Origin of the sequence: Thalassotalea marina, assembly GCF_014656435.1 — a bacterium.
Lineage (GTDB): Bacteria > Pseudomonadota > Gammaproteobacteria > Enterobacterales > Alteromonadaceae > Thalassotalea_C > Thalassotalea_C marina.
Genome location: NZ_BNCK01000016.1, coordinates 1 through 41,379 on the forward strand (window position 1 = coordinate 1; position 41,379 = coordinate 41,379).

General features: G+C 37.3%; 52 protein-coding genes. 39 read left to right on the forward strand and 13 right to left on the reverse strand.

Annotation, left to right across the window (positions count from 1 at the left end; genetic code table 11):
- Positions 1 to 334: 334 nt before the first annotated feature.
- The 6 genes from IE199_RS21160 to IE199_RS21185 all read right to left on the reverse strand — a co-directional run bounded on the left by IE199_RS21160 (position 335) and on the right by IE199_RS21185 (position 5,423).
- On the reverse strand, positions 335 to 1,045 hold the full coding sequence (locus tag IE199_RS21160) for a PRTRC system ThiF family protein (RefSeq protein ID WP_189774811.1): 711 nt from the start codon (positions 1,043 to 1,045) through the stop codon (positions 335 to 337).
- A complete protein-coding gene (locus IE199_RS21165; protein WP_189774813.1) occupies positions 1,045 to 1,749 on the reverse strand; it encodes a hypothetical protein in 705 nt (234 codons plus the stop codon). The genes IE199_RS21160 and IE199_RS21165 overlap by 1 nt, the downstream gene beginning before the upstream one ends.
- A gap of 48 nt (positions 1,750 to 1,797) precedes the next feature.
- A complete protein-coding gene (locus tag IE199_RS21170; RefSeq protein WP_189774815.1) occupies positions 1,798 to 3,012 on the reverse strand; it encodes a hypothetical protein in 1,215 nt (404 codons plus the stop codon).
- A 105-nt stretch (positions 3,013 to 3,117) separates the two neighbouring features.
- Entirely contained in the window at positions 3,118 to 3,333 is a 216-nt protein-coding gene (locus IE199_RS21175) for a hypothetical protein (protein ID WP_189774817.1), read from the reverse strand.
- A 9-nt stretch (positions 3,334 to 3,342) separates the two neighbouring features.
- The gene (locus IE199_RS21180) at positions 3,343 to 3,717 is read right to left on the reverse strand and encodes a hypothetical protein (RefSeq protein ID WP_189774819.1); all 375 of its coding nucleotides are present in this window, start codon (positions 3,715 to 3,717) and stop codon (positions 3,343 to 3,345) included.
- A gap of 8 nt (positions 3,718 to 3,725) precedes the next feature.
- Positions 3,726 to 5,423 carry a ParB/RepB/Spo0J family partition protein gene (locus IE199_RS21185; RefSeq protein WP_189774821.1) on the reverse strand — a complete coding sequence of 566 codons (1,698 nt, stop codon included), beginning with the start codon at positions 5,421 to 5,423 and terminating at the stop codon, positions 3,726 to 3,728.
- 1,511 nt (positions 5,424 to 6,934) lie between these two features.
- Here IE199_RS21185 and IE199_RS21190 point away from each other — a divergent pair.
- Both IE199_RS21190 and IE199_RS21195 read left to right on the forward strand, forming a co-directional pair.
- On the forward strand, positions 6,935 to 7,714 hold the full coding sequence (locus IE199_RS21190; RefSeq protein WP_189774823.1) for a hypothetical protein: 780 nt from the start codon (positions 6,935 to 6,937) through the stop codon (positions 7,712 to 7,714).
- A gap of 935 nt (positions 7,715 to 8,649) precedes the next feature.
- On the forward strand, positions 8,650 to 9,672 hold the full coding sequence (locus IE199_RS21195; RefSeq protein ID WP_189774825.1) for a hypothetical protein: 1,023 nt from the start codon (positions 8,650 to 8,652) through the stop codon (positions 9,670 to 9,672).
- A gap of 193 nt (positions 9,673 to 9,865) precedes the next feature.
- Here IE199_RS21195 and IE199_RS21200 read toward each other — a convergent pair whose 3' ends face one another.
- The gene (locus tag IE199_RS21200; protein ID WP_189774827.1) at positions 9,866 to 10,261 is read right to left on the reverse strand and encodes a hypothetical protein; all 396 of its coding nucleotides are present in this window, start codon (positions 10,259 to 10,261) and stop codon (positions 9,866 to 9,868) included.
- A 424-nt stretch (positions 10,262 to 10,685) separates the two neighbouring features.
- On the opposite strand from IE199_RS21200, the gene IE199_RS21205 reads away from it, so the two are divergent.
- The 19 genes from IE199_RS21205 to IE199_RS21295 all read left to right on the forward strand — a co-directional run bounded on the left by IE199_RS21205 (position 10,686) and on the right by IE199_RS21295 (position 18,912).
- Positions 10,686 to 11,108, forward strand: coding sequence for a LexA family protein (locus IE199_RS21205; RefSeq protein ID WP_189774829.1), 423 nt, complete (start codon positions 10,686 to 10,688; stop codon positions 11,106 to 11,108).
- Positions 11,101 to 12,354: a Y-family DNA polymerase gene (locus IE199_RS21210; protein WP_189774905.1), complete on the forward strand. Its 1,254-nt coding sequence runs from the start codon at positions 11,101 to 11,103 to the stop codon at positions 12,352 to 12,354. Before IE199_RS21205 ends, IE199_RS21210 begins: the two co-directional genes overlap by 8 nt.
- A gap of 878 nt (positions 12,355 to 13,232) precedes the next feature.
- Positions 13,233 to 14,009 (forward strand): tyrosine-type recombinase/integrase, encoded by a 777-nt coding sequence (locus tag IE199_RS21215; protein ID WP_189774831.1) that lies wholly within the window; start codon positions 13,233 to 13,235, stop codon positions 14,007 to 14,009.
- Positions 14,010 to 14,055: 46 nt separating this feature from the next.
- Complete coding sequence (locus IE199_RS22020) at positions 14,056 to 14,460, forward strand: hypothetical protein (protein ID WP_229854897.1); 405 nt, start codon at positions 14,056 to 14,058, stop codon at positions 14,458 to 14,460.
- A gap of 16 nt (positions 14,461 to 14,476) precedes the next feature.
- Entirely contained in the window at positions 14,477 to 14,842 is a 366-nt protein-coding gene (locus IE199_RS21225; RefSeq protein WP_189774833.1) for a hypothetical protein, read from the forward strand.
- 27 nt (positions 14,843 to 14,869) lie between these two features.
- A complete protein-coding gene (locus IE199_RS21230) occupies positions 14,870 to 15,097 on the forward strand; it encodes a hypothetical protein (RefSeq protein WP_189774835.1) in 228 nt (75 codons plus the stop codon).
- 34 nt (positions 15,098 to 15,131) lie between these two features.
- On the forward strand, positions 15,132 to 15,332 hold the full coding sequence (locus tag IE199_RS21235; RefSeq protein ID WP_189774837.1) for a hypothetical protein: 201 nt from the start codon (positions 15,132 to 15,134) through the stop codon (positions 15,330 to 15,332).
- A 29-nt stretch (positions 15,333 to 15,361) separates the two neighbouring features.
- A complete protein-coding gene (locus tag IE199_RS21240) occupies positions 15,362 to 15,559 on the forward strand; it encodes a hypothetical protein (protein WP_189774840.1) in 198 nt (65 codons plus the stop codon).
- Positions 15,560 to 15,570: 11 nt separating this feature from the next.
- Positions 15,571 to 15,750, forward strand: a complete 180-nt coding sequence (locus IE199_RS21245) for a hypothetical protein (RefSeq protein WP_189774842.1) — start codon at positions 15,571 to 15,573, stop codon at positions 15,748 to 15,750.
- Between the two features lie 13 nt (positions 15,751 to 15,763).
- Positions 15,764 to 16,213: a hypothetical protein gene (locus IE199_RS21250; RefSeq protein WP_189774844.1), complete on the forward strand. Its 450-nt coding sequence runs from the start codon at positions 15,764 to 15,766 to the stop codon at positions 16,211 to 16,213.
- A 30-nt stretch (positions 16,214 to 16,243) separates the two neighbouring features.
- A complete protein-coding gene (locus tag IE199_RS21255) occupies positions 16,244 to 16,630 on the forward strand; it encodes a hypothetical protein (protein ID WP_189774846.1) in 387 nt (128 codons plus the stop codon).
- A gap of 43 nt (positions 16,631 to 16,673) precedes the next feature.
- The gene (locus tag IE199_RS21260) at positions 16,674 to 16,853 is read left to right on the forward strand and encodes a hypothetical protein (RefSeq protein ID WP_189774848.1); all 180 of its coding nucleotides are present in this window, start codon (positions 16,674 to 16,676) and stop codon (positions 16,851 to 16,853) included.
- Between the two features lie 15 nt (positions 16,854 to 16,868).
- Positions 16,869 to 17,069, forward strand: coding sequence for a hypothetical protein (locus IE199_RS21265; protein WP_189774850.1), 201 nt, complete (start codon positions 16,869 to 16,871; stop codon positions 17,067 to 17,069).
- 20 nt (positions 17,070 to 17,089) lie between these two features.
- Positions 17,090 to 17,254 carry a hypothetical protein gene (locus IE199_RS21270; RefSeq protein WP_189774852.1) on the forward strand — a complete coding sequence of 55 codons (165 nt, stop codon included), beginning with the start codon at positions 17,090 to 17,092 and terminating at the stop codon, positions 17,252 to 17,254.
- A gap of 18 nt (positions 17,255 to 17,272) precedes the next feature.
- Positions 17,273 to 17,455: a hypothetical protein gene (locus tag IE199_RS21275; RefSeq protein ID WP_189774854.1), complete on the forward strand. Its 183-nt coding sequence runs from the start codon at positions 17,273 to 17,275 to the stop codon at positions 17,453 to 17,455.
- Between the two features lie 13 nt (positions 17,456 to 17,468).
- Entirely contained in the window at positions 17,469 to 17,660 is a 192-nt protein-coding gene (locus IE199_RS21280; RefSeq protein ID WP_189774857.1) for a hypothetical protein, read from the forward strand.
- Between the two features lie 337 nt (positions 17,661 to 17,997).
- Positions 17,998 to 18,207, forward strand: a complete 210-nt coding sequence (locus IE199_RS21285; RefSeq protein WP_189774859.1) for a hypothetical protein — start codon at positions 17,998 to 18,000, stop codon at positions 18,205 to 18,207.
- Between the two features lie 17 nt (positions 18,208 to 18,224).
- Positions 18,225 to 18,512, forward strand: a complete 288-nt coding sequence (locus tag IE199_RS21290; protein ID WP_189774861.1) for a hypothetical protein — start codon at positions 18,225 to 18,227, stop codon at positions 18,510 to 18,512.
- A 247-nt stretch (positions 18,513 to 18,759) separates the two neighbouring features.
- A complete protein-coding gene (locus IE199_RS21295) occupies positions 18,760 to 18,912 on the forward strand; it encodes a hypothetical protein (protein ID WP_229854898.1) in 153 nt (50 codons plus the stop codon).
- A gap of 80 nt (positions 18,913 to 18,992) precedes the next feature.
- On the opposite strand, the gene IE199_RS21300 is transcribed toward IE199_RS21295, so the two are convergent.
- Positions 18,993 to 19,328, reverse strand: a complete 336-nt coding sequence (locus IE199_RS21300; RefSeq protein WP_189774863.1) for a hypothetical protein — start codon at positions 19,326 to 19,328, stop codon at positions 18,993 to 18,995.
- Positions 19,329 to 19,333: 5 nt separating this feature from the next.
- Here IE199_RS21300 and IE199_RS21305 point away from each other — a divergent pair, with 5 nt between their 5' ends.
- The 7 genes from IE199_RS21305 to IE199_RS21335 are packed head-to-tail and all read left to right on the forward strand — an operon-like array spanning position 19,334 to position 21,937.
- On the forward strand, positions 19,334 to 19,666 hold the full coding sequence (locus tag IE199_RS21305) for a hypothetical protein (protein WP_189774865.1): 333 nt from the start codon (positions 19,334 to 19,336) through the stop codon (positions 19,664 to 19,666).
- 31 nt (positions 19,667 to 19,697) lie between these two features.
- The gene (locus IE199_RS21310) at positions 19,698 to 19,889 is read left to right on the forward strand and encodes a hypothetical protein (RefSeq protein WP_189774867.1); all 192 of its coding nucleotides are present in this window, start codon (positions 19,698 to 19,700) and stop codon (positions 19,887 to 19,889) included.
- Positions 19,867 to 20,523 (forward strand): hypothetical protein, encoded by a 657-nt coding sequence (locus IE199_RS22025; protein WP_229854899.1) that lies wholly within the window; start codon positions 19,867 to 19,869, stop codon positions 20,521 to 20,523. Before IE199_RS21310 ends, IE199_RS22025 begins: the two co-directional genes overlap by 23 nt.
- A gap of 24 nt (positions 20,524 to 20,547) precedes the next feature.
- Complete coding sequence (locus IE199_RS21320; protein ID WP_189774869.1) at positions 20,548 to 20,817, forward strand: hypothetical protein; 270 nt, start codon at positions 20,548 to 20,550, stop codon at positions 20,815 to 20,817.
- A 13-nt stretch (positions 20,818 to 20,830) separates the two neighbouring features.
- Entirely contained in the window at positions 20,831 to 21,100 is a 270-nt protein-coding gene (locus IE199_RS21325; RefSeq protein ID WP_189774871.1) for a hypothetical protein, read from the forward strand.
- A 47-nt stretch (positions 21,101 to 21,147) separates the two neighbouring features.
- Positions 21,148 to 21,747 carry a hypothetical protein gene (locus tag IE199_RS21330; RefSeq protein WP_189774873.1) on the forward strand — a complete coding sequence of 200 codons (600 nt, stop codon included), beginning with the start codon at positions 21,148 to 21,150 and terminating at the stop codon, positions 21,745 to 21,747.
- 43 nt (positions 21,748 to 21,790) lie between these two features.
- Positions 21,791 to 21,937 (forward strand): hypothetical protein, encoded by a 147-nt coding sequence (locus IE199_RS21335; protein WP_189774875.1) that lies wholly within the window; start codon positions 21,791 to 21,793, stop codon positions 21,935 to 21,937.
- Between the two features lie 371 nt (positions 21,938 to 22,308).
- On the opposite strand, the gene IE199_RS21340 is transcribed toward IE199_RS21335, so the two are convergent.
- Entirely contained in the window at positions 22,309 to 22,932 is a 624-nt protein-coding gene (locus IE199_RS21340) for a recombinase family protein (RefSeq protein ID WP_189774877.1), read from the reverse strand.
- A 205-nt stretch (positions 22,933 to 23,137) separates the two neighbouring features.
- Between IE199_RS21340 and IE199_RS21345 the strand changes: the two genes are divergently transcribed.
- The 7 genes from IE199_RS21345 (at position 23,138) to IE199_RS21375 (ending at position 29,691) form a co-directional block, all read left to right on the forward strand.
- Positions 23,138 to 23,368, forward strand: a complete 231-nt coding sequence (locus IE199_RS21345) for a hypothetical protein (RefSeq protein WP_189774878.1) — start codon at positions 23,138 to 23,140, stop codon at positions 23,366 to 23,368.
- Between the two features lie 310 nt (positions 23,369 to 23,678).
- On the forward strand, positions 23,679 to 23,885 hold the full coding sequence (locus IE199_RS21350; RefSeq protein WP_189774880.1) for a hypothetical protein: 207 nt from the start codon (positions 23,679 to 23,681) through the stop codon (positions 23,883 to 23,885).
- 65 nt (positions 23,886 to 23,950) lie between these two features.
- Positions 23,951 to 24,157 (forward strand): hypothetical protein, encoded by a 207-nt coding sequence (locus IE199_RS21355; RefSeq protein WP_189774882.1) that lies wholly within the window; start codon positions 23,951 to 23,953, stop codon positions 24,155 to 24,157.
- A 134-nt stretch (positions 24,158 to 24,291) separates the two neighbouring features.
- Entirely contained in the window at positions 24,292 to 25,554 is a 1,263-nt protein-coding gene (locus IE199_RS21360) for a hypothetical protein (protein ID WP_189774884.1), read from the forward strand.
- A 310-nt stretch (positions 25,555 to 25,864) separates the two neighbouring features.
- Positions 25,865 to 26,062: a hypothetical protein gene (locus IE199_RS21365; protein ID WP_189774886.1), complete on the forward strand. Its 198-nt coding sequence runs from the start codon at positions 25,865 to 25,867 to the stop codon at positions 26,060 to 26,062.
- 42 nt (positions 26,063 to 26,104) lie between these two features.
- On the forward strand, positions 26,105 to 26,809 hold the full coding sequence (locus IE199_RS21370) for an ECF-type sigma factor (RefSeq protein ID WP_189774888.1): 705 nt from the start codon (positions 26,105 to 26,107) through the stop codon (positions 26,807 to 26,809).
- 5 nt (positions 26,810 to 26,814) lie between these two features.
- Positions 26,815 to 29,691, forward strand: coding sequence for a serine/threonine-protein kinase (locus IE199_RS21375; RefSeq protein ID WP_189774890.1), 2,877 nt, complete (start codon positions 26,815 to 26,817; stop codon positions 29,689 to 29,691).
- 463 nt (positions 29,692 to 30,154) lie between these two features.
- Here the strand turns inward: IE199_RS21375 and IE199_RS21380 are convergent, their stop codons facing one another.
- The 3 genes from IE199_RS21380 to IE199_RS21390 form a co-directional block, all read right to left on the reverse strand.
- Positions 30,155 to 33,139: a Tn3-like element ISKox2 family transposase gene (locus tag IE199_RS21380; protein ID WP_008126957.1), complete on the reverse strand. Its 2,985-nt coding sequence runs from the start codon at positions 33,137 to 33,139 to the stop codon at positions 30,155 to 30,157.
- A 128-nt stretch (positions 33,140 to 33,267) separates the two neighbouring features.
- Positions 33,268 to 34,365, reverse strand: coding sequence for a replication initiation protein (locus IE199_RS21385; protein ID WP_189774893.1), 1,098 nt, complete (start codon positions 34,363 to 34,365; stop codon positions 33,268 to 33,270).
- 464 nt (positions 34,366 to 34,829) lie between these two features.
- Positions 34,830 to 35,066: a plasmid replication protein RepB gene (locus tag IE199_RS21390; protein ID WP_188731851.1), complete on the reverse strand. Its 237-nt coding sequence runs from the start codon at positions 35,064 to 35,066 to the stop codon at positions 34,830 to 34,832.
- Between the two features lie 214 nt (positions 35,067 to 35,280).
- Here IE199_RS21390 and IE199_RS21395 point away from each other — a divergent pair, with 214 nt between their 5' ends.
- The 3 genes from IE199_RS21395 (at position 35,281) to IE199_RS21405 (ending at position 37,898) form a co-directional block, all read left to right on the forward strand.
- The gene (locus IE199_RS21395; protein WP_189774895.1) at positions 35,281 to 35,874 is read left to right on the forward strand and encodes a ParA family protein; all 594 of its coding nucleotides are present in this window, start codon (positions 35,281 to 35,283) and stop codon (positions 35,872 to 35,874) included.
- Positions 35,867 to 36,127: a hypothetical protein gene (locus IE199_RS21400; protein ID WP_189774897.1), complete on the forward strand. Its 261-nt coding sequence runs from the start codon at positions 35,867 to 35,869 to the stop codon at positions 36,125 to 36,127. The genes IE199_RS21395 and IE199_RS21400 overlap by 8 nt, the downstream gene beginning before the upstream one ends.
- 265 nt (positions 36,128 to 36,392) lie before the next feature.
- Entirely contained in the window at positions 36,393 to 37,898 is a 1,506-nt protein-coding gene (locus IE199_RS21405) for a hypothetical protein (RefSeq protein ID WP_189774899.1), read from the forward strand.
- A gap of 80 nt (positions 37,899 to 37,978) precedes the next feature.
- On the opposite strand, the gene tenpIN is transcribed toward IE199_RS21405, so the two are convergent.
- Complete coding sequence (tenpIN, locus tag IE199_RS21410) at positions 37,979 to 38,467, reverse strand: type III toxin-antitoxin system TenpIN family toxin (RefSeq protein ID WP_189774901.1); 489 nt, start codon at positions 38,465 to 38,467, stop codon at positions 37,979 to 37,981.
- 629 nt (positions 38,468 to 39,096) lie between these two features.
- Here tenpIN and IE199_RS21415 point away from each other — a divergent pair.
- Positions 39,097 to 41,379: Tn3 family transposase (locus IE199_RS21415; RefSeq protein WP_268245338.1), on the forward strand; the 2,283-nt coding region annotated here is incomplete at its 3' end.

A 41,379-nucleotide genomic window follows, 5' to 3' on the forward strand; every position in this document is an offset into this window, starting at 1 on the left:
ATTGGCCACCTTATCAGGCAAGCACTACGCTTGCCCTTCTTTTCAATTAGCGTCATCACCGAAAGGCCGAGACAACGTCTTTTTGTTGGCTCGGTTTGCTCGGCTTGGCCAGAGATTTATCTCGCCGCGAAGACGCTAGCAAATGTTCTAGCGACCTTGCCAAGCGTTATCCTGGCAAGGGAATTGTCATCAAGAGGAAAAACAAGAAATATAAACCCTGTAGTTCAGCAGTCATATCCAGCACCAACGAACACTCACTACACCACTGATGCCATATTCACGTGTTACAGATTCTGTAACACAGAAAAGCGCATTGGCAACAATGCGCCATTTGTCATAAAGAAAACGGCACAGATTCCCCCGCTTTGAGATCGAACATAGTACCGTGATAATCCAATTTGCCGTGGCGCAACATGCGCCAAAGCAATTGACAAATCATGAGAGCGCTTTGGTGATTTACCCCCCAATCTTGTCGCCTCAAACTGTCTGCATGACTGCATGAATCACGTTCATCTTCGACAATATCTTGCAAAGTGTCTGCGTATATATCATAAAAGTTTGCTAGGCGGTGTTCAGCTTTTTTGTTCAGATGGCCTAAAATGACCTGTCCGTCTGATTCGCCATTGCCTCCGTCAATCCAAAAAGTGTCACGATAGGAATTAGTGTTACTCTGACCAATATCCACTCGCGTTTTAATGTTATCAACACAGGTGATCAAAACATCATCTTGAAAATCACTGATATCAAAACGTTTGGCAATCGCTCGCCAATTAGAGCCAAAACCAATGTTAATGCGCTGCATTAACACCTCGGCTTTATTGAGGCCAACGTCCATCATGTAGAAGTTTTGCCGACCACAGTTAAACTCACTGACCGTATCATCATCATATGCGGTAACAAACAGCCCTGCTTGGTTGTCACTGAGTTTATTGAGTAAATAGTGCATTTGAGCAAGCATAGACAGCACATAACTACCCGTACCACCGCAGCCAACCACAGACACCTTTACGGTATTGTTTAGTAAATGATGGGGAGTATTAAACATTATAAATCCTCTATAAATTGACCAAGTGTTTTGTAAAAGGGCATCTCATGGGCAAACAGGCGTTTGCCTTGCTTAGCTTGCCAAAAATCAAGGTGCTTATCGTTGCCAGTGTAGTGGTGGTGTTTGCTGTTGAGTTTATAATTTAAGTGAGTAAACGACGAATCCAGCAGCGTCTTTTCAATATCAGGAATAGAGTCCACCGAGACATTAGACGGTAATGGGGCATTGCCTTGGCATAAGTGACCGTCGTTACTCACGTTCATAAAAGGTGCTAGGTAAAGGCGAGTGGTACGAGTAGGGCGCTTGTTGGTGGCCATAGCAAAGACATTCAAAGACCGTTGGCCATGTTTCACGCTAAAGAGCAGGGGAGGGATATGACAACGAATTTGCATGGGTGCATGAGAGTGTACTTTAAACCACAAGTGACGACACTGCCGTTCAGTAAACCAAACCAGTGAATTTTGGTCATTAATGAGGACGTTGTGTGGTAACAATTCGCCACGAGTTGAATGTGTATGTTGATTTACTTTATTGATAAAAGCCGTTTCATCAATAAAGCGTCCAAGCCCTAACACGTTATTGTCGATAACGTGTTCAGTGACTAATTTATTACCGTTAACTTCATGGAACACATAAGCCGCCAACGTGCGATGTGAGCTACTTGGCGTACTCAAGGTTATTTTGTCTATTTGCGATCTAAACATTTCATCTCCCGACTCTGTTAGGCAAGGGAACACCTAGTTCTTATTATATCATTGGTATTGACAAACGCAACCGATTGCCGTTAATAATAACCATGAAAGTTGATAATTTTTCAACGTTTTTAACAGCTCGCTGTCAATATGGGTGATATTGATTCTGGGTACTTCTCCTGACTCCATCAAGTATTGCTCTGCATCATAAAGACGTTCATTGATAGCATTAGTTGCCTCATAGCACATATACATCGTACTGTAGAGATTGGGCATATCTGCATCAAAAGCTAGCTCAGATGAACAGTCACTTGCATAGTGCAAGGCAAATACCTCGACACACGATATCAAAGTCTTACAATGCAAAGGGTAATCGGCTTGATAAGGCGTCACAAAGTCAACTAGTGAGGTCAGATAATCAGCCATAAACTGTCGATTAATCGCAGTAATACCAACAACCATAGGATTAACCTCAATGCACGTATCATCAAGCGCCCGTGTAAGTTCAGCCACAATATCACTTTCATTATCTTCAATAAAAAAATCAAAATACTCTTCAAAGTGATCGAGAATATTGCCGAACAAGGTATCACCAACGATGGTTTTCACTTGCTTTAAGAAGTTGGATTCATCCTCACAGTTCAGTTGTAATAGTTGCGTCTTTTGCTCAAGTGGCATCTCGTCAAGCATGTAATGCAACTCACCGTGAAAGTAACAGGTTTCATGTAAACAAGCGACTTCCCCCGTCAACCCCAACGTTCGCGCCACGCGCACAAACTCGCGAGCCAGCGGCACAGGGAGTTTAGCAAAATTAAAATTAAATAAATGCAATAAGTCATCTGGCTGCAAAATAAGGTCATCACCCGACCAACTCAGTTGAAACAATGGATCTAACTCCACGTTTAACCCAAGGCGTTTCATATCCTCCACAATAGATTGGCAATTTGACAATAAACGCTCCGTTTCGTGATCAAGCACACGCTGTTGTAATAAGTTTAATGACGAGAGGGTAGGGGGGATGAAACTGTCCAGTTGTTCACTGTCAATGACACCACGCTCCACGGAAGTTCTAAGCAGTAAAGCCACCGCCTCATGATGCCAAACCGTTGCTTGGATAGTGGGTAATTTTTTAAATACGGCTTGTACGTTTTGTTCATAGCAGAGCGCTTGCCCTAAACAAGCGCGATAAGGAGCTATAACAGCGGAGGTAAGTACACCTGTTGCAGCAATGTTTTGTTCGGTAATCTGCTGGTAGTTTTGATGTGTAATGCCCATTTTTTAGTTTCCGCTCGTTTTGTTTCAATGATGTTTTCGATTCGTTGACGTTTGTGTTTAGCTTGCACTTGCCAAGCGTCAATCTTGGCAAGTGCTGCTTTTTTGTCATCCATTGGTTTTTGGTGGGATCAGTTGCAGGGTAAAAACCAGCTTGTCATTTTCCACCACCCCATCTTCTTCGTACAATCGCGTGTGTCTAAACTGTGGGAAGTGTTTTGATAACAACCTTACTGAGTCATTTAGAGGTAGGTGACTATTTTCATCTTCAACCTCGGTCGCACCAATTTTAAATACTCGTTTAAGGGTAGTAACGTTTAACATGGTAAGCTCCTACAATGCATCATCGCTGTTGTCGGTTAAAATTACAGAATCTGTAACATCATCATTGACTGATTCACTCGGCTGGTCATCCACCACTTCGGGACTCGGCTCGATTAGCCGCTCGGTATTAGCCGTTAATGCTGACGTATACGTTTGTGCATACGCTTCAACGTGAGTGAAGAATTGTTCATCTAACTCAACAACAGATCCTTGCAGTGTTAACCCTTGCGTCATCACGGCAGCGAGCTTGGCATTATCACAGGGTTGCCCTGAGCTTTCAGCGGCAACTGTGACGGTGAGGCCACCGAACGGGGTAGGGCGGATCATCAAATGAATACCATTTAATTTAGCTTGTGTGATCATTGACATTAATTGTGAAAACATGGTGTCACCTATTGAATTAAATCTAAGTAAGTTGAAGGGGCTACGGCAGTAAAATCGATATCAGCGCTCATGACGGAATCAATTACTTTGCTTTTTGATTGCTTGATGGTTTTATCAAATGCCGATGGGTCTGTTTTGTTCAAAGCTGCATCAATTTGATTGTCACGACAAAATTGGGCAATCTGGTCGATGGTCATCAAATTAAGGTTGTCTTTGCTTGGTTGCCAAGCAGATAAAATGGTCGGCATGGCAGACTGCTTGTCTGAACTTAGCGCATCCACCAATAAATCAGTCACATTGGTGTAGCCATTGACTTCATGGGTAGTTGATAAGAAATACGCCACGGCTTTTTTCATTTCTTCACCAATTGCCACTTCATCCATTGTCGTTAATGCAAAGATGAACAACTCTTTGAAAGAACTGGTGCTACTCAAAGAAGTGGGTGTGTATTTGGTCGCATAGGCCAATGATGCAAACGTCAGTGATAAAGCAAAGTGACTATGATGGCCAAAATGGGTGTTTGCCGCTTGTCGTAATACTGACTTGTGTTGTTCAACCAGTTTGGTTGATACCTTTGCCTTTGCTTTGGATTTAGTCGCTTTAGCTGGTGATTTTTCTTTGGTCGTGTTTGAGGATGAATCTTTTACCACCTCGGGTGGTTTCACTGCGGCTGTGCATTTTTTGAAGCAGATTTTATCAATACATTGATTTTCAATGAGCATACCTTCTTTGCCGAAGGAGTCAGACATGACAATGACTTTTGATTCACAATTGGTGCATTGTGCAAACTGCTCTTGGCCGACAATACTTTCACTGACCAAGTTACGGTCTTTTTCACCTGACTCAGACAGTAACAACACTTTACCAAATCGTTCTTCAATGGCGATTCGGTGAGAATCGAGCCATTCGCTTTGTTTTGCACGAAAGCACTCAGATTTACCACATTTTGCTGTGGTATCAACATTATCAAACAACCCGAACTGCGCGTTATTGTTATGTTCACAGCCGTTACAATCAGCTAAGTCAAACTTGGCAAACGACAACGGGATAAGCGCTTTTCCAGCGCGTTCTTTTAAATATTTTACTGTCCAATTTTCATTAATGATAAGTTCAAGCGTTTTATCTTGACGAGTTGCAGGGAAGGGGGCGAGCACGATAGCATGTTGCGGAGCAATTTTCTCTGCTCTTAGCGCGTCCAGCACCTTATCAGTACACTTGTTCAATTCAAGTAATTCACGAACCGCTTTTACTGTCATGTTAAGCTTTAATGCAGTGGATTTGTAATCCCCTGCGAACAGCGTTAAGTACTCCTGTGCGGCTTTGGCTTTATCTACAATATTTAGATCTTCACGCTCTAGGTTTTCCGCAAGATGAATTTCAAAAGCCAACTGATCATCAACTTGACGAAGTAGAAACGGAATGTGGTCAAGTTCAAGACCAAGGCAGGCATCACGTCTGCCATAACCTCCCAACAACTCAAGGCGGTATGGGTTATCAGGAGAAGGGCGAGCGACGACAGGTTGTATCACCCCTTTTTCAGCAATCGACGCTTTAAGTTTTCCAAAGGATACATCGCTTCTTGCTTTTCGTTGGTTGCCAAACTTAAAATCATCAAACAATGCAGGATGTGCTTGCCCAACATATTGATCAGGCAAGTCAGAATAATTCATTGCTTGGTCTAACAGTGTTGCATTATTAGTTGTCATTTTATTTACTCTCCCCACATTAGAAAAAGCACAAAACAAGTTGGGGAATACTTGCTAAGTACTGGGTTATCTTACCACAAATAACACCCGTTTGTAAACACATTCAACAACAATATAGTGATAAAAACGAACAATAAAATATTGGTTTTTCTCTTAAAATGTTGAAATGCTTTGGCGGTTGTTCGCGCGGCTTGCCTTGCGGCAGGGGCAAGACCCGAGAGCCTAAGCAGTTCGCCTTAAGCGAAGTGCGACCTAGCGCATCGGACAGAGCCCTTTTAAGAGTGTTCATGCTCAGTATGGAGTCCGCATCCATAAGCCCGCACAGACACTGGGGAAATGCAAAACGGGCAAACTCTAGGCAAACCGTTGTATTTTTTCAGGGGCTGTGCGAGGCTTTCGTTTTTAGATGGGACTCTCTGAGCAGGTACACGACAGATGGTTCGATGCGCTAACTTCGATAAAATTACAGAATCTGTAATTTTATACAAATGCGCCAATCACCGATTGGCCACCTTATTAGGCAAGCCCAACGCTTGCCCTTCTTTTCAATTAGCGTCATCACCGAATGGCCGAGACAAAGTCTTTTTGTTGGCTCGGTTTGCTCGGCTTGGCCAGAGATTTATCTCGCCGCGAAGTCGCTAGCAAATGTTCTAGCGACCAATCTGTGATTGGCAATTGCCAAGTGTTGTTTTAAGAAGGTAACAGAACGATAAATAATAAATTTAGATGTTTAGCAAATAAATCTTTAGGCAGGGTGACATAACAAGGAAATAGCTACATTGTAAAAATGATGAATTAATGTTGTTTGATGGAAAAGTAAAAAGAATTAACTAAAGATTAATACAAACGGATATATGGTAATAAATGAGATGGATTGGGCACCTTATAAAGACAAAGATCAGTTACCTGTAAAAGACTACTTTCTAGTGTATTTGCGAGACCAGCCAACATGGGTAGAGGTTCATTGGCACAACGAGATATTAATATGTAATTATCATGACGAAATAATAGAGATATCATTAGCAAACGTAAGTCACTATTGCGTACCCATCTCCCCTTATGAGTCAAAAGGAAATAATTAACCTAAAAACATCAAGTTCATTTTCTTTAGTCGATTAAAAGCCATACTAATTACCATTTAATAGGCATAACAAAAAGAATGCGGTTAATGTGCAAATCGAGTGAGATATGGTCGAATATTTTGATAACAGCTCGCATCAAAATTAAGCAGGGCTATCAACAAAACAGATCTTGAACAACAACCAGGCGAGATAAGTCAGTTCATCAAACCGCTACAAACAACATGAAAATTTAAAAGTAGACTCATATGGTTGCTGATTGTAGTATCCTTCAACATCCAAAAACAAGTGAGCCACCCTAAAAAGGATGGCTCTTAAACTCGCTACCTGTTGTCGATACTCGAAGAGCGTAAGAGGACAGGGCTATCACAACAAGAGGCAATGCCTCAGTTGGTTAAACTATACATAATAATATTAACAAGGGCAAATATTTTGGATCTAGAAGAAATCAAACAAGGTTTATCGACAGAGAAACTGGAAACATACAGACAAGTTTTATCGTGTAAATCCGATGGTGAATTAATTGGCGTATACATGGCAATGCAGAGCATTATGAGTCACTTTTTCACCGTAGTACAATTACTTGAAGTAACGTTAAGAAATTCTATTCATAAAGCAGCATCAGAGCGGTTCGATGACGACGAATGGTTCAGGTCTATTCCAACAAGTGAACAGTCAAAAATACAGGTAGAATTTGCTGAAGAACAATGTTTGGACGAGGTAGGTGTTAAATATTCAACCGACGACCTGGTGTCGCGACTTCCTTTTGGTTTTTGGGTGCATATGTTGTCTAGATCATATAACAACCCCAGAGATAAAGAGTGTAATCTTTGGCAATTCAAGTTTAACGACTGTTTTCCAAATGCCAAAGAACACAAGGTATCACTTAACACGATATTTCAAAAGCTAGGTATATTAAATCGATTTAGGAACAGACTTTTTCATCATGAACCAGCCTGGAAAGGAAGGAAAACAAAAAACAGAGTAGAGTCTATCCAATATCTCTTAAAGATCTACCAAGAACACTTAGATGTAATATATTTTCTTTCCGCAAGCAAACGAGATTTAATAGCCATTTTAGGGTTTGAAGAAAAGTTTATAGTCGAGTGTAATGTAGCAAGTTTAGAGAAATTTGAATCTTTACTTACCCCTGAAGAGGGATCAGATCCAAAACAGAATAATGAACAAAAAGAAGAAGTTGAAAATAGCTAGCGTTAACAGCTGAGAAACAAAATTATTAAGTTAAGTATGGAATGCAAGGACTTAATTAGGCACTAATGCAAACCATAAAGACTTAATTAGGCACTAATGCAAACCACTAAGACTTAATTAGGCACTAATGCAAACCATAAAGACTTAATTAGGCACTAATGCAAACCATAAAGACATAATTAGGCACTAATACAAACCACTATAAGACTTAATTAGGCACTAATACAAACCACTAAGACTTAATTAGGCACTAATGCGTTAACCGGTACTGACAGAAAATACTAAAAAAACTTAGTTTGTTATCAAAACAATTGAGGATAAATCGATACGAAGAGTAGGTATTGATTTATAGCATCTCTGCAAGAAATACCAATGTATGATCAATATTAGGTACTAATAAGTTCGAGCAAAACATCATGTATGATCAATATTAGGTACTAATAAGTTCAAGCAAAACGTCATACATGATCAATATTAGGTACTAATAAATTCAAGCAAAACGTCATACATGATCAATATTAGGTACTAATAAATTCGAGCAAAACATCATGTATGATCAATATTAGGTACTAATAAATTCGAGCAAAACATCATACATGATCAATATTAGGTACTAATAAATTCCAACAAAACATCATACATGATCAATATTAGGTACTAATAAATTCCAACAAAACATCATACATGATCAATATTAGGTACTAATAAATTCGAGCAAAACATCATACATGATCAATATTAGGTACTAAAAAAATCAAGCAATTTACAAAGTATGATCAAAATTAGGTACAAATAGAGTTAATCGAATTACAATGTGCAATCAAATTTAGGTATCAAAACAGAATTAGGTACCAATAGGATCAGTATTAGGTACTATAAAAGCACTAAAATAGGTACTAAAGTAGACTAATTAACTAAATAACGAAGGTAAGATTGTGTCAGACGAACCTGTATATCAAATAGACCTATTTTCATTGGTTGACAGCCCCAAATTTGAAGTGGTCGAAGGAAGGAAAACATGGACTACATTTTCCAATTCCATAGGTTCTATTGATCTGGTACCCAGATTTAAACGAGGAAATGGTTCTCAAATCAGAACAACAGATGTTAAACCAGGCGAGAATCTTACAATTGAAAACAGATACCAGATACAAAATAATGAGCTTATTTGCGAAATAAAGCCGGCCCTCATTACTAAAAAAGTAGATGGTGAAGAACAGGAGTTTCATGCTTACCCGTCAGATAAAGAAGAACTGATTGAAAAAGTACTTTTTTATATTGCAGCTAATAAAGGATTGGAACTGCGTGCAATGCCAGGAGGAGTAGCACGCTATGGTGTGTCTTTTTCCTTATATGAGATTCGTGAAGTATTAAAAAAAATCAACAAAACCAAACCGTATGATTTGATAAGACAATCTTTAATTATATTGAGAGACTCATCAACATTAATAAGCCAGAAAAAAGAAAACAATAAAATAACAATTACCCATGATGTGTTTGCCGATGCAGCACTAGAGGTTCAAGGTAAAGGTAAAGACAAAGATCGCTGTTTCATAACATTCAGTGACTTTGTTGTTCGGCAAATTGAATCTCAAAACTATCGTCAGTATCCTTTTGAGGAAATTCAGACGGCTAGTCAATCTTTCGCAAGATTTATTCATCTTTATATGCTCACTAACTATAAACAGTTGAACTATGGTGATTCGGTAGGATTAAACCTTGAAAAAATTGCTGAAGCCTTCGGAAAAAGTAAGACCTCGGAAAACCAGAAAAAGAGAGACCTGAGAGCAGCGCTTAAAGTGCTATCCGACAACGGCACAATCACCCACGTTCCTAACGCAAGCAATAAAGGGGGGGAGACATATTATTTTGTTGAACCAACGGAAAAATTTATCGCTAATTTACAACAGTCGGAACAAAAATATTTAGAACTACAAAATGAAGCACATAGAGAGTAAATGTAATTTCCCAATTAGTGCTTCATAGGACGATCTAAATTAATAGAAGACAGATTGTTAAATATTTATATTTTTATTCAAAGAACACAACCGCACCTAGTTTTTAAGGTATATCCAATCGTCCGCATCGAGTAAAGATTTACACAATAATTCAGATTTATATCGGATACCCCTTAATACATATAAAACGGCGTTAGTTTGATATTACTTGCGGATTAAGTTCTAAATTTTCAATTTCAATGGCTCGGCGTATAGAGTCACAGATTGTTTGCAAGTTTGGATCTATCTCAAGCAAATCTTCAACTACTAAGCAACTAGCAGACATACTTATTCCTTCCCAGCTTTCTAGATCTAATTGTCCTTCCGGGATAATTACTGGGAATATGGCACCACTAAAGTGTTTCATCACTATCCATTCCCCAGTTTCAAAACGTAAACTTACCAAGTCTTCAATTTGACTATGCACTTTCTGGACTAAATTGACAATCCTTCGCCCTTTTTTTAAGTTTATTGGCCAATTGGGAAGTGCACTATTTGCAGATTTTTTGGCTTCATCTAATGACATTGAGGTAAGTTTATAATTATTCATTGCAGAAATCCTTTCTTTGAATCCATGAATTTTATGTTCATCCAGAACAGCTGATAAAGACAAACCACTATGAAAAGAACAATATCAACAAAAAACAAAACTTTCTCCACACGTAAATAAATAAATAAACCTTACTCAGCGATAATCATTTTTGTTTTTTTATTAGAAAAAAAGGCTATCAAAAATAATCGATTGTTATATAAAAACATATAGCCATAGGAATGTGTTTTCTAAAATTGTTTAATTAAATTTGACATCTAATAAAAGAGATTAATAAAGGATTAAGCGATCCAGACGAATTCCATACCATATCCGTTATTGATATTAGAACTTTTACATGTCCAGGATTTCAATATCTATTATTAGCAAATGATAAAGCATCACTATATACTGTACATATTTACAGTTATTGGTTTTAGTTTAAATGAGAGTATTCCCGTTGTATGTCCATTGCGGAATAAGCGGCTTTGAAAGCCCTGCACACGAATATCGAGAGATAGGGCTATCGCTTGATCAATTATTAATTCGCAATCCAAACGCTACGTTTATCGGCGTTGCTTCTGGTAATTCCATGGAGAAAGTAGGCATTTTTAATAAAGACATTCTAATCGTTGATAGAGCTAGAAAGGCGCGTCACGGCTCGATTATTGTGGCTAATTATAACGGAGAATTTATCTGTAAAATCTGGGATGAGGAAAATAATTGCTTGTTATCTGCATCAGATAATCAATCGCCTATTCGTCTTTCTGAGGGCGATGTTTTTCAGTTAGAAGGTTCAGTGCCTATTTCTGTTAGACAGCATGACGAACATTTAAACCTTGCGGCCCTTATTAATGGAAATGTTTAGTTTAACAGATGCTACGGGTTGTTTCGCGTCAATCGAAAAAATATATGAACCATCTATCAGGTTCAGGCCAGTAGTCGTACTCAGTAATAATGATGGCTGTATTATAGCCATATGTCCGATAGCTAAAAAGCTCGGCATTCCCAAGTTTCAGCCCTATTTTAAAGTGAAGCATTTATTAGACAAATATCATGTTGTGGTGCGGTCGAGTAACTATGAATTGTATGGTGACATAAGCGATAAAATGATGTCCGTTATAGCTCGATTTAGTGATAACACCTACCAATATAGCATTGATGAAGCCTTTAGTTGTTTTAACAACTACGAGGGTATTTTAAAAGATTGGTATACCTATGGCCATGAAATGCGACGCGCTGTATGGCGAGAGGTGCGAATGCCCGTAGGTGTCGGATTTGGGCGAACTCTGACATTGGCGAAAGCAGCTAACCATGCCAGTAAAAAGCTAGCTGATTCTGATGGGGTTGCGGTGATCGATGATGACCATTCCCGCAAACTTATCTTACAGCAGATGAAGCTTGATGACGTTTGGGGGGTTGGGAAAAGATTGAGTCAACGGTTGAGTTTATTAGGGCTTAAAACAGGTTATGATTTAGCCAACCGTTCACCTAAATCTATCCGGCAGCAATTTGGTGTTACCTTAGAACGTACGGTAGAAGAGTTAAACGGGGTAAGGTGCCTGAGTTGGGATGATGTTAAATCCCCCAAAAAAGAAATTTTTTCGACACGTTCACTCGGGCAGCGTATTGTCAAGTTTGTTGACTTGCGTAAAGCGTTAACTACTCACGCTGTTAAAGTGGGTAATAAAGCAAGGCAGCAACACTCCTTAATAAAAAAACTCTATATTTTTGCCTCAAGCTCCCCCTATGATGAGCGATATTTTAAAAAAGGGATCATGTATGACTTTCCAAGGGCTACAGACAATATTTGTCATCTATCGTCAGCTATTGCACAAGTGACGAACACGTTATTTATTGAAGGAGTTGCTTACTATCGTTGTGGTGTCGGAGCGATAGAGTTAGAAAGCAGTGATTTTCAACAACAGGATTTATTTATACCTCCAGTAAACCCAGCTCTAATGAATTGCTATAGTTTGATTAATCAGCGTTTTGGCCGGGGTACATTACTACTTGCAAGCGAAGCAAACAAAGAAAAATGGGCTATGCGACGAGAATTCCTATCACCGCGCTATACGACTCGCTGGTCAGATATTCCGGTCATACGTTGTTGATAGCTTTGATTCTCTCTATTTCCATATTTGATGTTCGTGTTGAATTTTTATCACGTACATCATTAGTGGTTTACGTAAATCCGTATAAAATATCTTTAAACAAACACAGTGTTTAAAGATAGAACAATGGCCTTATCTATTTGTAATAGATAAGAAACATATCATATATTACGAAACGTAATAAATAACTAAAAATAAAAACTAAAATAATTATAAACGACAAAAAAAATTAAAAATAAATATTGATTTCTTATAAAACTAAATTTAAAACCCATATCTAAGTTAGTACCCACCAACCTGTTATGTTAAAGCTTAGAAATACGTAAAAGCCTTTATAAATAAGGGCTTGAAAGTAGATGTAAACTATTGCAAACTGATTTTGACCTTGATGAATTTGTTTTCAAAGAAAGGTCAGGCCGGCTCAAAGGAAAGAGAATGAAGCCTCAAGAGCTACCAACAATTGAGGACTTCTGATCCGGTACATCGAGGAGTTATCCGCGAATGTTTAGGACTTAATACAAAGAAATAGTAACGCTTATGATGCAATTAGTGCAATAGGTAGAGACTAACTTTTTCTAACCATTTTATATCTCCTTTAATTTTAACGTTTCCTTAAAAGGAGATCATATGTCGTTTTTCCAAGATGACTTAGTGCATGTAAGTGCATACACGCGCAGACGGAACGGTTTGCTTGAGTATGTCACTGAACATACACGCTCTTACCCATATGCTAAGTAAGAAATATAAAGGCTACCTTGTGTAGCCTTTTTTATTGCCGCTCCCACTATTCCAACATCGTAAGCCTAAATAGGCTCTGTAAAAATCAGTGGTTAAAAAGCATACTATATTGGAATTGCCACAGATATTAGGGATTTCCAATGCCATTTATAGAAGGTCATAAACCTGTCAAACGTAGACCAGTTTCAGAAGCAGCCAAGCGCCTTGAAGCCAAAACTAAAGGTGCTGGCAAGCTCAGAGATAAAGCGCAACTAAAACACATTCTTGCTAACGCGAATCGCGGTGATTGTGCTGAACTTAATCTCGCGCTTATCTGGTTTCTGTTCGGTAGCCTTACACGAATTTCAGAGACTTGTTACTTGAGGGTTTCTGACGTATTTACCAAGTCTGGTAATTTAAAAATGATATTCAGGATGAAAGCTGAGTACACCAAAACAGGTAAAAGTAGAGATTGTGCGCTTGTGTTGAAACAACAGCGTGAAGCGCTTTATGCTTGGCGTGATAGACGCATAAAGGATAAAGCTATGTTGTCAGATGATGGAAGTTATGGGGGCTTGCGTGGTGATAGCTATTTGTTCTTATCACGCAGTGGTAAGAAGTGGGTTAGCTTGTCTTTTAATCCCAAAAAATACACAACTCTGGACGGTGTTAAAGAAACTATGGTTTGTTCGTCAATGGAAAACTTTGTGCGTAACCTTTTTAAAAGTTGCGGCTTTATGACAGGATCAAGTCACGGTGGACGCAAAAATTCCGCTAGTTGGTTAGCTGATATAGGTATTGAATACAGTGTTATACAAATGGCTATCGGGCATATAAGCAAAGATATTACCGATACTTATATAATTCCTGATCCACAAAGACTGACTAATGCTTTAAATAATCTATATCCAAAAGTTAAACCATTTGGTATAAATTAACTAGACATATTTGACAGGTTGAATTTAATAGGCATACTAGACACATATGACAGGTAGAAACAAAACCTTATTTCAGCAGATTGTAAATAGCAAAGGCTGGACTTTTGATGACGTTGGTGAACGCTGGAACGTTGGTGAAAGGCAAATGTCACGAATAGCAAAAAGTGCAAGCCAAAGAGATTTAGATGCTGCTAATGGCTTACCGAATAGGTTAGAGGCAAATATGAGTGAATTAGCAAACTATTTAGGAATTACCGATGAGCAGTTAGAAGAATTAGACCTTGAAATTCAAGGTGACTACGGTTCTAGTGGTGAAATGCTCTACTCGTATTATTTTGAAGTGCCAGAACATGCACCTAGTGATGTTTTAGAAATTACTGGTTGGAAGGTAGGACAGGTAATCAATAGCATACCGTTATCTGTTTTTCCTGAAGAACCAGATTTGGATTAATTAGTTGGAAAAAAGCATGAACGAACAGCAAGATAAAGTTAAACCTTTGGGAAGCGATAGTCCTTATTGGCATGAAGGGGTTGATGACGCAAACATGGGGAAATCTGTTGAAGATAATCCGCTACTGGGAAGTGCAGGACAATCTTGGCTCTTGGGTTTTCAATGGCAGACTCAAAGATTAAAAGAAGAGTACGATGCAAACAGCCAACTAATCAAAGAAAAATTAGAAGCAGCTAAAGAGCTGTTATGGGAGGCCAGTGGAATGACAGTGCATGACGAATACAACAAAGAAACGTTCTACGGAAACTCTGTAGATTATCATTGTCGTGAAGCTATCGAGCATATTGATGTTTTATTTGAACCCAATGAGCCTGATTATTAGAAATTAAATTGGAAAAAAGGTAGCAGCATGAACACTTTTTCATACATCGAAAAACGCCTAATTGAGTTAGGCCAAGAACGAAAAGCAAGGCTTGCTCACGCTTCAAGTGATCAAGAAAAATCAGTGATTAATTCGTTTTACTCTGGCGCTAAAAATGAACTTGAGTTACTGCGTGATGAACTAATGAATCACGTTACGCCAGTTGATGACGAGCTGCCTGAAAAGCACATTATCAATCACTCAGAAATGAGTTAATTAAAGCATTGGAAATCAAATTTAAGGAAGAGTCATGGCAGTAGAGCAATATTACCCTAAATGGTTATCAGTGTTTAAAGCGGCTGGTATTGAAGAAGAAATTGCCAGAGAAGTGTTTAACGAATGGGCTGCTGGTTTGGATGGTGAACTGAGTAACGAATACACTCAAACCGAATACTCCGTAACTGTTGCCGCCGAAGAAGCTATTTCTGAATTGAATAGCTACGAATCTTAATGTTGAAATGCAAGCAAGGAGTTATGAATATGGCATTTACGAGCAAAGACGTTGCGCTATCAATGAATTCATGTGCTGAAAATTTTGTAAGCGAAATTATTGACTCAGTAGAGTTTAGCACTGGTGAAATGTCGCCAGAAGAAAACGAGAAGCTAAGTAAAAAACTCTATTCTGCTATTGAAAAAATGGCTAAAGATTTTGAATCTCAAGTAGCTGAAAAAGTTTAGTTGGAAAAAATATGAAAAAAATAGATTTGACTCAAAGTAACCCTAAACAAAATGCTCAATTAACTATCGCTTTCCGAGAAGAACACAATCATTTTGAGTTGTTCATAGAGGATTTGGATAACGAAATTGAAGTCAAGCTTACGCCAGAGCAAGCACTTGTTATCTCTGAATACATAACTAAATCAGCGTAGTTGGAAAACAAGCATGGCAGTAGAAATAGACTCTGATAACAAAGCAAACCTAGCAGATTTGATTAAAGCAAATTTAGGTAACAGTGTTGAGTTTTCTAACGGTTGTTGGTTATCTCTTGAAGACGATAACGGTATCTTTTGGGGTGAATGCCCTTATGGTCAAAATTGGTGTTGTAATTCCGATGATGGTTATATTGAGACTATTCTCAACTGGATTGCTTATTGGGATGAACCAAGAACTGAAACAGGTGAATTAGTCGAGTTACCAAAAGACCTAGAAACACTGGCTGAAGGTGACTTAAACGAGGAAAATGTATTAAAACTCGCCAGAGAATTTGACCTTTTCAAAATAACCGAATTTTTAGATCAGGTTGATATAGCTTTTCATGCTAACAAATTTACACCTAAAGACTCGTTCTGGCATGAATTGAGCGCAGTATTAGACATTAGAATGAAAAGATAAGTTGGCATTGGACAAAAGGATAAAGAGACTATGAAAAAGGTATTTAACAACGTCATGTTACTAATGCTAGTTTCAATGTTTGGATGCACCTCGGAGCCAGAAGATGAATACATTAGTTATAAATTTGATGCTATCAGTAAATCACCTTCAGGAAAAAAGGAATATAGAACATTTATTGAATGTTTAGATGACACAGTTCAAAGACCTTCAGGTTTTCGATGCCAGAAGCTTATTAATGACAACCAACACTACTCTCACTCTTTATCAGTCTGGAGCAATGTAAAAAATGAATCAGTAGGTAGTGTTAGCTACGCATCATTAAAAGAATGCAAAGAGTTTGAGTCATTATTCAACGAGTCTCACAAAGAATATAACGCAGAATGTGTTGAAATCCTTAGTAGTAAGCCACTAAGTTAGTTGATCAACTAATTTAAAACATTGGAAAAAAGGAATAACGGAAATGACAGTTGAATATGACGTCTGGTCGGATGGTGACGGGCGATTAAAAAGTGAAGTGGCTCAACAATTATTTGTTGATGATAAAGATGCACCTTATCCATATCAAAAACATGAAATTCGAGTAACTGCTAAAGATGGCAATGATGCTATCAAGCAGTTAAGGCAAGCTAAAAAGCAATAGTGGAATGCAAGAATTATGGCTTTAACTGATTTTAAACACGGTGTTTTTTATGCAGCAGCAATAGTTGTAGAAGTTCATAATGATCCAACCATTGCGGCAACGATAATTCAAAATGCTGGTTTTGCTGAACATGACGTTTCTGAGTTAGATGAATCAGATAAAAAACAACTTAGAAAACTTAACAATTACGATGGTATTAACCTGAAAGGGTTATAGTGGAATACAAGGAGCTCACGATGAAAGACCAGTTAAAACGTCTAAAAGAAATTGAAGTTAAGGCTAAGACCATAGCAAATAGTATCGATGTAAATTGTGCTGATAGTCAAAAGCAATATGAAGAATTAGCGCAATTAGCTAATGAACTTGGTGGTGTTATCAACGCTAGTGAAGCGTCTAACTAAGCAATATTGGATAACAAAATGAATGATTATAAATCGTCAGATATTTTATTTTTTGCTTTTGTATTAACTGTAATGCTTTTCACAAGCCCAGGCGGCGGTTTATTGCTTGTTATTGTTTATCTATTGATAGAAGGGTTTAGTTTGCGTAAAAAAGAAAATCTAGCGAAAGAAAATTCAAAAATAAACAAGAATAAACAATAGTGGAATTCAGGAAATGAAACTATCTACTCATATTTTTATGGCTGCTTCGGCAGTATTGGCACTTGTTGTAGCACTGGATGAATTAGCAATAGTTAGTATCGAATCATCACCAATTATTGCCAAGGCAGCTATTGGTTTATCGGTCTTGTTAATTATTGTCGCTTTTTTTATATGGTTTGTTAAAGAACGACCAGCAGAAAAATAAATATTGAATGGCTAATTAGCCCTATCGCATAGTTGGATTACAGCGGATTATCGAACATGACACAAACAATTGAACGAAGTGGTGATATGGGGCAAGGAACTAAGCTCACTTTATTGAAAGATTACGAGGGTGATATACATATTTCTGTTATGCCAATCGGGCACAAATTTTCAATGACTAGTGTTGAATTTTGTAATTCAGGCTCTAAAAGCCACAGAACTTTATGGCGCTTCATGCACTGTTTGAAGCTATGCAAGAAGATGAAAAAGAACTGGCTGATTACCATTTAGCTGACCAGTTTAAGCGTAAATAACAATATTGGATTACAGGAATTTCTATGCCTAAACATCTAATCGTTACTGAGTTTGAGTTGAAGTGTTTATTAGATAGGCTCGAAGAGTGTATTGAATTGGCTTGTAGTGCTGAATGTGATGAATACATTAAGTCAGTTAAAAGAGATTGCAATGCTGCAATGAGGATTGCAAAGCGAAACAACTTTGAGATCAATAAAAGCATTGTAGATGTAGCAAACCGAAAATATTTTTAGATTGGTAAAAATGAATCATGGATAAACAAGTAGCCGAACATATAAAAGCATCTAAACAATCTGGTTTAGATGGTACAGCAGAGTTTATCCAAGAGCTTTTTGATTCTCATGAGCGCCTAAAGAAAAAGTATACGGATGAAGTAAAAAAGAATGCTTATATTTCCGTAACAGGCAAGTCAATTAAAGGTATCTGGTCAGATGGTATTGTGGACGCTATTGAAACGCTTTGCCCTGATTATGATGAAAACTCAGAAATAAATGTAGGTGAGTTGCTTCAACATAGCATTGAGTTAGCTCACCAATAAATATTGGGATGATTTGTTAAAAAATGTCGGATATAAATGAATTAGAAAATCAGCTTGAAGAAGCGAATGAGAAAGTAGCTTATTTGATAGGGAAATACGCTTGTGTTATGCAGCATGGACGACTCACCAGAAACAATAGAAGCTGCAAAAAATACACTTGAGACACTTAGTTAATTGCTAAATTGAAATGACCATGGAATTGTATGACTTTGATATTCCACCATGTCCCAAGTGCGGCAAGGATGAAATGATTCATAAATGTATATCTCAGGTTCCTGGTACCGCACAATTTAGAAAAAATGGTTGGTATTGTGAATCATGTGGAATTGGCCCATTGCAATTAGGCTCGTTTAGTGAAGCAGAAGCGGCAAGAACAGCTTTGGTTTTAATGAATAAGTAATATTGGATTACATATGGCAGAAAATATTATCGATTTTTCAAAAATGCAGTTAATCGAGCAGGTCAAAAGTAAAATCAGATTTATAGTTGGAAAAAACGTCGAGGCTTAAACATGAAAAGTAATGAGATATTAGGATTTATATATGGTGTTACCTTTTTAATAGGTATAGCGATAATTTCTCTTGGTTCGTTCACTAGTCTCTTTTCTTTGCCATTTGAAGGGTTTTTAAGTAGCAAACACTTCGACACTCTGGGCAATTCATTAGAGCCATTATTATTGTTTCTTGGATACTTCGCGTTGTTTAAATCAGCGCTGCTTGGCTCTAGTTTTATTGCTGCCAAGGCATTAAAACTTAATGTTAGGTTTATACAGTTTCCTGTACCTATTTTTACACTGACTAAATAGTTGGAAAACATAACTTATGCCCTTAACACCTGATCACATTCACGAAGAACGTAGCGAAGCGATTAAAAATTCGTTTATGGGGTGTGAGTTCTTTCAATTAAAAGTTGGTTGGCCTGTTAGCTCTGACTCTGCTCATATTGAATTAATTCAAGAGGGGACAGGTTCATTTTTGGAGCTAACAAAAATTTTAGATAGTAACGAGCATTTGAGAACTGTAACTATTTGGATTAAGGGTGGTAAACACCTAAAGACAACTAAACATAAAAGAAGATTATTTTGGCTTGGTGGTGACAATATTTCAAAGCTAAAGGCTAAAGAAATATTACATGCGGCTAAACCTAGAATTTAAGCATTGGAAAAACGGAAAAAGGATTCAAGGTATGATAGGTGAAAGATTTTTGGCTCCTATTAATAGAGCTGACACAGTTGAAGGAATAGTAACAAGCTACAACGAAGATTCAGGTTTTGTAACTTTGATCACTGATGATGGTGAATCATGGAAAGGTTATGAATATCAGTTAGAAACAATTACCCCATTGGAATACAAAAATGAACGAAGTGAGCTTAACTGACCAGCAAAAAGAAGATTATATAGCTGAATGCAATCAATTTAGAAGAATGAAAACGGCTATACGAAATAAAGATTTATCAGCAGTTCAAAAAAGCATTGCGTATATTGAGCTAAGTAAAAAAGTGCTTGATAAAAATAGTGCTATCGCCTTGAACTATGAGTGTAGTGGCCGCGGTTTACCAGCCCACAGTTATTACGGTGATATAGCTTTCTACAAAAGCATTACGGGTAGCATAGACGGTATAGAACACTTAATTAATGAAGATTACCTTTTAAAGATTAAAGCTAACAATGATCGTTATGAAGCTGGTAGAGCAAAATGGGATAGTGGAGATATTACAGAGGTAAATGTTTCCCTATCACCTGAACAAGCTAAATTTGCGCTATGGATTGAGGACAACACGCCTTACTTAATGAAGCTCTTTGACTTTAATGAGCGCTCATATTTACCCGAAGAAGTTGAAAAGTATTTATCAGTCGCTTCAAGCAGTGAAGAAATTATGGCTCGTTTCGTTATTGGTGTTTGGCGACATGACAATGAATTAGATTTTAACTTTGTTGATGCGGCTAAATCGCTGGACGATAAGCAAATGAAAATCATAACGGATTGGTTATCTGATCCATTTTGGCCTTAAAAGTTAGCGTAGCGGAATGACTAAATGCCTATTTATAAAGTAGTAAAAGACGTTGTTGGGTACGAATTTAAGAAAGTGATAATTCGTAAGTCTAGGGATAATGACATTCATCACCCGTATTATTTTGTATATGGTCTTTTATTTGATTCATTAAATGTTGATGAATTAGTTATTGATGATAGCAAAGGCATGATAAAACGATTTCGCAATATAGACTCTGCGGTTAAAACGGTTGAAAAAATATTAGCTAATAACACAGTGATAAACAAAGCTATTGAGCTTAAATTAGAGTGATTGGAAATACGGTATGTGGGCGATTATTAGTACAAGTAAGAACTTAAAGTTTTTTGACCTCAAAGGTACTACAGCAAAAGAAATAGAAGGTCTCAGCTATTTTGTAAAGCACAAAGGGAATGTACCAGAAATTCCCTTTGAACATAACTTTGCTGTAACAACGCTAATTGAACACGGAGTGCCTTTATTTATCAATAAAGCCGATGCAAGAAGCGAGGCAGTGGCTTTGAATTTAACGGGATTTAAGTACTTAAAATTAACTCCCACTATCATTAAGTTTTAGTAATTGGAAAAAGGTAATAAACGAAAATTATAGGAAAAGGAAGTGAAATGGAAATACTTGAAAAAATCAAAGCTAATATTTACCAAGAGTATTCATTTATTAATGTACATCTTTCAAATAAGGATATTTCGACTAAAGAACTGGTCTTTTATTTAAAACTTTTTTCAGTGTTAATTATTATTTCAAGTAAAGGAACTAAAAGCCAAATAGATTTATTATCTAAATTAAAAAGTCATTCAAACCAACCTGGTTTAAAAAATAGGTTGTATGCAAAACTAGCAAGAAATCTTTTGTCTGAAATTAGTTATAGTTCTAAGAGATTGTCATGCAAACTCCTTGATCATAAGCTGAACAACGGTCCTCCTTTGATCGTAGATAATATTCATACAACGGGTTCAATTGAGTTTACTATTGCTCTTGGGGCTTTACTATCAACAGAAATACTATCGAAAGTGGATGTAAAAGATATCATCAATTTGGTCTGTGAGTATTTCAAATCGCTAGTTATTATCAAAAATAATGAGAAAGTAGCAACTGCTTACTTCGACGAAAACACTCTGAGTTTAATAAAAGAGTATGATGAAGTAAAAATTGAGTTTCTAAACAAAGATGGTTCTGGCGTAAGTTTTGATCTTCGCAAAAAGTAAGATAAGTGGACATTGAAATCAAAATTAATAGGAGCTGTATCAAATGGCTAATACTAAAAAAATTACTAACGCTCTTTTGAAGCTTGATCGCTTGATAAGTGAAATTGATGTGTGTGACGATGAATCGCAAAAGCATGTTGAACAATTGTGTGAAGTACGCGACCAGATCACCAACGCCTTAGACGAATAACTACCATTAGAATACTAAAATGAAACTCAGTCAGCCAACAAATGAATGTGAGGGTTTGAATTTGATAGCTAATTCTAAGCCAGATCAATCAGTATCAATAACTGACGAAGTAGATATTCAGTTCATGGATGGTGATTTTTTACCTAAAGATACATTTTGGATTGATTAAATAGAGATATTAAAACCAATTTAGAATTTATCAATCAGAACTAAGGCAGGCTGGACGCGGCGCTTTAGGTTCTTCAGAAAGTAAAGATGACCGTCAGCAAGCAAACGAGCAACGTGAGAGCGGTAGTTCTCTTTTTTATTAGATATCGGATTAAATGACTCATGCGTATAGGGGTTTTGCGCCCATCCCCTCGAAAATAACCTTAGCCTGAATTCTGGAGTTTTTTTCTAACTCTAATAACTGTACTACGGCTTACCCCAACAGCTTCAGCAGTTTTGTTTATGCTGAAACCTGCTTTAGTAAATGAGGCAATTCTTTCGTGGTTTTCTAGATCAGGTTGTCGGCCTTGGTACAAACCTTTCTTTTGCGCCTTAACGATACCTTCTCTTTGCTTGCGTTCCCGTTCTCGATATTCCTTATAGGCACTTGCTGCTAATATTTCTAACAACATATTGTTTATAGCGTTAAGTATCGAGCGCATAAATTCATCGCTTGGGAATCTACCAAATGTTAAATGACTCGTTGGTAAATCAAGGCTAACTATATTGATCCCTTTTTCATTAATAGAAGCTACTAAGGTTTTCCAGTCTTCAGGGCTTAATCGAGTTAAACGGTCAACAGACTCTACCAGCAATACATCACCAGACTCAGACTCATCTAATAAACGGATCAGTTCTGGTCTATCAAGTGAGTTGCCCGATTTATTTTCTATATAAAAAGAAGCAATTCGTTTATCAAAACCAGATACGAATTCTTTTAACGTGTTTTTTGCTCGATTGGCATCTTGCTCAGATGTTGATGCTCTTAAATATGCTCTTATGAACATTTTTGCCTAACTAGGTCTATTTAGATGGTGTCATATCATATAGGTTTATTTAAGTGGTGTCATTATGATATTTACTGTGATATATTATTAGTATCATTAGGGTGTACCTTAATAAACATGGATAAATAACCAGTTATACAACTTGTCTTTTTTTATTTGATAATAGAGTTTGACTCTCAGTTAATAACTTATATAGGTCACCTAGATGACATACATATCACTAACAGAAGAACAAGAAATTGAGTTTGTGTGCGCCTTACAAGATCGCATCAATCAATATAAGAAATTATTAGCCGATAGTAAAAAGCTAGGATCGGAAGGTGGTAACGAATCGTACCAACGAGATATTGATATTTGTATAGAGATGCTTAAAAAAGTTGGTTTTGAATATATTCTTCACGAGCAACCCTCAACAAATATCAATAATTACCACTGATCATGTGACACATGGATAAGAGACTTTGAGATTTTCATCACTTCAGAAAGATATTTTGTTTGTGCTGTAAGCAATGTAGGAAAAGGGGTCTAAAGCTCAAGTACCTATTGTGCAACTTTTGGACTTGATTAACAAGAGCCGGTCAACGGAGATCTTAGATACAAATTTCCGAACATCAGCTCATATGTTAAATGAAAAAAAGGGTTTGATAAAGCCATCTTATTTTTGAACAAGTCAATAACATACAATTTTAATAATAGCATCCAGTGTGATATATACACCTTATAAGTATGAACAAACAGGAAGTTGAATGACACATCAATCAAAAGAAAATAAGCACACAAATTACAATAAAAAAAGAGGTTCAACTCCGTTAAGAGTACAATTAACGCCTAGTGATAATGCTGAGTTGTGGGAAGAAATCAAGTCAGATCTGAACAATAAATCTGGCAATGCAAAGCTTGGTATCCTTGAGCTATGGCGTTACGCAAAAAAAAATGGTTATTTTGATCATTAAACTTGCCAAAGTCGTGTAACACGACTATTGTTAAGTTAAGTCATTTATTTAAGTGGACTTAACGAATGAATAGTAAAACACGGAAGTATGTCGTTAATATCAATAGGTTAGTTATTTTTCTGTTAATTGTTGTGGGTATGCTATTTGATAACAACATTTGCGGCATTATTGCTGCTGGATATTGGCTTTGGTTGCCAAATATTACTCGATTAGAAGTATATTTGTTTGAATCAGGATCAGGCAAATCACTAAAGCGCAAGGAGAAGACTTAAGCGACCAGGCAAAAACGAAATTATTCTAAACATTAGTATTTCATCAAGAGAATGAATAGATTTGGAGTTAATGTAGGAAAAAATCAGGATAATAGAAATATATAGGAAATAGTATTTAGTTCTAAGGAAATATTATGCGCTATTCAATAGTTACAAATAACCTTGATGCAGTAGAGTCACCTAGCGACAAGCAAGTTGAACTAATCGAAAATATACTCAAAAGTGGCACGAGTGAATGGCATCAACAGCAAGTCTATTTTAGTTACCTACGAGAGAGAAACTACTGGATTTTGTGCAAATGCAATGGCCGAGCCCTAATACATGTAAAGAGTGGACCAAATTACTATTATTTGTTTTCTCGCAATTCTGAAAAAAGAGTTGAGCATCAAAGAGAGTGTCAGTTTAGAGCTATTGCTTCTACTAACTCAAAAGAAAAAGGAGACATCAAAACAATTACAGGAACAGATTATGATTTTTTTATAGAAAAATCGAGTGAGCACTCTCTTTCTAATAAGAGGGAAAACCCTTCTCGAGGCATTCGCAGCCGCCAGTCGAAGCTTTTTAAGTTAATTCGTCATGTAATGAGAAACGCCGAAAACCATCATATCATTAATGGATGTCTAAATGGCTACCAAACAGAAAAAGATAAATTTTTAATGGCAGCAAAAGAAATTAAATTGGGTGGCATACATTTGCATGAAGTGACATTCTTTCAACAGAGTAGAGCCAGTTTAAAGTATGTCAGAGATAAATTATTTAATACTAAATTCAAGCAAGGTCATCACAAAACAGCATTCCTCATTTGGATTGCCGATAGTTACGAATTAAACAACAACACATTGAGTTTTAACTATAACAAAGATAAATCAATGTCACTCAATGAATGCAGGGCATTATTGCACCACGCTCGCGGAGATAGGGAAGACGGCCCGTTTTTTATCGCTGCGCTTTATAAATACGGCAAAAATAAAGATGGAAAAATGTGTTTCAGTTTTCCGAGCGCATATGTAGTGCCGATTCTCAGTAAACATTCCTGGATGATTTGTGATAGCAATTATGAAAGAGAAATGGCTTATGCTTTATCTAGTTTTGCAAAGATCGAATTTAAAAATATAGGAATAACATCTGTAATTGAAAAACCGATAGAACCTTTAAAGGACATAGGCGAAAACAATATTATTCCAGATTTCGATATAAGAGTAGGTGACAAGCGCAAATTTATCGAAGTAATGGGCTATCGAACATTAGACTATATAGAGAGGAAAGAGCGGGTAGTCCCGTTAATGGAACGTGTTGCTCCTGTTGACGAATTCATAGCACACAGATTTAGTAATAAAGAGGAACGCCAAAAAACTATGTTCAAGTATGCAGTAAAGATTTTCAAAGAATTGTCTTGAGAGATTGTTAGATATCATTTGCCAACTACAAACAATAACCGTAATAGCTTATCCAGCTAGAAGTAGCAGTGCATCATAGACACGGAATTTAAAGAGCAGCTTGTTATATCTAAAATAAAACAGTGAGAAAACGATTCGCAAGGCTACGGTATATATTACCCTCACAAAAAAACCACCACTCAATCACTTAAACACTTCTAACCTGACTAAAAATATTCAAAAACAAATGATAGTCAGTTTTTTGACTAACCAAATGTGGCACCATATATGCTTAAAGTTTGTTCACCTATTACTAAAGGATGGAACAATTATGATAAAAGAACTGGCTTTCACACTATTAACGACAATTTCAGGTGCGCAGGAAATTAGTAATCAAACGGTCTATTCAGCCGTTATGCACCAACATACAAAAAGCAGTAATAATACTATAACGAATGGCATCAAGTTAAACGAAGGCACCGAACAATATAGCTTTGCAGGTAAGAAGGGAAGTAAAATACGCCTGTAATTCGCAGAGTGAATCCTATCGTTTATTATTGTTCCGATTTAGGTGGCGATCGGTAAATTATTGCCACCTAAGCCGGAAAAAAATATTTTTATTGTTATTTCCATTTCCAAACAGTTACTATTCATTCTAGGCAGTAATTATATGGAAATAGTGATGGCTCAACCCTACGAAAGTTTATCTGATGAAGAACTCTTACCATTAATAAAAAAATGGAAAGATAACCCAAGTGAATACACAAAAATATTAGTTTCGCGTATTTACCCTACAATCTATTCTCTCACCAAACCCCAGGTTGAGAAATTTAACGTAAAAAACGACATTTCATTTTCAGCAACATCGGTCGTAAACGAAATATTTCTCAAAATGCATAATGGCTCACGGAAGCACGACTTAGATACACTAAGAGGTTTTTATGAACTCTTAGGGCAAATAGTTATTTCTTCATTGCTCGATCGAAAGAGAAAACTTACCTGTCAAAAACGAATGCCAGATTTTTACAAACCAAACGAAAGTGTAGCAACACTTGAAACGGTATGTGACATAGAGCTCATATACGATGGTTTAAATAAGTTAAGCCACAGTGAACCATTCATTGCTGAAAAAATGTCATTAAAGCTCTACAGTGCTAAGAATAATGAACAAATCGCGGCTATAACAAATTCTTCAATCAGTACTGTTGAAAAGCACCTTAGGCATGGAAAACGACTGATGAACGCCATTATTGAGGGTGTTGAAATAGGTTATTGAACTCCATGAAAGCGAATTTGAATGCATCAAAAAGAAATATAACAATCAGTGACATATTAGATGAAATAGAATTTTTACCACAACATGAAATCCATAAGTACCTAGAGGAAAAGTACAAAGACAATTCGATCCTGGTAAAAACAGTTAAAAGGATAATGGATATTGATAGCGCAGGAAAAGAGTCATATACATCAATCATTCGGCACCAATCCGCATGCTTATTAAAACATTTTAATCCTGAAAGTTATATTGGTAAGGTGTTTGGAGAGTGGGTAGCGGAAAGAGTTATTCATGTAACGGCCAAAAGCGCTGTCTATCAAGCCTCCCCAGCTGATAAAACGTACTCTCAAAAAGCGGCGATTAAAATAACACTACCGACGTTTGAAGTGCTAATGGGAAGTGAAAACACTTCTATGCAAGCTCACTATATATCAAACCTTAAGCACCCTAATATAGTTGAAGGGTATGGTAAAGGACAGCTAAATAACGGAGTAAGTTACGTTATTATGGAATATCTTACCAATACTAATATCGTTCAACACTGCAGTCAGAATACTTTATCATCGAGTCAAATCTTCAATCTCTTTATAGAGATTTGTTCAGCTGTTGAACATATGCATAGGTTGGGCTGTGTGCATTGTGATTTAAAGCCGGCAAACATATTCATGAGCGTGAATAACATTCCAAAAATTATCGATTTTGATCTTTCATTGGCGACTAACAAGAAACTCCACGAGAACTTTAGTTATAACAATGTAAAGGGTCACACGAGAAAATACGCAGCCCCAGAACTATTGAATGGAAAAGGAATATCTTCACCATTATCCGATGTTTATTCATTAGGTGTTGTATTTGCGGAAATGTTAACCGGTTTATTTGATATTCAACTAAGCTCAATTCCTGAAAAGTTACAAAATAAATTTAAGGGTTACGGACGCTTAAAAGAGTTAACTAGTATTATAGAAAAAGCAACATCTAAGAAGTCAGAGGATAGGTATCACAGTGTTAAAGAAATGAGACAAGATGTTAGCCGCCTCATGTCAAGGCAAAGTATCACCACAAGCTACTTAAAGAAAGCAAGCTTTTCTTATAAAGCAAACTTTACCATCAGAAAATATTATAAATCCATTTCTTTTATTACGATCATTGTAATTGCGTTATTTATTGGAATGTATACATACGTAAAAAATAACAATGAAACTAAAGAATACCTTAGCTTGTTAGTCGCTAACTCGTCTCCAACTTTACTAGAAGGAAATTCACGTCTATTAAGAAAAGCCCAAGAAGTATATGAATCAACTTACCTAATTAAAGCTAATCACTATGAACAATTGATTTTATATGGTGACATATTTTATTCTCGAGGGAATGGTAAGCAAGCGGAAAAGTTTTACCGTAAAGCAGTCGATTTATACCCAAATCTCATGGACGATAAGCGAATAAATGCGACAACAAAACTAGCTGAAGCTATTTTCTCACAAGGAAGAAGGGTCGATGCTAACCAAGTGATATATCCTTACGGCGAAAGTATCTTCACTGACAGAGTTACGTCACCTTACCTAATCAAAATGTTATTAGTAGCCTTAGAAATTAACAACAGGTTCTTTCGGAATACAGTTTTTTCTATTTTCGATGAAAAAAACCAAGGGAAACATTACGATATTTTATCAAATATCGGTGATGTTGATTTTCCTGAAGCTATGAAACAAAGCATTGAAGATGAAGTTGTACTGGCAAAAATAAAAGCAAAATACTACTCCTTTTCAGGGGATATTGTAAGTATTACAGTAAATATCAGCGAAGATAAATTTTTAACTGAAATAAAACCTTTTTTGTTGGAGTGCGCCAAAGAACTAAAAAAAATTGTACAGCAAGACTTTGTCTCAGGCAGTGAAATAACCCCATTGAAGCCTGAAATATACTTATGGTTATCGCGATGTGAATCTGAAGCTGGAAATGATAGCGAGGCTATGGTTTATCATAACCTAGGAATTCAGCTAACAGAGAGAATATATGGACACAACCACCAGAAAACCGCACATGCTTACGACGTAGGTTATTCTGTTTATAGAAATAAATACCCGATTAAAGCAAGAGAAATGGTATTGGCCTCAATAAAAATAAGGAGGTGGCTCCTTAAAACAGGTAGAGGATCAGACTCGCTTAGATTGTTTTCCCACATGCTGTTATTTGATTCATACGTATATGAAGGAGAAATCCAAAAGACATTTAGTCTACTGGATGAGGCATGGGAAATTTACTCATCTTTTAAAAACCCGACTTTAATTGATGATGATCTAATAGCGACAATGTTCGCCTATTTTGCAGAAGAGTTTTATTACTTATATAAACCCACTGAATATAGAGAGACATATTTACGATATCATAAGATATTTAAAAAGCTGGACCCTGATATAAATTACACACACTTTGATGGTATGACAGCATCTCACGAGATAGCAGAAAATATAGAAAATCAAATAATCAATATTATAAATGAAAACGACTATGTTAATTTATCACCTTCTGAAATACATACCTCTGCAGGAAGTTACGGTTTTACACAGATTCGTGTTTTGGCAATAGAATGCTTGAAATATAAAGAGTGTGACATAGAAGCAAGAAAAAAAGACCTTCAATTGGCAGATGAAAAAATATTCTACGGCGATATTAAATTTCAAGACAAAAGTACAGACCTATTAAGTAGATTATTATCCACATATGCATGGATAAAGTATAAAGATTTGGAAAGAGCCAATACACAGTTAGTTATTGCTGAGGATATCGCCAAAAGAAATAAAGCTAATAATGAGCTTAATGATATCGTTAAGAATTTAAGAAAAGAAATTACAAAACAAGAAGGCGGTTTAAGTAGCCTTTAATCATTTACTCTATTTTGGCTTCAAGCTTAATATTTTCTTCATCCAATACGGTGTCACAACAGTAAGACAATGAGTTATTTCTTAGAGGTACAAATTAAAGTTATATACTAAGCAATATAAGCTAACGAATAGGCGAATATTGCCAGCTTAACGTGTAGTAGCTCATATTTTATCTTACAGTTTCGATGGCTAGGTTTAGACTTAATCTGACAGGCAGCTATGAGCTGAAACGGACGTTTAAGTTTTATAAATTCTTTTTATTTCTTTTCATAACTAACAACTTGCCCCTATAGTCATGAAAACGACCCAATGGGTTGTTTTTATGTCTTGTAGAAAACACAACAGTTATAAAAATACGATATGTAGCAGCATCTTGGGGTTCTAGGGATTTTCCCCTCTAAAGTAACATAAATCGCCACAACCCTCGCAGTTAATGGCTTGTGGAGCTGGGTTACCTTTCATTTTAGACTTCATTTTCAACAATAGGCCTAGTTATTTCCTGTAAATCAGGTAGTTTGCGGTTACTAGCGAACTGATAAGTGCCGCTCAGATTAATGTTCTGCCATGCAACGGGTGATACTTGTCGAGTTATTGCTGCTTTTTCCTCGTCACCAACTTCTTCAAAGTGCAGTAATAGATGACTTAGGATCATCGAGTTAAAGTAGATAATAGCATTTGCCGTCAAACGGGCACACTCGTTCCAGACGACTATTTCTGATTCGTTTTTTCCACGGAACTGGTCACGATTGACCGATGCAATAGCTCGCCTGAGGAAATGCCAGGCTTCGCCTCGGTTCAGTGCTCGTTGAACATATTGGCGCAGACTTGCATCATCAATATAATCAAGTAAATATTGGGCTTTGATGAGCCTATTATATTCCGTTAATGCTTGTAATATAGGGTGTCTAGATGGATAACCAGATAATTTGCGTACTAGCAATGCCTGTGTTGTGCGTTTTTCTTGAAGGGATAACACAATACGCTGAATATCCTGCCAGCCTTCTTCAATCACATTCATTTTTATCGGCTTTTTCAGCGCCAGATGCGTGTTTCCGTCGTCGCTTTCAGTTACGTTAAATAGGTCATTGATCACACTGGTGAACTGAGCATACCTAGGCGCAAAACTATAACCGCATAAATCCAATAAGGCATAATTAACATGATTAACACCATGGGTGTCGGTTGAGAGGACATCTGGCTTAAGATCACTAGTATTAGATTGTAGTAAGTCGTAAATATAATGGGACTCATGCTCATTAGATCCTATGATACGGGCATTTAACGCACTATGATTGGCAACTAACGTCATGGCCGTAATACCTTTGTTGGTGCCGAAGTATTTCGAGGAGTAGCGAGTTTTAAAAGTCTCAAGGTGAGTTTCAAATTTTTGCCCATCGGTACTGGCGTGCAGGACGTCTTCTTGGATGTGATAGTGGCGGAAAATAGGGAGTGCCGCTACTGCGTTATTGATGATATCACTAGCCTCTTGCAAGGTTTCAGGCCTAATATAATTAGCTTGTATAGTGCTTAGATGCTCATAACTGCGATCAGATATTTGTGCCATCCCATATACGCCGCGATGTGTCGCATTCGCAATTAGAATAGCCAATAAATCATCCTGATTGGCGCCTACTTGTTTTTGTATTGGCAGCACGTGTGCGAAGCATTGCATAAAGTTGGTTTCTTGTTCAACATAACGCAACACATCAGCAATACTGACGGGGATCATTTGTTTAAAGAAAGGGTTGTTGACAAGTGATTGGGAGCCTTTAACTGGCAGTCGCCATCGTGTGCCACTTCGGCTCTTCATGATCACATTGCGGTTATCACCATTATCAATGTGACGAGCAACATCTTCTAGGGATGTTGTTAAGCGTATTTGTTTTACTTGCAGTAGCTTCTGAATCGGCTGCTTTAGCTTTTCCAATGTTGATGATGCCAATAGATCAGGCTGTATTGACGATGCAATTAAGTCGTCTTCTAGCGCACGATATTTAGTGACGTTTGATAAGTAAATTCGACCATTAAGCCGAGAAGCCAGTTGACGGTAAAGCAACCATTCGTATCGCTGTGGATGAACAACATCCTTGTTAATTAACCATGGACGATGTTTTTGTTGGATAAGTGTACTATCCATTGTTTGCAATGTATTACCTGCTAATAGTTCTGTTTTTGTGGTTTTGAGCTGGGTCACTAATGCTTCTGAGCCTTTACCTGCTTGGCATTCAAGACATAGAAACACGGGCCTTAATAACTGCTCAATTAACCCGTTTTGATCATCATAATATTGCCATTGATATTCTTCTACCGTGCGTTTTTGCTTTTTTAAGTACAGGCATAGCGTTTCTATATCTTGGTTATTCATTACACTTAATGCTTGTTGCCTAACCGTTGCAAATGGTTGATTATCGTCGATACTGTCATCAACAAACAGATGCAGTAATTCTGCGGCTTTGGTGACATTGTCTGCAGCTGACCTCCATGAGTCAAACACTGCCTGTTGGGCAAACGCATGCGCAGCTTCTTGTTGTTTACGGATATGATGAATAAACCCATCAGCCAATCGCTCTAGGCTTTGCCGTATGCGTTGAGTCAGAAAACACAGCAACCATAGGTGTTGCTGTGGACGCTTAAAGCGTTTTAGTTTACTGCCATAATAATCCACCATTTCACCGAAGTGTTGTTGGTTTTTAGACGATAAGGCTAAGCCCTTAACAGCATTATCAATCTGTCTTGTATAAGGCTGTAACTGATGATACACCGTCAGTTCTTTTTTTAGCTCTGTCACCATAACGCTTTTTGCACCGGCTCGAAGCTGGCTTAAGGAGAGCCCATCTTTGTCATCGATAATAGTATTTAGAAATCCGTGTAGTTCAGATGAAACATGAATACGAAGCTTATTATTTAACGCCTTCTTGACCTGTTGGATAACACGACTGATAAGCTTTTGTAAGACAGTATATTTAGGGATGGCAATTCTATGCGTTGCTAGATATTCAGCGGCTGCATCGAATAGATAACGAGGCTCAAGCCAAGCTTTGCCGACCATAACAAGATGTTCGTACAGCGGCGCAAAGTGCAGACTTTCGTCCCATTTCTGATAGTTTAATAACCTCAGTATTCTTTGATATATACGGTCACGCTGCATCTTATTAATGCTGAAAGGCCTGATCCCTTTGCCTCCTTGAACTTGCGTTGAAATAAACTGCATATCGTCAAAGATGAGGTTAAAGCTAGGTGAAAGAATCACAGGCTTAGACTTAAAATACCCTAATAACGCAATGAAATAGCATCGGTGGTTCCTTAGGCGAATACTTTTCAACTCTGTTAACTCGATCTCGTTTGGCGTAAAATACAATCGTTGTTGTTCAAGTGATAATAGCGGCGGAGAATATAGATCAAGCTGCTCAGCTTTGGTAAGAATTGATAGTTCGTTTTTTATAGCCATAGGAATTAAATTAAGTTTAAGGGGTTGTTAACCTCATAATTTGCCATACTTTGGAGAAGTAACCCACCTTTGTATGCCTTTAAATATGGTGAGTATGGCGATTTATGTTACTTTAGAGGGGAAAATCCCTAGAACCCCTTATGTACAGCTAATTGAACTTTTCCTTCCGAGCTATCGGTGCGGCTTTCATAACTCTCTTTAACTTCCTTCCAGTAACGTTTGATTGTGCTTAGTGAGTAATGGGAGCAAGAGCTGGCTACGCGCTCTTGTGTTGGTTTTGCGCCTGATCGAGCAACCTCTTCAAAAGCTTTCAAAATCTCACCTAAAGTTCGCTCCCGCTTTTTATTTGCTACATACAACGCAGCTTGACGTTGCTTTTCTTTTTGGTCCATGTCATGAGGCAATGACATAACACCTCTATTCCCTTTGCTTCCTTGATATTTATTCCAGCTAAACGTAGCTATGCTTTTTGCAATCGCCTTCACCTGGCTTGAAGGCAAATCACTGTCCTCTTTGAAGCCCTTACCTCTAAACTTATTCTCAAGCTCACATTCAGCTAATACAGCTTTGTAAAATCCTTCCATATCATTAGCCAGTCGATATCGCTGCACTTGGTTGTAAGCTGCGAATCGAACTTTGTGAAATAAACTCAGGTTACGAGATTCAGGGTTGGGATTTTCTTTATCCCCTCGCTTATAAACGCTCCAATCAGGGGTAGCGAACTCCGCTAGTTCTTTTAACTTATATACTCTAGAGTGAATAAACTCAGTATTAAATGCAGGGTGGAAGGGGTTCTTTGAGACTACATTATTGAAAGCGGCTCTATCAGCTCCCAGCTTTTTACACAATCCATAATATACAGCTTTGGCATATTGAATTGGTCCATCTTTTACAATTACATCACTATTGACTGTCTTTATTAAAACGTCATCAATCCGGTACAGTAAATGTACTTTCCTGTTATTTTTATTACGTATGATAACGTTAGGAATTGGTGTTTCTTCATTGTCCCATAAAGACTCATCTTCATGATCTATGTCAATAATAAACACCTTGTAATTGCATGGAGGGTTTAATTGCACATACTGACGCTTGAATGCGTCCCGTCTAGGAAGTTGAAATCCTGCGGTTTTATTATCAGAGCAAAACGGCGCATAAGGGGCGCTATAATAAAGATCTCGCCTTACCTCATGTTCATGTAAAAACTGTCTATTTAGCGCTTGCAATTCTACTCACTCCCATAGAATAGAAGCAGCCAATAGAGCAATCGCGCCCGATAGGTACATCAAGATATAATTGAGATAGCTTGCACGCTTCCTTACCAATGCTCATCATCTGACTGAAATCAGTAGAAGGATGTTTACGGTAAAGCTGTCTTATTATCTTCTGGTTATTATCAACTTCGCTCTTTATCAAAGTAACCTCGCGGTACAGGTTCAACTGTACTTATTGCCGCGAGCTTAGGGGAAGTAAATGTGGGGAACACGATTGCCGAACGAACAGCGTTCGCCAATCGAACGAACAGTGTTCGTTTGTTCGATTTTGAATTGACATCAAACACAGGACAGGCCATACTTATCCCGACTTTTAGGGGTTTTTGCTCTGTCAGGTTTGTTTGCAAGCACATTTGACTACTCCGCTAAGCCCTTGTAAAACCGCTGTTCGCACCAGCGGTTTTCGCTTTTCTGGCTTATTGAAATTCTACAGTTACACTTTTAAAGCCTATTTCTCTGGCATCAACAAGCGCGCCGTTTATTCTTTTATACACTTTTTCTTGATCAGTCCTGGCTCTTGTTATCTTTTCTTGAGCTCCATTCAAGCGCTCAAATACCAGTAACCATCTATCTTGTTCCATAGGAGCAGGGACCACTGAAGCTTTCTTCAAAAGCCCCTCATGGTACAGTTCTCTTAAAATTCTTATTTCCAACGCCCGCTCCTCAAATACGAATGCACGATAATGCACTTTTATGAGCATATCAGATAACTATACATGATCAAGATCTTTTTTTTCACACACTACAACGATCTCAACATGCACAAAAGAAAACTATTTACATACTTATTAAATATATATAAAGTACTTATGATACACTTTATATATACTTTATAAGTTACTAATAACTATAAATCAGGAAGGTCATATGCAAGTGATTTCTGTATGGTCCCCGAAAGGAGGGGTCGGAAAAACAACCTTAACAGCGCATTTAGCTGACTGTTTAACCGTGCAACACGGTAAGAAAGTCATAGCTTATGATGCCGATCCCCAGCTGGCACTTTTCAATACATACAAGAGAGGTGGGTTCGCTTTTGATGTAACAGATAGTTATCCAAGCGAACGGCCTAACTGTGATTTCTTTATTGTTGACTTCCGGCCAACTGCAAACCTAAGTAGCCATGAAAAAACGATTATCCAGAATAGCTCTGTAGTTGTTGTTCCCGTTAGAGCATCTCGCCTCGATTTAGATAGTGCGAAAGCAGTCAATAATCTAGCTCCAGAAAAGCGAGTGATCAATGTTCTAAGTTGCTTCGACAAAAGAGTCAGCGATCAAAAAGAAGTTAGAACTCATTTAGCGCCAGAACACGAGCTAATTAGTTACTTAGCAATATATGCAAGAACCATGAATGACTACAAAACTATTTTCACACGCGACACCGATAACTTAAACGGAACAACCAGAGCCCGAAATGAAGTAAAAACTCTGGTTACAAAAATCTTGGAGAAGTCTAATGGCTAAGGACTGGATAACAGAATCCAAATCTGACTCTAAAAGCAGTTGGGAGTCTGGTTCAAATAATAAAGAAGTAAAAATGGGCAGACCTTCTATTCCTGAAGAGAAAAAAAGAAAGCCCAGGTTTACTATGAACATGAATGACTCTGAATATAAATTAATAGAAGAAGCAGCTGAACAGCTTGGTGTTCCAGTCGCTGTTTATATAAGGCAGCAAGCACTATTAGCCGCAGAGAAGCAAATATCGAAAAAGAGCTAACATATTAGAATCACTTTAGAAGTACTTTTAAATCACTTATAAAGTACTTAATATATTTATTTAATTAATTCTCAATTTGGCATGCCAAATTGGACTTCCCGCTGGTTCTATAGGCACATGCCATAGCCTTTTTTTGGCGACTGTGACATTCTTAGTTAAAAACCAAAAAGAACACCTCTGTAGACCCCAATTTTAAAGGGGTCTCTATTAGGCCTTTTCTTTTGGTCCTTTGTTAATTCATCTTGTATATATAGCGCAGTGTGACATGAATAATTTGGTTCATAAATACCTAAAAAAACACGGACCAGCTTTGAGCTCTGAGATAACTGAGTACCTAGTTAACACGTTAAAATTAACTCCGGATGCAGCGAGACAAAGAGTATCTAGGGCTGGCGGTGACGTTTTACGATTAGATCTGTCGTTTCCGAGACGAGCCAAATTTCTTTTCCTAAAGGAACAATCCGGTAGCAATTTGTATTGGGTTCGCCTGGAACTAGCTTTACTGTCAACTAACTCTGCTTATGGTTTTGCCATAACAGCATTGAGCGAAAGGGGCGGTGTTATGCCAAGGCACCATTTTGAAATAGCCTGCGGCGCTCCTATTAAACAAAAAAAACATCTAGCTGCCGAAGTTGTACTCAATAAATTAAAATCTGCAAATCTACTTAAAGAAATACACGTCGAAGGTATAGGACCCTGCATATACCTAGGGCTTCATGTAAATCACATTGAAACATTAATACCGGCAATGAAAGCGAGGTTATTTACCGAAGAACTAGTTCTTCGTGGGGTTAAAAGCTGGATGCGAAAACTTGGGTTTATCTCATACGACAAAGTTTCTGTTCGTTCCTTGGAAAAAAACCCTACGGTAAGTACCACAGCCTGGGACTTGGCAGGCCCATCTTATCTAAGCCCTCTTGTAACTTTCCCGAACAACAGCTCAAAACCCAACCCAGGTTTTGTTGTATGTGACATTCTACTTAATCATGAGGTTAGCGAGTCTGGAATTGCTCCATATTTACAAAAGCTAAATGCACTTAGATGTTTAAAAAATGTAGGTAAGCAACTCTGCTTCTTTTTTGCTCACTCTTTCAGCGATGCAGCATTTAAGAAACTTAAGTCCCAAGGTATTTCTCCAGCAACGACCTCAGCAGTTTTTGATAACGAAACAGCACGAGGCTTAAGAGAACTAACAGACATACTTTCAGAGGTTGCTATCCGCTCTATTGAGCCTGAAAAAATCGATATTATATTTAACTCATTAGGAAAAATTGAAGGTGCCGCTAGTAGATTAAGGGGGGCGTTATTTGAATACATAATAGCTGAAACTATGCGAGCTGAGTATTCTCACCCTGTAGAACTGAACCGACTTTGCCAAACCCCCAAAGGAATCAAAGAAGCTGATGTTATATGCTCCAACCATCGGGAAGTCAGGTTCATCGAGGGAAAAGGGTATGGGTTTAACAAGCAAGTATCGGGTGATGATGTCAAATACTGGCTCTCTGAGCAGATACCAATATTTAGAGCCTTCGCCCTGGCGCATCCGGATTGGAGAGACCGAGATCTAGTTTTTGAATTCTGGACTTCAAGTATGTTTGAAGAGGAAGCTATTACGAAACTAAATATAGCTCAGCAGAACACAAAACAATATAAAATTGTGTACAGAGATTATAGAGACGTTTCGAGAAAAATAAGAGACTCAAAGAACAAGGCTTTGATAAAAACCTTTGGCGATCATTTTGTGAATCACCCATTGAATAACATTAATTAAATACTTAAAAAGCACTTTAAAAGTATTTAATAAGTACTTTTTAAGTATTTTATATACTTCTAAATTAGGCATGCCTAATTTTACTTTATGCCTAACTCTGTATGATAGTTAATCAACGTCGTATATCGATACTCAAAGCTATTCAATACATTTCGGTCATCTTCCTGGACGGATGAAATATATTTCTCAACGTATCCGGTAAACTGCTTAGTGATATGCTCTTCTTTATCAACTAACTTTCGACCAGCTGCTTTGCTACGCAAAACAAATACATCATCAGCCACATGACGTTCATCTTTAATAAGAAGAGCTTTAGAGTAATCTAGGCCCATCCCTTTTATGTGCCTATTTTTTCTGTCGACTTGAAGAATGAAAGAAGCTTCGTGCCTTATGTGGGATCGTACAGGTATAGCAAACATCAGGCCTTGTATAGTGATTTTGACTACACCGTGCCCGCGAACTTTATTATCAATATCAAGCCAACAACCGGCTTTCATGTCAAAGTCTAATGCTTGTTCTACACGTACATTATCAGTATAAAATGAGGGGGATAATTTCTTTAATTCCACTTCGTCTCCATACGAAAAACCCCAGTCTTAAACTGGGGTTTTCGGTAGCAAATACAAGGAATTTAGGTTTTTAACGTGGGGATGTTCCTACCGCCACAACAAACAAGGAATTTGGGTTTTTAACGTGGGGATGTTCCTACCGCCACAAGCTACACCTATATTATGGGGTATCTTATACCAATTTGCAACTATCTCCATAACAGGCAGAAAAGCTAGCACTCCTGATATAGTAAGATAGCTTTGTTTAAAGTCATCCGCGTAACACCAAAGTGCTTCGCAACCTCACCTTTAGTTATAGAAGGGGTTTTGCGCCCATCCCCTCGAAATTAACCTTAGCTTGAATTTTCACGCTTAGAGTAACTTTTCGTACCATTGGACTTCACCCCTTGAATAACACAGTTTGTATTATTTAGCCCATCCCCTCGAAATCGGCATTAGTATTCTTAAGTAATAATACACAGTGGTAAACTATCTTATGAAAAGTTTACCACTTTAGTCGCTTAAATCGGCTTTATGGTAATGTTAAGCAGTTGACTGGTAAACATTAACCTCATTGATTAAGGTATGCTGATTAAAAATAACAAGAAAGGCTTACCACTATTTCTTCATCAAACACCAAGCGTATACAAATTCTCAGCGAATCAGAAATCAACGAACTCTATGCCTTACCCAATTTTAACCGTAAAGATCGTGATGATTATTTTTCGTTAGATAGTGAAACTCAAAGGCTCGTCAACGAATTAAGACGTATTGAAACCAGAGTGTATTTTATCTTACTGCTTGGTTACTTTAGGTCACGGCCAATAGTATTTAATTTCTCATTTACTCAAGTCAGTAATGATTTAGATTATGTAAGATCCAAGTATTTCAGCGATAAAGATATGTCTCTTGAGGATTTATCACCAACAACAAAAACTAAGCTGATTAATAAGTTATTAAAATATACAGGGTTTACAGCGTACCAAAGCAAGTTAGATAAAGAGCCGCTATTAAAAAGGCTTAACGATGTTGTAAAAATCAACCTTGAACCAAGGTATGTTTTTGATGAATGTATTGCTTATTTTGGTCAAAACAGAATAGCGCTAGCTGGTTATACAACGCTGCAAGACACTATTTCTACGGTATTATCAAATGAGCGTAACCGAATTGAAATGGTGCTGCTTGATAGTTTGTCTTCAGGTACCAGAAAAACATTACTTAAATTACTTGAGTCAAATAATACCTTTACTGACTTAGCCAAGTTAAAGAAAATGGCTAAGGACTTTTCAACGAGCCAAATCACCCAAGAGCTGAAGACGCATAAAATTATACGCTCGCTTTATCCAGAAATTAAGTCACTGATTGCTGAACTGGAGCTATCACCTAAAAATCTTGAATACTATGCTTCACTGGTAAAGCACAAGTCCGTTTATAAGCTTAGAAGACACGCAGATAGCCAAACTATTTTATATCTCGTTTGTTACTTGTTCTTCAGGTACCGAGAGACTAACGACAATCTTGTTGCTGCATTTATTTACTTGGTAAGGAAGTTAACCGAATCAGCTAAAGGCTATGCAAAGCAGCGTATTGTTGAAGATGTAACCATTGTAAGAACCAAATTAAAATCCGCTGGTAGTTTATTAAAGTACTTCATCGATACCGATATGGACGATGATTTAAGCTTTGGTGATGTACGTAAAAAAGCCTTTGAATTGATCCCTGCTGACAGTATTAAACTGTTAAGTGATCACTTAGATAATAACGACTTTGATGGCCGTCAGTACGAATGGCAATTTATTGATAAACAATCCAGTAAAATTAGAAAACTTATCCGCTCATTATTTATGTCTATCGATATTGAGTTCATTCATTTAAAGGATGAACTCCATGAGCAGTATGTTATGGCACATTCTGAACTTAGTGAATTAAAGGCTATCCAAACCATTAACATCGATGTGGTACCTAAACATGACCGAGAGTATTTAGAGGGAGAAAATACCAAATTAATTGCTAATCGATTTGAGTATTTCCTTTATCGTAAAGCCGAACAATTATTTCACAGTAATAGCTTAACGGTGAAAGAAAGCGTTAATAACCGTAGTTTAACGTCAGATCTTATACAACCTAAAGAATGGCAGCAAAAAGAGACAATCATTGAAAACACTGGCCTTGATAAGCTGGCAACACCGATTAACCAAACACTCGCAGATAAGAGCCAACAATTAGAAGTTAAGCTGAAGGAAGCAAGCGAGCATATCTTTAGTGGTGATAATAAGTATGTTGAGTTTATTCCTGGCAAAGCCGAACTCAAGTGGTCAATTCCTAACAGCCGTTGGCAACAAACAATTGAAAACCCGCTCTACAATCAAATTCAACACATGGGTATCGTTGAACTCATGTTGTTTGTTGATCAAAAGACAGGTTACTTAAATTCATTTACACACATATCAGCAACTAAAGAAAAATCACCAGTAAATAAAGAAGATCTGATCGCCTGTATATTGGCAAACGGCACCAATTACGGCCTATATAAAATGGCGAATATCTCTGACCGTTCAATGGGTAAATTACGCAGTGTAGATGATAGTTATGTCAGATATGAAACACTCAAAACGTCTAATGATCAGGTTTCTAATGCTATAGCCACGTTGCCAATATTTGCCTATTACCATGTGGACGATAATCAGTTGTTTTCAAGCATTGATGGTCAAAAATTTGAGTGTCGCATAAATACGTTTAAGGCTCGGTATTCGTCTAAGTACTTCTCCAAAGGTAAAGGTGTTTCAGCATTAACATTGGTTTCTAATCATGTTCCGGTGAGTACGCAAGTCATTGGCGCTAACGAATATGAAGGTCACTTTGCTTTTGACTTACTCTATAACAACTCTTCAGATATACAGCCTAATACCTTATCGACCGATACGCATGGTACC

Excerpts from the sequence above, each read along its gene's own strand:
- IE199_RS21305 (WP_189774865.1), top strand. The coding sequence starts at position 19,334 with ATGCCCTTAACACCTGATCACATTCACGAAGAACGTAGCGAAGCGATT.
- IE199_RS21400 (WP_189774897.1), top strand. The coding sequence starts at position 35,867 with ATGGCTAAGGACTGGATAACAGAATCCAAATCTGACTCTAAAAGCAGT.
- IE199_RS21345 (WP_189774878.1), top strand. The coding sequence starts at position 23,138 with ATGACATACATATCACTAACAGAAGAACAAGAAATTGAGTTTGTGTGC.
- IE199_RS21375 (WP_189774890.1), top strand. The coding sequence starts at position 26,815 with ATGAAAGCGAATTTGAATGCATCAAAAAGAAATATAACAATCAGTGAC.
- IE199_RS21250 (WP_189774844.1), top strand. The coding sequence starts at position 15,764 with ATGGCAGTAGAAATAGACTCTGATAACAAAGCAAACCTAGCAGATTTG.
- IE199_RS21275 (WP_189774854.1), top strand. The coding sequence starts at position 17,273 with ATGAATGATTATAAATCGTCAGATATTTTATTTTTTGCTTTTGTATTA.
- IE199_RS21340 (WP_189774877.1), bottom strand. The coding sequence starts at position 22,932 with ATGTTCATAAGAGCATATTTAAGAGCATCAACATCTGAGCAAGATGCC.
- IE199_RS21235 (WP_189774837.1), top strand. The coding sequence starts at position 15,132 with ATGGCAGTAGAGCAATATTACCCTAAATGGTTATCAGTGTTTAAAGCG.
- IE199_RS21165 (WP_189774813.1), bottom strand. The coding sequence starts at position 1,749 with ATGTTTAGATCGCAAATAGACAAAATAACCTTGAGTACGCCAAGTAGC.
- IE199_RS21380 (WP_008126957.1), bottom strand. The coding sequence starts at position 33,139 with ATGGCTATAAAAAACGAACTATCAATTCTTACCAAAGCTGAGCAGCTT.
- IE199_RS22025 (WP_229854899.1), top strand. The coding sequence starts at position 19,867 with ATGAACGAAGTGAGCTTAACTGACCAGCAAAAAGAAGATTATATAGCT.
- IE199_RS21290 (WP_189774861.1), top strand. The coding sequence starts at position 18,225 with ATGGATAAACAAGTAGCCGAACATATAAAAGCATCTAAACAATCTGGT.
- IE199_RS21210 (WP_189774905.1), top strand. The coding sequence starts at position 11,101 with ATGTTTAGTTTAACAGATGCTACGGGTTGTTTCGCGTCAATCGAAAAA.
- IE199_RS21270 (WP_189774852.1), top strand. The coding sequence starts at position 17,090 with ATGAAAGACCAGTTAAAACGTCTAAAAGAAATTGAAGTTAAGGCTAAG.
- IE199_RS21240 (WP_189774840.1), top strand. The coding sequence starts at position 15,362 with ATGGCATTTACGAGCAAAGACGTTGCGCTATCAATGAATTCATGTGCT.
- IE199_RS21255 (WP_189774846.1), top strand. The coding sequence starts at position 16,244 with ATGAAAAAGGTATTTAACAACGTCATGTTACTAATGCTAGTTTCAATG.
- IE199_RS21335 (WP_189774875.1), top strand. The coding sequence starts at position 21,791 with ATGGCTAATACTAAAAAAATTACTAACGCTCTTTTGAAGCTTGATCGC.
- IE199_RS21175 (WP_189774817.1), bottom strand. The coding sequence starts at position 3,333 with ATGTTAAACGTTACTACCCTTAAACGAGTATTTAAAATTGGTGCGACC.
- IE199_RS21245 (WP_189774842.1), top strand. The coding sequence starts at position 15,571 with ATGAAAAAAATAGATTTGACTCAAAGTAACCCTAAACAAAATGCTCAA.
- IE199_RS21360 (WP_189774884.1), top strand. The coding sequence starts at position 24,292 with ATGCGCTATTCAATAGTTACAAATAACCTTGATGCAGTAGAGTCACCT.
- IE199_RS21200 (WP_189774827.1), bottom strand. The coding sequence starts at position 10,261 with ATGAATAATTATAAACTTACCTCAATGTCATTAGATGAAGCCAAAAAA.
- IE199_RS21320 (WP_189774869.1), top strand. The coding sequence starts at position 20,548 with ATGCCTATTTATAAAGTAGTAAAAGACGTTGTTGGGTACGAATTTAAG.
- IE199_RS21280 (WP_189774857.1), top strand. The coding sequence starts at position 17,469 with ATGAAACTATCTACTCATATTTTTATGGCTGCTTCGGCAGTATTGGCA.
- IE199_RS21215 (WP_189774831.1), top strand. The coding sequence starts at position 13,233 with ATGCCATTTATAGAAGGTCATAAACCTGTCAAACGTAGACCAGTTTCA.
- IE199_RS21185 (WP_189774821.1), bottom strand. The coding sequence starts at position 5,423 with ATGACAACTAATAATGCAACACTGTTAGACCAAGCAATGAATTATTCT.
- IE199_RS21230 (WP_189774835.1), top strand. The coding sequence starts at position 14,870 with ATGAACACTTTTTCATACATCGAAAAACGCCTAATTGAGTTAGGCCAA.
- IE199_RS21310 (WP_189774867.1), top strand. The coding sequence starts at position 19,698 with ATGATAGGTGAAAGATTTTTGGCTCCTATTAATAGAGCTGACACAGTT.
- IE199_RS21350 (WP_189774880.1), top strand. The coding sequence starts at position 23,679 with ATGACACATCAATCAAAAGAAAATAAGCACACAAATTACAATAAAAAA.
- IE199_RS21325 (WP_189774871.1), top strand. The coding sequence starts at position 20,831 with ATGTGGGCGATTATTAGTACAAGTAAGAACTTAAAGTTTTTTGACCTC.
- IE199_RS21170 (WP_189774815.1), bottom strand. The coding sequence starts at position 3,012 with ATGGGCATTACACATCAAAACTACCAGCAGATTACCGAACAAAACATT.
- IE199_RS21225 (WP_189774833.1), top strand. The coding sequence starts at position 14,477 with ATGAACGAACAGCAAGATAAAGTTAAACCTTTGGGAAGCGATAGTCCT.
- IE199_RS21355 (WP_189774882.1), top strand. The coding sequence starts at position 23,951 with ATGAATAGTAAAACACGGAAGTATGTCGTTAATATCAATAGGTTAGTT.
- IE199_RS21330 (WP_189774873.1), top strand. The coding sequence starts at position 21,148 with ATGGAAATACTTGAAAAAATCAAAGCTAATATTTACCAAGAGTATTCA.
- IE199_RS21205 (WP_189774829.1), top strand. The coding sequence starts at position 10,686 with ATGAGAGTATTCCCGTTGTATGTCCATTGCGGAATAAGCGGCTTTGAA.
- IE199_RS21180 (WP_189774819.1), bottom strand. The coding sequence starts at position 3,717 with ATGTTTTCACAATTAATGTCAATGATCACACAAGCTAAATTAAATGGT.
- IE199_RS21295 (WP_229854898.1), top strand. The coding sequence starts at position 18,760 with ATGATTCATAAATGTATATCTCAGGTTCCTGGTACCGCACAATTTAGA.
- IE199_RS21285 (WP_189774859.1), top strand. The coding sequence starts at position 17,998 with ATGCCTAAACATCTAATCGTTACTGAGTTTGAGTTGAAGTGTTTATTA.
- IE199_RS21260 (WP_189774848.1), top strand. The coding sequence starts at position 16,674 with ATGACAGTTGAATATGACGTCTGGTCGGATGGTGACGGGCGATTAAAA.
- IE199_RS21160 (WP_189774811.1), bottom strand. The coding sequence starts at position 1,045 with ATGTTTAATACTCCCCATCATTTACTAAACAATACCGTAAAGGTGTCT.
- IE199_RS21300 (WP_189774863.1), bottom strand. The coding sequence starts at position 19,328 with ATGTTTTCCAACTATTTAGTCAGTGTAAAAATAGGTACAGGAAACTGT.
- IE199_RS21365 (WP_189774886.1), top strand. The coding sequence starts at position 25,865 with ATGATAAAAGAACTGGCTTTCACACTATTAACGACAATTTCAGGTGCG.
- IE199_RS21265 (WP_189774850.1), top strand. The coding sequence starts at position 16,869 with ATGGCTTTAACTGATTTTAAACACGGTGTTTTTTATGCAGCAGCAATA.
- IE199_RS21395 (WP_189774895.1), top strand. The coding sequence starts at position 35,281 with ATGCAAGTGATTTCTGTATGGTCCCCGAAAGGAGGGGTCGGAAAAACA.
- IE199_RS21405 (WP_189774899.1), top strand. The coding sequence starts at position 36,393 with ATGAATAATTTGGTTCATAAATACCTAAAAAAACACGGACCAGCTTTG.
- IE199_RS22020 (WP_229854897.1), top strand. The coding sequence starts at position 14,056 with ATGACAGGTAGAAACAAAACCTTATTTCAGCAGATTGTAAATAGCAAA.